The sequence below is a fragment of the Burkholderia sp. BCC0097 genome (assembly GCF_902832985.1).
In the GTDB taxonomy this organism is placed as follows: Bacteria; Pseudomonadota; Gammaproteobacteria; order Burkholderiales; family Burkholderiaceae; genus Burkholderia; species Burkholderia orbicola.
Genome location: NZ_CADFDM010000005.1, coordinates 505481 through 560898, shown reverse-complemented (window position 1 = coordinate 560898; position 55418 = coordinate 505481). Strand labels below are relative to the sequence as shown.

The 55418-nt window shown below is 67.2% G+C and carries 57 protein-coding genes and 1 pseudogene (2 of these 58 running past the window's edge); 23 read left to right on the top strand and 35 right to left on the bottom strand.

The genetic code is table 11. The features are described from left to right. Positions 1-2, top strand: partial view of an MATE family efflux transporter gene (locus HWX07_RS20225; RefSeq protein ID WP_175877441.1) — a 2-nt sliver only. It extends 1351 nt beyond the left edge of the window; just 2 of its 1353 coding nucleotides fall inside the window; its start codon lies off the left edge, out of view; only part of the stop codon is in view: it crosses the left edge, with 2 bases visible at positions 1-2. 11 nt (positions 3-13) lie between these two features. Here the strand turns inward: HWX07_RS20225 and lipA are convergent, their stop codons facing one another. The 6 genes from lipA to HWX07_RS20195 form a co-directional block, all read right to left on the bottom strand. Next, positions 14-979: a lipoyl synthase gene (gene lipA / locus HWX07_RS20220; RefSeq protein ID WP_175877440.1), complete on the bottom strand. Its 966-nt coding sequence runs from the start codon at positions 977-979 to the stop codon at positions 14-16. Positions 980-981: 2 nt separating this feature from the next. Continuing rightward, positions 982-2097, bottom strand: coding sequence for an acetoin dehydrogenase dihydrolipoyllysine-residue acetyltransferase subunit (locus HWX07_RS20215; RefSeq protein ID WP_175877439.1), 1116 nt, complete (start codon positions 2095-2097; stop codon positions 982-984). A gap of 4 nt (positions 2098-2101) precedes the next feature. Beyond that, positions 2102-3106: an alpha-ketoacid dehydrogenase subunit beta gene (locus tag HWX07_RS20210; protein ID WP_175877438.1), complete on the bottom strand. Its 1005-nt coding sequence runs from the start codon at positions 3104-3106 to the stop codon at positions 2102-2104. 54 nt (positions 3107-3160) lie between these two features. Next, positions 3161-4144 carry a thiamine pyrophosphate-dependent dehydrogenase E1 component subunit alpha gene (locus HWX07_RS20205; RefSeq protein ID WP_006478652.1) on the bottom strand — a complete coding sequence of 328 codons (984 nt, stop codon included), beginning with the start codon at positions 4142-4144 and terminating at the stop codon, positions 3161-3163. Between the two features lie 76 nt (positions 4145-4220). Then, positions 4221-4997, bottom strand: a complete 777-nt coding sequence (locus tag HWX07_RS20200; RefSeq protein ID WP_012328645.1) for an SDR family NAD(P)-dependent oxidoreductase — start codon at positions 4995-4997, stop codon at positions 4221-4223. A 66-nt stretch (positions 4998-5063) separates the two neighbouring features. Continuing rightward, positions 5064-6122: an NAD(+)/NADH kinase gene (locus HWX07_RS20195; RefSeq protein ID WP_175877437.1), complete on the bottom strand. Its 1059-nt coding sequence runs from the start codon at positions 6120-6122 to the stop codon at positions 5064-5066. A 534-nt stretch (positions 6123-6656) separates the two neighbouring features. Between HWX07_RS20195 and HWX07_RS20190 the strand changes: the two genes are divergently transcribed. Beyond that, positions 6657-8576, top strand: coding sequence for a sigma-54-dependent Fis family transcriptional regulator (locus HWX07_RS20190; protein WP_175877436.1), 1920 nt, complete (start codon positions 6657-6659; stop codon positions 8574-8576). A gap of 19 nt (positions 8577-8595) precedes the next feature. Here HWX07_RS20190 and HWX07_RS20185 read toward each other — a convergent pair whose 3' ends face one another. Continuing rightward, entirely contained in the window at positions 8596-9030 is a 435-nt protein-coding gene (locus tag HWX07_RS20185; RefSeq protein WP_175877435.1) for a carboxymuconolactone decarboxylase family protein, read from the bottom strand. Beyond that, positions 9014-9475: a MerR family transcriptional regulator gene (locus HWX07_RS20180; RefSeq protein WP_175877434.1), complete on the bottom strand. Its 462-nt coding sequence runs from the start codon at positions 9473-9475 to the stop codon at positions 9014-9016. The genes HWX07_RS20185 and HWX07_RS20180 overlap by 17 nt, the downstream gene beginning before the upstream one ends. Before the next feature lie 297 nt (positions 9476-9772). On the opposite strand from HWX07_RS20180, the gene HWX07_RS20175 reads away from it, so the two are divergent. Together HWX07_RS20175 and HWX07_RS20170 are read left to right on the top strand one after the other, a co-directional pair. Next, a complete protein-coding gene (locus HWX07_RS20175) occupies positions 9773-10384 on the top strand; it encodes a helix-hairpin-helix domain-containing protein (protein ID WP_012328650.1) in 612 nt (203 codons plus the stop codon). 88 nt (positions 10385-10472) lie between these two features. Then, the gene (locus HWX07_RS20170; RefSeq protein ID WP_175808315.1) at positions 10473-10904 is read left to right on the top strand and encodes a YidB family protein; all 432 of its coding nucleotides are present in this window, start codon (positions 10473-10475) and stop codon (positions 10902-10904) included. Between the two features lie 126 nt (positions 10905-11030). Here HWX07_RS20170 and clpB read toward each other — a convergent pair whose 3' ends face one another. Both clpB and HWX07_RS20160 read right to left on the bottom strand, forming a co-directional pair. Then, positions 11031-13628 (bottom strand): ATP-dependent chaperone ClpB, encoded by a 2598-nt coding sequence (clpB, locus tag HWX07_RS20165; protein WP_175808316.1) that lies wholly within the window; start codon positions 13626-13628, stop codon positions 11031-11033. A gap of 150 nt (positions 13629-13778) precedes the next feature. Further along, on the bottom strand, positions 13779-14297 hold the full coding sequence (locus HWX07_RS20160; RefSeq protein WP_175808317.1) for an Rrf2 family transcriptional regulator: 519 nt from the start codon (positions 14295-14297) through the stop codon (positions 13779-13781). 231 nt (positions 14298-14528) lie between these two features. On the opposite strand from HWX07_RS20160, the gene HWX07_RS20155 reads away from it, so the two are divergent. Then, positions 14529-15089: a group III truncated hemoglobin gene (locus HWX07_RS20155; RefSeq protein WP_175877433.1), complete on the top strand. Its 561-nt coding sequence runs from the start codon at positions 14529-14531 to the stop codon at positions 15087-15089. Positions 15090-15151: 62 nt separating this feature from the next. Here the strand turns inward: HWX07_RS20155 and HWX07_RS20150 are convergent, their stop codons facing one another. The 6 genes from HWX07_RS20150 to HWX07_RS20125 form a co-directional block, all read right to left on the bottom strand. Continuing rightward, positions 15152-15628: a molybdenum cofactor biosynthesis protein MoaE gene (locus HWX07_RS20150; protein ID WP_175808319.1), complete on the bottom strand. Its 477-nt coding sequence runs from the start codon at positions 15626-15628 to the stop codon at positions 15152-15154. Between the two features lie 9 nt (positions 15629-15637). Then, entirely contained in the window at positions 15638-15895 is a 258-nt protein-coding gene (gene moaD, locus HWX07_RS20145) for a molybdopterin converting factor subunit 1 (RefSeq protein WP_006478642.1), read from the bottom strand. Positions 15896-15914: 19 nt separating this feature from the next. Further along, the gene (gene glp, locus HWX07_RS20140; RefSeq protein ID WP_175877432.1) at positions 15915-17162 is read right to left on the bottom strand and encodes a gephyrin-like molybdotransferase Glp; all 1248 of its coding nucleotides are present in this window, start codon (positions 17160-17162) and stop codon (positions 15915-15917) included. A 247-nt stretch (positions 17163-17409) separates the two neighbouring features. Then, a complete protein-coding gene (gene thrC, locus HWX07_RS20135; protein WP_124461810.1) occupies positions 17410-18861 on the bottom strand; it encodes a threonine synthase in 1452 nt (483 codons plus the stop codon). Between the two features lie 12 nt (positions 18862-18873). Beyond that, positions 18874-20202, bottom strand: coding sequence for a homoserine dehydrogenase (locus tag HWX07_RS20130; RefSeq protein WP_175808322.1), 1329 nt, complete (start codon positions 20200-20202; stop codon positions 18874-18876). A 53-nt stretch (positions 20203-20255) separates the two neighbouring features. After that, the gene (locus HWX07_RS20125; RefSeq protein WP_023476852.1) at positions 20256-21494 is read right to left on the bottom strand and encodes a pyridoxal phosphate-dependent aminotransferase; all 1239 of its coding nucleotides are present in this window, start codon (positions 21492-21494) and stop codon (positions 20256-20258) included. A gap of 316 nt (positions 21495-21810) precedes the next feature. Here HWX07_RS20125 and HWX07_RS20120 point away from each other — a divergent pair, with 316 nt between their 5' ends. From HWX07_RS20120 to HWX07_RS20080, 9 genes are all read left to right on the top strand, one after another. Then, positions 21811-22185, top strand: coding sequence for an Mth938-like domain-containing protein (locus HWX07_RS20120; protein WP_053526290.1), 375 nt, complete (start codon positions 21811-21813; stop codon positions 22183-22185). A gap of 124 nt (positions 22186-22309) precedes the next feature. Then, on the top strand, positions 22310-23986 hold the full coding sequence (locus tag HWX07_RS20115; RefSeq protein ID WP_124482323.1) for a glycosyltransferase family 39 protein: 1677 nt from the start codon (positions 22310-22312) through the stop codon (positions 23984-23986). A 13-nt stretch (positions 23987-23999) separates the two neighbouring features. Then, complete coding sequence (locus HWX07_RS20110) at positions 24000-24371, top strand: EamA family transporter (protein ID WP_006478635.1); 372 nt, start codon at positions 24000-24002, stop codon at positions 24369-24371. A 130-nt stretch (positions 24372-24501) separates the two neighbouring features. Continuing rightward, positions 24502-25653: a DegT/DnrJ/EryC1/StrS aminotransferase family protein gene (locus HWX07_RS20105; protein ID WP_175808324.1), complete on the top strand. Its 1152-nt coding sequence runs from the start codon at positions 24502-24504 to the stop codon at positions 25651-25653. A gap of 6 nt (positions 25654-25659) precedes the next feature. Continuing rightward, entirely contained in the window at positions 25660-26697 is a 1038-nt protein-coding gene (locus HWX07_RS20100; RefSeq protein ID WP_175808325.1) for a glycosyltransferase, read from the top strand. Continuing rightward, positions 26694-27641 carry a formyltransferase gene (locus HWX07_RS20095; RefSeq protein ID WP_175808326.1) on the top strand — a complete coding sequence of 316 codons (948 nt, stop codon included), beginning with the start codon at positions 26694-26696 and terminating at the stop codon, positions 27639-27641. The genes HWX07_RS20100 and HWX07_RS20095 overlap by 4 nt, the downstream gene beginning before the upstream one ends. Continuing rightward, positions 27638-28693 carry a bifunctional UDP-4-keto-pentose/UDP-xylose synthase gene (locus HWX07_RS20090; protein WP_006478632.1) on the top strand — a complete coding sequence of 352 codons (1056 nt, stop codon included), beginning with the start codon at positions 27638-27640 and terminating at the stop codon, positions 28691-28693. Before HWX07_RS20095 ends, HWX07_RS20090 begins: the two co-directional genes overlap by 4 nt. Before the next feature lie 13 nt (positions 28694-28706). Next, entirely contained in the window at positions 28707-29603 is an 897-nt protein-coding gene (locus HWX07_RS20085; RefSeq protein WP_011549653.1) for a polysaccharide deacetylase family protein, read from the top strand. Between the two features lie 108 nt (positions 29604-29711). Beyond that, the gene (locus HWX07_RS20080) at positions 29712-30173 is read left to right on the top strand and encodes a peroxiredoxin (RefSeq protein ID WP_175808327.1); all 462 of its coding nucleotides are present in this window, start codon (positions 29712-29714) and stop codon (positions 30171-30173) included. A 210-nt stretch (positions 30174-30383) separates the two neighbouring features. Here HWX07_RS20080 and HWX07_RS36990 read toward each other — a convergent pair. Further along, positions 30384-30610, bottom strand: a pseudogene (locus HWX07_RS36990) (hypothetical protein); the annotation flags it as partial. On the opposite strand from HWX07_RS36990, the gene HWX07_RS20075 reads away from it, so the two are divergent. Both HWX07_RS20075 and HWX07_RS20070 read left to right on the top strand, forming a co-directional pair. After that, entirely contained in the window at positions 30506-32308 is a 1803-nt protein-coding gene (locus HWX07_RS20075; protein WP_012328664.1) for a PhoH family protein, read from the top strand. The pseudogene HWX07_RS36990 and the gene HWX07_RS20075 overlap by 105 nt on opposite strands. A gap of 236 nt (positions 32309-32544) precedes the next feature. Beyond that, the gene (locus HWX07_RS20070; RefSeq protein ID WP_175877431.1) at positions 32545-33627 is read left to right on the top strand and encodes a C40 family peptidase; all 1083 of its coding nucleotides are present in this window, start codon (positions 32545-32547) and stop codon (positions 33625-33627) included. 139 nt (positions 33628-33766) lie between these two features. Here HWX07_RS20070 and HWX07_RS20065 read toward each other — a convergent pair whose 3' ends face one another. The 10 genes from HWX07_RS20065 to HWX07_RS20020 form a co-directional block, all read right to left on the bottom strand. Next, positions 33767-34777, bottom strand: a complete 1011-nt coding sequence (locus tag HWX07_RS20065; protein WP_175808330.1) for an inorganic phosphate transporter — start codon at positions 34775-34777, stop codon at positions 33767-33769. A gap of 10 nt (positions 34778-34787) precedes the next feature. Beyond that, the gene (locus HWX07_RS20060) at positions 34788-35414 is read right to left on the bottom strand and encodes a DUF47 domain-containing protein (protein WP_089467615.1); all 627 of its coding nucleotides are present in this window, start codon (positions 35412-35414) and stop codon (positions 34788-34790) included. 138 nt (positions 35415-35552) lie between these two features. Next, a complete protein-coding gene (locus HWX07_RS20055; protein WP_006486249.1) occupies positions 35553-36935 on the bottom strand; it encodes a replicative DNA helicase in 1383 nt (460 codons plus the stop codon). A gap of 142 nt (positions 36936-37077) precedes the next feature. Further along, complete coding sequence (gene rplI / locus HWX07_RS20050) at positions 37078-37530, bottom strand: 50S ribosomal protein L9 (protein WP_006486256.1); 453 nt, start codon at positions 37528-37530, stop codon at positions 37078-37080. Positions 37531-37557: 27 nt separating this feature from the next. Beyond that, complete coding sequence (gene rpsR / locus HWX07_RS20045) at positions 37558-37833, bottom strand: 30S ribosomal protein S18 (protein WP_006486248.1); 276 nt, start codon at positions 37831-37833, stop codon at positions 37558-37560. A 4-nt stretch (positions 37834-37837) separates the two neighbouring features. Beyond that, positions 37838-38137 (bottom strand): primosomal replication protein N, encoded by a 300-nt coding sequence (gene priB / locus HWX07_RS20040; RefSeq protein WP_006486250.1) that lies wholly within the window; start codon positions 38135-38137, stop codon positions 37838-37840. 40 nt (positions 38138-38177) lie between these two features. Next, on the bottom strand, positions 38178-38552 hold the full coding sequence (gene rpsF / locus HWX07_RS20035) for a 30S ribosomal protein S6 (RefSeq protein ID WP_006486255.1): 375 nt from the start codon (positions 38550-38552) through the stop codon (positions 38178-38180). A 230-nt stretch (positions 38553-38782) separates the two neighbouring features. After that, positions 38783-39682 (bottom strand): zf-HC2 domain-containing protein, encoded by a 900-nt coding sequence (locus HWX07_RS20030; RefSeq protein ID WP_175877430.1) that lies wholly within the window; start codon positions 39680-39682, stop codon positions 38783-38785. Further along, positions 39672-40307 (bottom strand): RNA polymerase sigma factor, encoded by a 636-nt coding sequence (locus HWX07_RS20025; RefSeq protein WP_175877429.1) that lies wholly within the window; start codon positions 40305-40307, stop codon positions 39672-39674. The genes HWX07_RS20030 and HWX07_RS20025 overlap by 11 nt, the downstream gene beginning before the upstream one ends. A gap of 158 nt (positions 40308-40465) precedes the next feature. Continuing rightward, positions 40466-41377, bottom strand: a complete 912-nt coding sequence (locus HWX07_RS20020) for a LysR family transcriptional regulator (RefSeq protein ID WP_027807604.1) — start codon at positions 41375-41377, stop codon at positions 40466-40468. 171 nt (positions 41378-41548) lie between these two features. Here HWX07_RS20020 and gcl point away from each other — a divergent pair, with 171 nt between their 5' ends. The 4 genes from gcl (at position 41549) to lysM (ending at position 46053) form a co-directional block, all read left to right on the top strand. Then, positions 41549-43324: a glyoxylate carboligase gene (gene gcl / locus HWX07_RS20015; RefSeq protein WP_175806260.1), complete on the top strand. Its 1776-nt coding sequence runs from the start codon at positions 41549-41551 to the stop codon at positions 43322-43324. Between the two features lie 52 nt (positions 43325-43376). Continuing rightward, a complete protein-coding gene (gene hyi, locus HWX07_RS20010) occupies positions 43377-44186 on the top strand; it encodes a hydroxypyruvate isomerase (RefSeq protein ID WP_175877428.1) in 810 nt (269 codons plus the stop codon). Between the two features lie 35 nt (positions 44187-44221). Then, entirely contained in the window at positions 44222-45121 is a 900-nt protein-coding gene (locus tag HWX07_RS20005; RefSeq protein WP_279608425.1) for a 2-hydroxy-3-oxopropionate reductase, read from the top strand. Positions 45122-45582: 461 nt separating this feature from the next. After that, positions 45583-46053 carry a peptidoglycan-binding protein LysM gene (gene lysM / locus HWX07_RS20000; protein ID WP_006478617.1) on the top strand — a complete coding sequence of 157 codons (471 nt, stop codon included), beginning with the start codon at positions 45583-45585 and terminating at the stop codon, positions 46051-46053. A gap of 90 nt (positions 46054-46143) precedes the next feature. Here the strand turns inward: lysM and HWX07_RS19995 are convergent, their stop codons facing one another. Next, a complete protein-coding gene (locus HWX07_RS19995; RefSeq protein WP_175806257.1) occupies positions 46144-47166 on the bottom strand; it encodes an asparaginase in 1023 nt (340 codons plus the stop codon). Positions 47167-47436: 270 nt separating this feature from the next. On the opposite strand from HWX07_RS19995, the gene HWX07_RS19990 reads away from it, so the two are divergent. The 3 genes from HWX07_RS19990 (at position 47437) to HWX07_RS19980 (ending at position 49281) form a co-directional block, all read left to right on the top strand. Beyond that, positions 47437-47727, top strand: a complete 291-nt coding sequence (locus tag HWX07_RS19990) for a PsiF family protein (protein ID WP_011549641.1) — start codon at positions 47437-47439, stop codon at positions 47725-47727. Positions 47728-47997: 270 nt separating this feature from the next. Beyond that, positions 47998-48447: a membrane protein gene (locus HWX07_RS19985; protein WP_012328676.1), complete on the top strand. Its 450-nt coding sequence runs from the start codon at positions 47998-48000 to the stop codon at positions 48445-48447. A 246-nt stretch (positions 48448-48693) separates the two neighbouring features. Next, a complete protein-coding gene (locus HWX07_RS19980; RefSeq protein WP_006478613.1) occupies positions 48694-49281 on the top strand; it encodes a YSC84-related protein in 588 nt (195 codons plus the stop codon). 105 nt (positions 49282-49386) lie between these two features. On the opposite strand, the gene HWX07_RS19975 is transcribed toward HWX07_RS19980, so the two are convergent. The 7 genes from HWX07_RS19975 to HWX07_RS19945 all read right to left on the bottom strand — a co-directional run. Next, a complete protein-coding gene (locus HWX07_RS19975) occupies positions 49387-50451 on the bottom strand; it encodes a glycosyltransferase family 4 protein (RefSeq protein ID WP_023475621.1) in 1065 nt (354 codons plus the stop codon). Between the two features lie 321 nt (positions 50452-50772). Next, positions 50773-51948 (bottom strand): AAA family ATPase, encoded by a 1176-nt coding sequence (locus HWX07_RS19970; RefSeq protein WP_175877427.1) that lies wholly within the window; start codon positions 51946-51948, stop codon positions 50773-50775. Positions 51949-51989: 41 nt separating this feature from the next. Further along, a complete protein-coding gene (locus HWX07_RS19965) occupies positions 51990-53162 on the bottom strand; it encodes a mechanosensitive ion channel domain-containing protein (protein ID WP_006478610.1) in 1173 nt (390 codons plus the stop codon). An 89-nt stretch (positions 53163-53251) separates the two neighbouring features. Continuing rightward, a complete protein-coding gene (locus HWX07_RS19960; RefSeq protein WP_011549636.1) occupies positions 53252-53608 on the bottom strand; it encodes a Rap1a/Tai family immunity protein in 357 nt (118 codons plus the stop codon). Between the two features lie 121 nt (positions 53609-53729). Further along, a complete protein-coding gene (locus tag HWX07_RS19955; protein WP_006478608.1) occupies positions 53730-54440 on the bottom strand; it encodes an ankyrin repeat domain-containing protein in 711 nt (236 codons plus the stop codon). A gap of 43 nt (positions 54441-54483) precedes the next feature. Further along, entirely contained in the window at positions 54484-55263 is a 780-nt protein-coding gene (locus HWX07_RS19950; protein WP_175877426.1) for a TatD family hydrolase, read from the bottom strand. 141 nt (positions 55264-55404) lie between these two features. After that, positions 55405-55418, bottom strand: the 3' end of a protein-coding gene (locus tag HWX07_RS19945) for a DNA polymerase III subunit delta' (RefSeq protein ID WP_175877425.1). It continues 1015 nt past the right edge of the window; 14 of the gene's 1029 nt are visible here — the last part of the coding sequence; its start codon lies beyond the right edge, outside the window — the gene reads right to left on this strand; its stop codon occupies positions 55405-55407.

The following is a 55418-nucleotide window of genomic DNA, read 5'->3' as shown; positions in this document are numbered from 1 at the left end:
GACGCACGGCGCGCTACGCGTTCTCCAGCACGTCGGCCGCGTGATATGACGAGCGCACGAGCGGGCCGGCGACGACTTCCCTGAAACCGAGCGCGAGCGCCTCGTCGTGCCATGCGGCGAAGGCCTCGGGGCTCACGTAGCGCCGCACCGGCAAATGGTGTTCCGACGGCGCCAGATACTGGCCGAGCGTCAGCACGTCGACCTCGTGCGCGCGCAGGTCGCGCAGCGTGTCGCGCACCTCGTCGTCGCGCTCGCCCAGCCCGAGCATCAAGCCCGATTTCGTCACGAGCGTCGGCCGCGCGGCCTTCGCCCGGGCGAGCAGTTCGAGCGAGCCGCGATAGTCGGCGCCCGGCCGCGCCGCGCGATACAGCGACGGCACCGTCTCGATGTTGTGGTTGAACACATCGGGCCACGACGACGACAGCGCGTCGAGCGCACGCGCCGCGCGGCCGCGGAAGTCCGGCGTCAGCACCTCGACGCCGATGCCCGGCACGCTCGCGCGCACCGCCGCGATGCACGCGGCGAAATGCGCGGCGCCGCCGTCGCGCAGGTCGTCGCGGTCGACCGACGTGATCACGACGTAGCGCAACCCGAGCGCCGCCGCCGCGTCGGCCAGCCGCGCGGGCTCGTCGGGATCGAGCGGCTCGGGGCGGCCGTGCGCGACATCGCAGAACGGGCAACGCCGCGTACACAGCCCGCCCATGATCATGAAGGTCGCGGTGCGCTGCGCGAAGCATTCGCCGATGTTCGGACACATCGCCTCCTCGCAGACGGAATGCAGCCGATGCTCGCGCAGCACGGCGGCCATGTCGGCCACCGCCGCGCTCATCATCGGCCGCGCGCGCAGCCACGGCGGCTTCGGCAGCGCCGCGCCGGCCGCGGGCTCGACGCGCACCGGAATGCGCGCGAGCTTGTCGCGACTTCTCGCGCCGGGCTGGCCGAGCGCCGTGAGGCTGGGTCGTTCGAGCGCGGCGGTCATCATCAGTCTCCGAGGAACGCGACGATCAGGCGGTTCACGTCGGCGGCCGCTTCCATCTGCACCATGTGCCCGCTGCCGGCGATCACCTCGGCACGCACGCCGTCCGGCAAACCCTGCGCATGCCGCGCGGGAATCACCTGGTCGCGCTCGCCCCAGATCACGAGCGTGCGCGGCGCCAGCGTCGCGAGCCGATCGCGGAACACACGCCGCTGCGCGGCACCGTCGAACGCGGCGTGCGCGATCTTCTCCAGCGCGGCCTGCACGCCTTCGAGCCGCTTGTACTTGACGAGATCCTCGACGAGTTGCCGCGTGACCAGCGCATCGTCCGCGAACAGCGCGCCGAGGTGCGGTTTCAGCGTGTTGCGGCTGTTACCGGCGACGAAGCCATCAATGTACGCACGGTTGATGTCGGTGCCGAGCCCCGCGCTCGCGATCAGCGTGAGCGATGCGACGCGTTGCGGCGCGCGCTCGGCCACCGTCATCGCGACCGCACCGCCCATCGAATGGCCGATCAGGTGCGCGTGCTCGATGTGCTGCGCATCGAGCAGCGCGAGCACCGCGTCGGCCAGTTCGTCGAGGCTGCCGCTCTCGACCGCCTTGCCCGATTCGCCGTGACCGGGCAGATCGAGCGCCCACACCGGCCGGTGCGCAGCGAGCTCCGCGTGATTGAACAGCCAGTTGTTCAGGTCGCCGCCGAAGCCGTGGATCAGCACGGCAGGCGTGCCGGACCCCTCGCCCAGCTTCAGGAAGCGGACCGTGCGGCCGGCGATCTGCGCCTTCTCGGGCTGCGGGCCGGCCGCCTCGTCGGCCGCCGCGCTCGGCACGAAATCACGCTGGAAATCGGCGATCGCCGCGTCGATCTCGGCATCGCTCGCCTCGGCGGCCGCGACGACGCCGAGCAGCGCGCCGACGGGCAGCGTCTCGCCCTCCTGCGCGACCTGCCGGCGCAGCGTCCCGTCGAATGCGCACTCGACACCCGACGAGATCTTGTCGGTCTCGACGTCGAGCACTTCGTCGCCTTTCGCCACGCGTTCGCCGACCGCCTTCAGCCAGCCGTTGACCTGCCCCTGCTCCATCGACAGCCCCCATTTGGGCATCGTGATCATGTGAATCGACATCGTGTCAGCTCCTCGTCTTGAGTACCGCCTGCGCGATCGCATCGGCGGACGGGATATACAGGTCTTCCAGCACGCCGGCGAACGGCGCGGGCGTATGCGGCGCGGTCACGAGCTCGATCGGCGCCTCGAGCGACCGGAACGCGCGCTGCGCGACGAGCGCGGCGATGTCGGTCGCGATCGAGCAGCGCGGATTCGCTTCGTCGACCACCACCACGCGCCCGGTACGCGCCGCGCTTTCGAGGATCGTTTCCTCGTCGAGCGGCGACGTCGTGCGCAGGTCGATCACGTCGCACTGGATGCCGTCCTTCGCGAGCGTCGCGGCCGCGTCCATCGCGAGATGCACCATCCGACCGTACGTGACGATCGTCGCGTCGTCGCCGTCGCGCAGCACGTTCGCCTCGCCGAACGGAATCGCATAGGATTCCTCCGGTACGTCGCCCTCGCGCGTATAGAGCAGCTTGTGTTCGAGGAAGATCACGGGATCGTTGTCGCGGATCGCCTGGATCAGCAGCCCCTTCGCGTCGTACGGCGTCGACGGGCACACGACCTTCAGCCCCGGGATGTGCGTGAACAGCGGCGTGAGCATCTGCGAGTGCTGCGCGGCCGCGCGCAGGCCGGCGCCGTACATCGCGCGGATCACGACCGGCGTCACGGCCTTGCCGCCGAACATGTAGCGAAATTTCGCGGCCTGGTTGAAGATCTGGTCGAAACACACCCCCATGAAATCGATGAACATCAGTTCCGCAACGGGCCGCATCCCGCACGCGGCGGCGCCGACCGCCGCGCCGATGTAGCCGCCCTCCGACAGCGGCGTATCGAGCACGCGGCCCGGAAACTTGTGGAACAGCCCCTTCGTCACGCCGAGCACGCCGCCCCATGCGTCGTCCTCGCCCGGCGCGCCCGCGCCGCCCGCGTTGTCCTCGCCCATCACGATCACGCTGTCGTCGCGCGCCATTTCCTGCGCGAGCGCCTCGTTGATCGCCTGCGAATAAGTGATCTTCCTTGCCATGTCTGTCTCCTGGAATGTTCGGTTCGCCGTGCCGGCTGCGGTGTCAGCCCGCGCTCACGGATACGACACGTAGACGTCGGCCAGCAGGTCGGCGGCATCCGGCAGCGGCGCCGCCTTCGCCTGCGCGACCGCATCGTCGATCAGCGCCTTCACCTGAGCATCGACCGCGCGCAGGTCGTCGGTCGTCAACGCTTCGGCGCGCACGACGCGGGTTTCGAAATGCTTCAGGCAGTCCTTCTCGTCGCGCAGTTTCTGCACTTCGCCCGGCGCGCGGTAGGTTTGCGCATCGCCCTCGAAGTGGCCGAAGTAGCGCGTGAACTTCACTTCGACGAGCGTCGGGCCGCCGCCGTTGCGCGCCCGTTCAACGGCCTCGCCGAGCGCCTCGTGCACCGCGAAGAAGTCGAAGCCGTCGACGATCACGCCCGGCATCCCGAACCCGTTCGCGCGATCGGCGATGTTGTCGGTCGCGACCGACCAGCTCGACGACGTCGCTTCCGCATAGCCGTTGTTTTCGGCGACGAAGATCGCGGGCAGCCGCCACACCGACGCGAGGTTCATCGATTCGAAGATCACGCCCTGGTTCGACGCACCATCGCCGAAGAAGCACACGCCGACGCCGCCCGTCTTCTTGTGCTTGGCCGCGAGCGCCGCGCCGCACACGAGCGGGCCGCCCGCGCCGACGATGCCGTTGGCGCCGAGCATCCCCATCGACAGGTCGGCGATGTGCATCGAGCCGCCCTTGCCGCGGCAGACACCCGTCTTCTTGCCGTAGATCTCGGCCATCATCCCGTGCACGTCGACGCCCTTCGCGATGCAATGGCCGTGGCCGCGGTGCGTGGTGGCCACGTAGTCGTCGAGGCCGAGGTGCAGGATCGTGCCGACGGCGGACGCCTCCTCGCCCGCGTACAGGTGAACGAAGCCGGGTATCTCGCCGGTTGCGAATTCGACGTGCAGGCGTTCCTCGAATTCGCGGATCGTGCGCATCAGCCGATAGGCGTCCAGCAGCTTGTCCCTGCCGAGTTGTGTCGAAGCGGTCATGTGTGTCTCCTGGTAGGTCTGACTGCGAATGCCGCCTCGGCCACGCCGTGGCGGCGGATTGCACGGCCTGCGGCCGTCAGTGGAACGTGAAGCCGCCGTCGACGTTCACGGCCTGGCCCGTCACGTTGTCCATCGTCGCGAAGAACAGCGCGAGCCGGCCCATGTCTTCCGGCGTCTGCGCGCGGCCCTGCGGAATCAGCGTCAACTGGTGCCGCTGCCACGACTGCTCGACCGATTCGCCGTCGGTCTTCCATTCGTCTGACAGCCGGTCCCACATGTAGGTACGGACGATGCCGGGGCAGATCGCGTTGACGGTCACGCCGTCGCGCGCGAGCTCCTTCGCCAGCGCGTTGGTGAAGCCGACGACCGCGAATTTCGATGCGCTGTAATGCGCGAGATTCGGAAAGCCTTCCTTGCCCGCGATCGACGCGACGTTGATGATCCGGCCGCGCCCCTGCGCCTTCAGATGCGCGAGCGCCGCCCGGCAGCCGAGGAACGTGCCCTTCGCGTTCACGTCCATCACGAAATCCCAGTCGCGCTCGGTGAGTTCGGCAACCGGATGAATGCTGATCACGCCCGCGCAGTTCACGAGGATGTCGAGCCCGCCGAGGTCGGCGAGCGCCTGCGCGACCATCGCGTCGACCTGCGCGGCCTGCGTGACGTCGACCTTCGCGATCGCGGCCCGCCGGCCGAGTGCGCGTACCTCGCGCGCGGTGGCGTCGAGCGCGTCGTCGAGCAGGTCGGCCAGCAGGATGTCGGCGCCGGCGCCGGCGAGCGTCAGCGCGATGCCGCGGCCGATGCCGCGCGCGCCGCCCGTGACGATGGCGACCTGTCCTTCGAGAGGGGCTGTCATGGCGATGTCTCCGTGATGATCGTGATGGATGTCGAAATGCCGGTGCGTGAAACGAAACGTCGATCGTTAGTCATGCCACGCACCGGCGTCGCGCAGCAGTTGCCGCGACGATGCGTAGCGCAGCGTGCGGCCCACATCGACCGTCAGCGGCCCGTGCCAGTCGAGCGCGATCTCGTAGCGATCGCCGCGCGCGACCTCGATCTCGCGCTCGCCGTCGAACGCGAGCGTGCCGCGCTCGAACGGAATCGCGTGCCACGTGCCCGGTTCGAGCCGCTCGCAACTGCGCATCACGACACGGTCGACGCGCCCCGGCGCGATCGGCGCGACGAGCGGCGTGCCGGCCGCGTTGCCGGCCTGCGCGAAACGCATCGCGAGCCCGTGCGGCGCGCTGCGTTCGAGCGGCGCCCACGCGCCGCCGAGCGCGGACAGGCCGATGCCGTCCGGTTCCGCGAACGTCAGGTAGAGCGAATCGATGTCGTCGGAGCCGGAGATCGCGCGTGCGCCGATGAAGCGCTGCCGCGCGGCGCACACGTCGACGAGCGCGATCTCCTCGCGCCCCGGCTGCGCGCCCGCGACGCAGCGCACGACGAGCCGCTTGTTGCGCACGAACGCGACCTCGGCCGGCACGGCGCCGGTCGCGGCAAGCCCTGCGGCGACGCCGGCGACGGTCGCCTCGCGATGTTCGGGAAAAGCGTTGTTGGTACCGGTGGACAGCGCGACGAGCGGCGTCGCGCCGCAATGCGCGGCCACCGCGCGATGGGTGCCGTCGCCGCCGAGCACGACGATCAGCGCCACTTCCATCCGGTGCAGATAGGCCGCGCCGGCCCGCGTGTCGGCGACGGAATCGGTGATCGGCAAGTCGACGAATTCGACCTGGGGCCAGCGCTCGTGCGGCGCGACCGCGCGATGCGTGTCGATCGCGCGCAGCAGCAGCGTCGCGATACCCGTGCGGTCGCGCAGCGTCAGCACGCGCTCGACGCCCATCGCGCCAAGGCCGGCCAGCAGGCGCACGATCATGTTCGCCTTCTCCGCGGTCGGGAACACGGATGCATGCGTCGTGAGGCGGCGGATGTCGCGCCCCGAAGCGGGGTTCGCGATCACGCCGACGGTAACGGGCGTCGTCACAGATTTGTCTCCATCCAGTGGGCGGGGCCGGCGCATTGGCGCACGCATCGGCCCTGCCTGTTTCGTCCGCTGCCATCGACGGGCGGCGGATCGTCGTCGCCGACGCGATCGCACCGGCTTGCCCGTCATCTCCGCAAGCGGCGTGCCATCGCGCGTGCGATGGCCGCGAAACCCGCGTCAGCATTGGCGCGGCGGGCACACGCGAATCCGGGATGCTTGGCCGTGACGACGCAGCGCGCATCGAATTCGCCGGAACGTCTCACGTCGTCGATACGGCGACGTGGTCGTCGCGGCACCCGCGCATGCCTCGCGTTCCGCCCGCCAACCCGCGTTCGCGCGGCGCCGCGCAGGCAGCGCCGCGCCGGCCGATCGCCGCACGCCACGCCTGCGGCCGTCTCAACCGCGCGAGACACGGCGCGACACCAGTGAGACGACCGTCTCACGCGCGCCGCGTGCTGCGATGCAATGTGATCCGCGGGACCGGATGTGCTACAAGAACAGCGACATCCCCGCCGTACGGAACCGGAGCCGACCATGCCCTACGCCGTCCCCCAGGCCCAGCACGCCGATCGTGTCCTCGGCGCGCTCGCCGGACGCCTGCCCGCGCCGGCGGATTCCGCGCGTCTCGTGTCGTCGTGGCAACGGTCGCTGGAGCGCTACCGTCTCGACCCCGCTTCGTCGATCGGCCCGCGCGTGCTGACCGCGGCCGAGCTGCGCGAGGTGCGCGACAAGGAGGAAGCCTTCCTGCGCGCGTCGGGCCAGTGCCTGACGCGGCTGCACGACATGATTCGCGTCGCCGATTACTGCGTGATGCTGACCGATGCGCATGGCGTGACGATCGACTACCGGATCGACCGCGAACGCCGCAACGACTTCCGTCACGCGGGGCTGCACATCGGCTCGTGCTGGTCGGAAAGCGAGGAAGGAACCTGCGGCGTCGCGAGCGTGCTGACCGATCTCGCGCCGATCACGGTGCACAAGACCGATCACTTTCGCGCCGCGTTCACGACGCTCACCTGCAGCGCGGCGCCGATCTTCTCGCCGGGCGGCGAGTTGATCGGCGTGCTCGACGCGTCGGCCGTGCATTCGCCCGACGGCCGCGACAGCCAGCGCCTCGTCTACCAGCTCGTGCGGCAGAGCGCGGCGCTGATCGAGGACGGCTACTTCGTGCACAGCACCGCGCAGCACTGGATATTGTTCGGGCATCCGAACCGTCACTACGTCGAGGCGCAACCGGAGTGGCTGATCGCGTTCGACGAATGCGGCAACATCGTCGCCGCGAACCGGCACGCGCGCGATGCGCTGCCGGCGCTGCGCGAGCCGCGCCATATCGACGAGATCTTCGATGCGACCGAGATGCCGCTGCGCGATGCGGCGCGGCTCGATGCCATCGTCGCGCTGCGAGTGCGCGCGACCGGCGCACCGCTCTACGCGCGGCTGCGCGCGCCGCTACGGCGCGCCGGCCGCGACCCCGGCGCGGCGTCGCGCCGCCCGGGCACCGCCGCGCCGCGCCACGTCGGCGCGCTGACGCCATTCCTGCACAGCAGCGATGCGCGCATCGCGCAACAGGCCGAACTCGCGCTGCGCGTCGCGAGCAAGCGGCTGCCGATCCTCGTGCTCGGCGAAACCGGCGCGGGCAAGGAAGTGTTCGCCCGCGCGATCCACGACGCCGGCGCGCGGCGCGCGCGGCCGTTCGTCGCCGTCAACTGCGGCGCGCTGCCGGAAGCGCTGATCGAGAGCGAACTGTTCGGTTATGCGGCCGGCGCGTTCACCGGCGCACGCAAGCACGGCGCGCGCGGCAAGATCGCGCTCGCCGACGGCGGCACGCTGTTTCTCGATGAAATCGGCGACATGCCGCTCGCGCTGCAGACGCGCCTGTTGCGCGTGCTGGCCGACGGCGAGGTCGTGCCGCTCGGCAGCGATACGCCCGTGCGCGTCGATCTCGACGTGATCTGCGCGACGCACCGCGATCTCGGGCGAATGGTGGCCGACGGCACGTTCCGCGAAGACCTGTACTACCGGCTGAGCGGCGCGACGTTCGACCTGCCGCCGCTGCGCGAACGCGCGGACGTGCGCGACGTGATCGCCGTCGTGTTCGCCGAGGAAGCGCAGGCGACCGGCCACGTGCTCACGCTCGACGCGACGCTCGCCGAACAGCTCGCCGCGTACCCATGGCCGGGCAACGTGCGGCAACTGCGCAACGTGCTGCGCTATGCGTGCGCGGTGTGCGACGCCGCGCGCGTGACGCGGCGCGACCTGCCGGCCGACCTCGCCGCGCAACTCGGCGGCGCGCCGGCGGGCGCGCTGCCCGACGACGAACGCGGTCGCATCGTCGCCGCGCTCACCGCGCATCGCTGGCGGCCCGACGCGGCTGCCAAGGCGCTCGGCATGTCGCGCGCGACGCTGTACCGGCGCATCGCGAAGTACCGGATCGTCGCGCCGCACCGCGTGTGACGCGCGGGCGCATGCTTCGTCATGCGGGCTGCCCGGCCGCTTCGTTCGCGTCGTCCTTCACGCCGGCCACCTCGTCGCGTCGCGTGAACACCTCGTGCGCGGCGAACAGCGCGTTCAGCGCGGCCGGCATCCCCGCATACACTGCCATCTGCATGAACACCTCGACGATCTCGTCGCGCGTGCAGCCGACGTTCAGCGCGGCCTCGATATGCACCTTCAGTTGCGGCTGCGCGTTGCCGAGCGCGGCCAGCGCGGCGATCGTCGCGATTTCGCGCGCCTTCAGGTCGAGTTGCGGCCGGCTGTAGATGTCGCCGAAGCTGAATTCGACCAGCAGCCGCCCGAAGTCCGGCGCGATCGGCGCAAGCGCCGCGATTACGCGTTCGCCCGCTTCGCCGTCGATTTCCTTGAGTTTGTTCCAGCCGCGCGTGTAGCGATCCTCAACGATTCGTTCCATCGTGTCCGTCCTGTGCCGATAAAGAGTGAGAAGGATTCGTCCGTCGTTCCGTTTCCCGTTCCCGCACCTCGTAGTACGCGATCTTGTCGCCGATCGCGTCGAGGCTCGCCTGCAGCTCCGCGATATGCGCACGCACCGCGTCGCGATGCGCGACCAGCAAGTCGCGCCGCGCGCCGAACGTCGACTCGCCCTGCTCGCGCAGCACCGCGAACGCCTGCATCTGCGCGATCGGCATGCCGGTCGCCTTCAGGCGCATCACGAAGGCCAGCCAGTCAAGGTCGGCCGGCGCATAGAGCCGGTGCCCTGCCGCCGTGCGCGAGATCGCGCGCAGCAGCCCGGCCTGCTCGTAATACCGCAACGTGTGCGTCGACACGCCCGTCAGTTCAGCGACTTGCCCGATCGTCAGCGGACCGGCGGCGGAGGGTTGGGATACGGTTTTCGACATGGCAGGAACAAGGTTAGGAGTTAGAGTTCACTCTAAGTCAAGCATTGTCTGACGGCCAGTGCGGCGTTTTTCCGCAACCCCCTCCCGATCCCCCGGCGACACCGTAAAGAATCGTCAAAATCGGCGCCCGGCATCGGGTTCGGCCTTTACAGCACCGCAAGCCTTCAGCAAGATTCGGTCAGCCTGTCTCAAAAAGGGCACGCATTTGTCCTATGCTTAACGGCGACGCCCGGCCAACTCGCACGTCGCCGTCCGTTGCAACGACCATTCATCCGTCAGAACCAGGGAGCCTTTGCCATGCTGAAAAAGCTGCTGATGCTGTTCGTCGCGCTATCGCTGTCGCTTGCCGCAGGCCTTGCCGCGGCCGTCGAAGTCAACACGGCCGACCAGGCCGCGCTCGAATCCGTGAAGGGGCTCGGGCCCGTGAAGTCGAAGGCGATCATCGACGAACGCACCAAGAACGGCCCGTTCAAGGACGCCGACGATCTCGCGAACCGCGTGAAGGGCCTCGGCACCAAGTCGGTCGGGCATCTCGAGGAAAACGGCCTGACGATCGGCGGCGCGTCGACGCCGCCGAAGGGCGTGAAGCTGTCGAAGCCGGCCGCGACGACGTCGGCGACCACGTCGACCACGACGTCGGCAGGCACCGCCTCGACGTCCACGACCGCGACGGCGGGCACGACGACCGCCGCGCCCGCGCCGGCGGCAAGCGCACCGGACGCGGCCGCCAAACCGGCCAAGACCAAGCGCGCATCGAAGAAGGAAAAGGCGGCAGCGGCGGCAGCGGCATCCGCCGACGCGGGTGCGAGCGCACCGGCGGCCGCGTCGTCCACGAAGGCGACGAAGGGTTCGAAGAAGAAGAGCAAGAAGGACAAGGCAGCCTCCGCCGCCGCGGCGTCGGGCGCCTGATGTGCGCCGCGCGCGCGACGGCGTGCGCGCGGCATTCGTTCAACGGGCGCCGTCGTCACGACGCCCTTTTCAGTGAAGGTGAAGAACCATGGGTCTCCTCGACATCGTTGGCGGTCTGATCGGCGGCCAGGCCGGCGGCAACTCGCAAAGCGCGCTGATCACGACCGCGCTCGAATTCATCAACAACCAGCCGGGCGGCCTGAACGGGCTGATCGAGAAGTTCAAGGCCGGCGGCGCCGGCGAGATCATCGGTTCGTGGGTCGGCACCGGCGAAAACCAGCCGATCTCGCCGGACACGCTGCAGAACGTGCTCGGCTCGGACGTCGTCGGCTCGCTCGCGAGCAAGGTCGGCATCGATCCGTCGCAGGCGTCGTCGATCCTCGCGCAGGTGCTGCCGCACGTCGTCAACGGCGCGACGCCGAACGGCGAAGTGCCGGCCAGCGGCCAGGTGGACACGGCGAACGTGCTCGGCACGCTCACGCAGCTCGCCGGCATGTTCGGCGGCAACAAGCAGGCGTAAGCCCGCCGCGCAGCGGCCAGCAGCCCGCATGGCGGTTTCGGCCGCTCCATATGCAAACACCCCGCCGAGGCGGGGTGTTCGTTTTTGCGCCCGGCGCGAACCGGGCATGCTGCCGATGGCAGGCGATCAGTGCACGACGCGGTCGAACACGAACTGGCCGTCGTTGACGTCGACCGGGATCACGTCCTTCGGACCGAAGCGGCCCGCGAGGATCAGCTTCGCGACCGGATTCTCGATCTCCTGCTGGATCGCGCGCTTCAGCGGCCGCGCACCGAACACCGGATCGTAGCCGACCTTCGCGATCTGTTCGAGCGCGGCAGGCGACACGTCGAGCGCCATGTCGAGCTTCGCGAGCCGGTCGTGCAGGCGCGCCAGCTGGATCTTCGCGATCGACTCGATGTTGCTGCGGTCGAGCGCATGGAACACCACGACGTCATCGATCCGGTTCAGGAACTCGGGGCGGAAATGCTGCTTCACCTCGAGCCACACCGCGTCCTTGATCTCGTCCTGCGGCGCGCCCGTCATCGCCTGAATCACCTGCGAGCCGAGGTTCGACGTCATCACGATGACCGTGTTCTTGAAGTCGACCGTGCGCCCTTGCCCGTCGGTCATGCGGCCGTCGTCGAGCACCTGCAGCAGCACGTTGAACACGTCCGGATGCGCCTTCTCGATCTCGTCGAGCAGGATCACGCTGTACGGCTTGCGGCGCACGGCTTCCGTCAGGTAGCCGCCTTCCTCGTAGCCGACGTAGCCCGGCGGCGCGCCGATCAACCGCGCGACACTGTGCTTCTCCATGAACTCGCTCATGTCGATGCGGATCAGATGCTCTTCCGAATCGAACAGGAACGACGCCAGCGCCTTGCACAGCTCGGTCTTGCCGACCCCCGTCGGGCCGAGGAACAGGAACGAGCCGTACGGACGGTTCGGATCGGCGAGACCCGCGCGCGAACGACGGATCGCGTCGGCCACCGCGCTGATCGCCTCGTCCTGGCCGACCACGCGCTCGTGCAGCTTTTCCTCGATGTGCAGCAGCTTCTCGCGTTCGCCCTGCATCATCCGCGACACGGGAATGCCCGTCGAACGCGACACGACTTCCGCGATTTCCTCGGCGCCGACCTGCGTGCGCAGCAGGCGCGGGCGCGTCGGGTTGTGCTGCTCCTGCTCTTCGGCCTGCGTGACCTGCTTCAGTTGCGCCTCGAGTTGCGGCAGCTTGCCGTACTGCAGCTCGGCGACCTTCTCGAGCTTGCCTTCACGCTGCAGGCGCGCGATGTCGGCCCGCACCTTCTCGATATCTTCCTTGAGCTGCGCGCTGCCCTGCACCGCGGCCTTCTCGGCGGTCCAGATCTCTTCCAGGTCCGAATATTCGCGGCCGAGGCGATCGATTTCTTCCTCGATCAGCTGCAGGCGCTTCTGCGACGCTTCGTCCTGCTCCTTCTTCACGGCTTCGCGCTCGATCTTCAGCTGGATCAGACGACGGTCGAGCTTGTCCATCTCTTCGGGCTTCGAATCGATTTCCATCTTGATCTTCGAAGCGGCTTCGTCGATCAGGTCGATCGCCTTGTCGGGCAGGAAGCGGTCGGTGATGTAGCGATGCGACAGCTCGGCCGCGGCGACGATCGCCGGGTCGGTGATGTCGACACCGTGGTGCAGTTCGTACTTCTCCTGCAGCCCGCGCAGGATCGCGATCGTCGCCTCGACGCTCGGCTCGTCGACGAGCACCTTCTGGAAGCGGCGTTCGAGCGCGGCGTCCTTCTCGATGTACTTGCGGTATTCGTCGAGCGTGGTCGCGCCGATGCAGTGCAGCTCGCCGCGCGACAGCGCCGGCTTCAGCATGTTGCCCGCATCCATCGCGCCTTCGGCCTTGCCCGCGCCGACCATCGTGTGGATTTCGTCGATGAAGACGATCGTCCGGCCTTCGTCCTTCGCGATGTCGTTGAGCACCGCCTTCAGGCGCTCCTCGAACTCGCCGCGGTACTTCGCGCCGGCGAGCAGCGCGGCCATGTCGAGCGACAGCACACGCTTGCCCTTCAGCGTCTCGGGCACTTCGCCGTTGACGATCCGCTGCGCGAGCCCTTCGACGATTGCCGTCTTGCCGACGCCCGGCTCGCCGATCAGCACCGGGTTGTTCTTGGTGCGGCGCTGCAGGATCTGGATCGAGCGGCGGATTTCGTCGTCGCGGCCGATCACCGGATCGAGCTTGCCCGCGCGGGCGCGCTCGGTCAGGTCGACCGTGTATTTCTTCAGCGCCTCGCGCTGGCTTTCCGCATCCTGGCTGTGCACCTGCGAGCCGCCGCGCACCGCGGCGATCGCGGATTCGAGCGACTTGCGCGTGAGGCCGTGCTGGCGCGCGAGCTTGCCCGCTTCGCCCTTGTCGTCGGACACGGCGAGCAGGAACATCTCGCTCGCGATGAACGTGTCGTTGAGCTTCTGCGCTTCCTTGTCGGCCTGGTTCAGCAGCCCGGCCAACTCACGGCCGATCTGGATGTCGCCGCCCGTGCCCGTTACTTGCGGCAGGCGCGAAATGGCTTCGTTCAGCGCGCCTTGCAGCGCCTGCACGTGAACGCCCGCGCGCGACATCAGCGAGCGGGCCGAGCCGTCCTGCTGCGCGACCAGCGCCGCGAGCACGTGAACGGGTTCGATGTATTGATTGTCGCGGCCTGCCGCAAGGCTTTGTGCATCCGCGAGAGCTTCCTGGAACTTGGTGGTGAGCTTGTCGATTCTCATTTAGTCGAGACCTCCAATTTTCGATTAACACCAAGATGAGGATGGTTATGCGGCTTTCAAGCGAAATTCGGGTTGATTCAGCGCAAAAATTGCCGGATCGCCGGCAAGCGGCCCGGCGACGCAAGGGGGTGGGCACGCGGCGCCCGCGTGTCAGTGGGCGTCGGACGACGGCTCGGCGGCCGCCGACGCTTCGCCCGGTGCCGATGCGGCACGCACGAGCGCGACCGGACGAATGCCGAGCAGCGCCGCGAGCGGCGAGCCGGGCTCGGCCAGTTCGCCGAGCGTGTGACGATCGAGTTCCGCGAAGAACGCATCGAGCGCGACCGCCAGTACGCCCTTCAGCCGGCACTGCGGCTCGATCACGCAGCCGCGCGAGTCGCTGCCGTCGGACGAAAAGCAGCCGACCAGCGCGAAGTCGTTCTCGGTCGCCCGCACGACCTGGCCGACCGTCAATCGCAGTGAATCGGCGAATAGCCGCAGCCCACCGTTGCGCCCGCGCACGGTGTCGACCCAGCCGAGCTCGCCGAGCTGCTGGACGACTTTCATCAGATGGTTCTTCGAGATGCCGTAGGCGTCCGAGATCTCCTGGATCGTCGCGAGCCCTTCGCCGCGCACCGCCAGGTACAGCATCACGCGCAGCGAATAGTCGGTGTAGTCGGTGAGTCTCATGAGCGAATACGGAAAATATCGATCGTGCCCCGATTAGATGAACCGGGCCGATCGATGGCGCCGTTGCGCGGCCCCGGGTTGCCGGGATCGCGTGCGCGCAATAAGATGCGTGACATCTACACGTTTTCCAGGGGTTATTGGACGCTATTTTGCGTCAAAATCCGGCCGGCGTCCTGCTCGTCACCCGCGCCGCCGCCCCGCCGCTGCCCCGATCTACCGGCCCTTTTTGTCATGACTGCCCTGCCCGCCTCGCCCGAACCCGCACCGGCCCGCCCCCGCGACGCCGAGCCGACCGTAGACAACATCCGCGATCTTGTCTACGCGTTCTACGACCGCGTTCGCGCCGATCCGCTGCTCGGGCCCGTGTTCGACGCGAAGCTCGCCGGCCGCTGGGACGACCATTTGCCGAAGATGGTGACGTTCTGGTCAAGCCTCGTGCTCGGCACCAAGGGCTATCGCGGCAACGTGCAACAGGCGCACCAGCCGCTCGACGGCGTCGAACCGGCCCATTTCAGCCGCTGGCTGTCGCTGTTCCTGAAAACGGTCGAAGCGCGCTACGCGCCGCCTGCGGCGATCCGCTTCATGGAGCCCGCGCTGCGGATCGCGCAGAGCCTGCAGTTGAGCCGGTTCGGCTGGGATTACCGGATTCCGCCCGAGCAGCAGGCGCTGCTCGACGCGATCGCGCCGCGCCGCCGCGACGCGGGCGACGATCCGCACGCGTTGCCGTCGCGCGCCCGCGGCGAGCCGTTTCCGACGAAGATCATCGGGCGCGGCGTCGACCCGGACGCGTAACGCCCGTCGTGCGCGACACCGGTGCGCATGCGGCACATCGCCGCACCGCTCGCGCGCCGCGCTCAGCGCGACGTATTGCCCGACTCGACGCCCCAGCGCGCGAGCGCAGCGTCGTCGGTACTGCGCGCATCGACCCAGCGCTCGCCGTCCGGCGTCGTTTCCTTCTTCCAGAACGGCGCTTCGGTCTTCAGATAGTCCATCACGAATTCGCACGACGCGAACGCATCGCCGCGGTGCGACGCGACCGTCGCGACCATCACGATCTGGTCGAGCGGCAGCAGCCTGCCGACGCGGTGCACGATCGCGACGTCGATGCCCGGCCAGCGCCGGCCGGCCTCCGCCGCGATCCGCTCGAGCGCCTTCTCGGTCATGCCGGGATAGTGCTCGAGCTCCATCGCGGCGACTGCATCGCCTTCGTTCAGGTCGCGCACCGTGCCGACGAAGCACGCAAGCGCACCGATCTTCGGGTTGCGCGCACGCAATGCCGCCACTTCGGCATTCAGGTCGAAATCGTCGGCCTGGACTCGTATCGTTGCCATCGCCCGCCCTCAGCCGCCCGTCACCGGCGGGAAGAACGCGACTTCGCAGCCCTCGGTGAGCCGCGTGTCGGGATCGGTCATCTCGTGGTTGCACGCCATGCGCAACGCGCGCCCTTCGGCCAGCGTGTCGGCCCATGCGCCACCGCGCACGCGCAGCCATGCGCGCACGTCGCCGACGGTCGTCACGCTGTCCGGCACGTTGGCTTCTTCATCGGCCACGCCCAGCGCCTCGCGCACGCTTGCAAAAAATTTCAGTTGAATCTTCATGGTTCGGGAAGCCGTCGCGTTACGACAGTAATTCGGAAAACGGAATGAAACGCACGGTCTCACCTGCGCTGATCGCGTGCTGCGGCGGATTGTCGATCAGGCCGTCGCCCCAGACCGTCGACGTCAGCACGGCCGAGCTCTGGTTCGGGAACAGGTCGAGACCGCCGGCCGCGTTGACGCGCGCACGCAGGAATTCGTTGCGCCGGTCGCCCTTGCTCTGCGAAAAATCGGCACGCAGCGACAACGCGCGCGGCGCGACGTCGCGCACGCCGGACAGGCGCAGCAGGAACGGCCGCACGAACAGCAGGAACGTGACGAAGCTCGAGACGGGGTTGCCGGGCAGCCCGATGAAGTGCGCGTCGGCGCGCTCGTCGCCGCGGCGCACCGCGCCGTACGCGAGCGGCTTGCCGGGCTTCATCGCGATCTGCCACAGCGCGAGCCGCCCTTCGGCCTCGACGGCCGGCTTCACGTGATCCTCGTCGCCGACCGACACGCCGCCGCTCGTCAGGATCACGTCGTGATCGCGGGCAGCCTCGCGCAGCGTGTCGCGCGTCGCGGCGAGCGAGTCGGGCACGATCCCGTAGTCGGTCACGTGACAGCCGAGCCGCTCCAGCAGCCCGCGCAGCGTGAAGCGGTTCGAGTTGTAGATCGCGCCGGGCTTCAGCGGCTCGCCCGGCATCGTCAGTTCGTCGCCGGTGAAGAACACCGCCACGCGAATCCGCCGCGCGACCGACAACTCCGCGCAGCCGACCGATGCGGCAAGACCCAGCGCATGCGGCGTGAGCCGCGTGCCGGCCGGCAAGATCACCGCACCCTGGCGGATGTCCGCGCCCTGCGCGGTGATCCATTCACCGGCCTTCGGCGTGTGCAGGATCTCGACTGCGTCGCCGTCGGCCGCTGCCTGCTCCTGCATCACGACGGCGTCGGCGCCGGGCGGCACCGTCGCGCCGGTGAAGATCCGCGCGGCCGTGCCGGCCGCAAGCGGTTGCGCCGGCTGGCCGGCCGGAATGCGCTGCGACACCGGCAAGCGCCGATCGCCGTGCAGCAAATCGGCGACGCGCACCGCATAGCCGTCCATCGCGCTGGTATGCATCGGCGGCACGTCGAGCGGCGAGCTCACGTCGGCCGCCAGCACGCGGCCGAGCGCATCGAGCGTGGCGACGGTTTCGGCGCCTGGCAGCGGCTTCGCGGCATCGAGCAGCGCGGCGAGCGCCTCGGCGGTCGACAGCATCGGCGCGCGCGGCGCCGCGGGATTCGGGTTCGACATCGATGGAATCGGGGATCGTTGGAATCAATACGTCATTGTAGCGACGCCGTCATGCGAACGCGCGATATGGCGGGCATGCGAAGACTGTGATCAGCGCTAACGCGCGGGTCTGGCACTTGTTTCGCGCGACGGACGATGTCCGCGTGCCCAACCCGCGTGCCAAACGAAACGGCCGGAACCCCGATCCGTTCAACGAATCGGCGTTCCGGCCGTCCTGCGCCGCCGGGCCCGCGGGCCCGGCCGTGCGTCATGCGCCCGTATGGGCGGCGATGAAGTCCTTCACCTGCTGCGCGTCGGCCTTCACGACCTCGAAGCGCTGCGGCAGCGCCTCGAGCCCGTCGAAGGCGGCCGGCCGCTCGGCTTCGCGATCGAGCGCTTCTCGGATCGTCTCGCCGAACTTGATCGGCTGCGCCGTCTCGAGCACGACCATCGGCACACCGGCCTCCAGATGCTCGCGCGCGACCTTCACGCCGTCGGCCGTATGCGTATCGATCATCGTGTCGTAGCGCGAGAACACGTCGCGGATGGTCGCGATGCGGTCGGCATGGCTGCTGCGGCCCGACACGAAGCCGAATTCGGCGACGCGTGCAAAATCGCCGCTTGCCGCGAGATCGAAGCCGCCCTTCTCCTCGACGTCGCGGAACAGTTGCATCACGCGCGCCGGATCGCGGCCGAGCAGGTCGAACACGAAGCGCTCGAAGTTCGATGCCTTCGAGATGTCCATGCTCGGGCTGCTCGTGTGATAGGTGTGCTCGGCGCTGCGCACGCGATACGCGCCGGTGCGGAAGAATTCGTCGAGCACGTCGTTCTCGTTGGTCGCGACCACCAGCTTCGCGATCGGCAGCCCCATCATCCGCGCGATGTGGCCCGCGCAGACGTTGCCGAAGTTGCCCGACGGCACCGTGAACGACACGCGCTCGTCGTTCGACTGCGTCGCCGCGAAGTAGCCCTTGAAGTAGTACACGACCTGCGCGACGACGCGCGCCCAGTTGATCGAGTTGACGGTGCCGATCTTCTGCTGCGCCTTGAACGCGTGATCGTTCGACACGGCCTTCACGATGTCCTGGCAGTCGTCGAACACGCCTTCGACCGCGAGGTTGAAGATGTTCGGGTCCTGCAGGCTGAACATCTGCGCCGTCTGGAACGCGCTCATCTTCTTGTGCGGCGACAGCATGAACACGCGCACGCCGGCCTTGCCGCGCATCGCGTATTCGGCCGCGCTGCCGGTGTCGCCCGACGTCGCGCCGAGGATGTTCAGCGCTTCGCCGTGCTTCGCGAGCGTGTACTCGAACAGGTTGCCGAGCAGCTGCATCGCCATGTCCTTGAACGCGAGCGTCGGGCCGTTCGACAGTTCGAGCAGCGACAGCGCCGCGCCGTGTTCGGTGCCGAGCGTCTTCAGCGGCGTGATGTCGGACGCGTTCTCGCCGTGGCGCGTGTTGCTGTACACGGCAGCCGTGTAAGTGCGGCGCGTGATCGCGCGCAGGTCGTCGGCCGGCACGTCGTCGCAGAACTTCGACAGGATCTCGAACGCGAGATCCGCGTACGACAGCGTGCGCCAGCGCGCAAGCTCGTCGGCGGACACCTTCGGATACTCGGCCGGCAGGTAGAGCCCGCCGTCCTTCGCGAGACCGCCGAGCAGGATGTCGGAGAACGTATGGCGCTCGCCGATGCCGGCGCCGCGCGTGGAGATGTAGTTCATGTCGTCCTCGGATCAGTTCAGCGCTTCCATGCGCAGCTTCGTTACCTTCGAGACCACCGTCGCCAGGCTCTCGATCTGCGCGATCGCCGCATTGACGTTCTTCTCGACCGTCTCGTGCGTGATCAGGATGATGTCGGTCTCGCCGTTGGCGCCGTCGATCTGCTCCGACTCCTTCTGCAGCAGCGCGTCGATCGAGATGCCCGATTCGGCGAGGATGCGCGTGATCGCGGCGAGCACGCCGGTCTGGTCGGCCACGCGCAGGCGCAGGTAATAGCCGCTCGTCACTTCCTCGATCGGCAAAATCGGCGTGTTCGACAGGCTGTCCGGCTGGAATGCGAGGTGCGGCACGCGATGCTCGGGGTCCGCCGTGTGCAGGCGCGTGACGTCGACGAGATCCGCGACGACCGCCGACGCGGTCGGCTCCGCGCCCGCGCCCTTGCCGTAGTACAGCGTCGTGCCGACTGCATCGCCGTGCACGACGACCGCGTTCATCGCGCCCTCGACGTTCGCGAGCAGGCGCTTTTCCGGGATCAGCGTCGGGTGCACGCGCAGCTCGATGCCGTTGGCGGCGCGGCGCGCGATGCCGAGCAGCTTGATCCGGTAGCCGAGCTCTTCCGCGTAGCGGATGTCGGTCGCGTCGAGCTTGCTGATGCCCTCGACGTACGCGCGGTCGAACTGCACCGGCACGCCGAACGCGATCGCGCTCATGATCGTCGCCTTGTGCGCGGCGTCGACGCCTTCGATGTCGAAGGTCGGATCGGCTTCCGCGTAGCCGAGCTCCTGCGCGGCCTTCAGCGCGGTCGCGAAGTCGAGCCCGCGGTCGCGCATTTCCGACAGGATGTAGTTCGTCGTGCCGTTGATGATGCCGGCGATGTACTGGATGCGGTTCGCGGTCAGGCCTTCGCGCAGCGCCTTGATGATCGGGATGCCGCCGGCGACGGCCGCCTCGAACGCGACCATCACGCCCTTCTCGCGCGCGGCTTCGAAGATCTCGGTGCCGTGCACCGCGAGCAGCGCCTTGTTCGCCGTCACGACGTGCTTGCCGTTCGCGATCGCGCGCAGCACGAGCTCGCGCGCGATGCCCGTGCCGCCGATCATCTCGGCGACGATCGCGATCGACGGATCGTCGACGACCGCGTTGAAATCGTCGGTGATCTGCGCGGTGCCGGCGTCACCGCCGAGCGCCGCCTGCGCCTTGGCCGGGTTGCGCACGGCAATACGCGCGACCTCGATGCCGCGCCCCGCGCGTCGTTTGATTTCTTCCTGGTTGCGGTGCAACACCGTGAAGGTGCCGCTGCCGACGGTGCCGAAGCCCAACAGGCCAACTTTGATCGGTTCCATGCTGCGTGTGATCGATGAGTAAGAAGTAGTGAGTTGCGTATGGCCCTGCCCGCTCAGACCGAATGGCGCTTGCGGTAGCCGTCGAGGAAGCGTGCGATCCGGTTGATCGAATCGGCCAGGTCGTCGAGGTTCGGCAGGAAGACCACGCGGAAGTGGTCCGGCGTCGCCCAGTTGAAACCCGTGCCCTGTACGAGCAGCACGCGCTCCTCGAGCAACAGGTCGAGAATGAACTGCTGGTCGTTCTGGATCGGGTAAAGCTTCGGGTCGAGGCGCGGGAACATATACAGCGCGGCCTGCGGCTTCACGCAGGTCACGCCCGGGATCGACGTCAGCATGTCATACGCGAGTTCGCGCTGCTTGTACAGGCGCCCGCTCGGCACGATCAGCTCGTTGATGCTCTGGTAGCCGCCGAGCGCCGTCTGGATCGCGAACTGGCCGGGCACGTTCGCGCACAGGCGCATCGACGACAGGATGCCGAGCCCTTCGAGGTAGTCCTTCGCGCGCCGGCGGTTGTCGCCGCCGAGGCCCGACACGGCCATCCAGCCCGCGCGGTAGCCGCACGAGCGATAGCTCTTCGACAGGCTGTTGAACGTGACGGTGATCACATCCTCCGACAGCGAACCCAGCGCCGTATGCTCGAGGCCGTCGTAGACGATCTTGTCGTAGACCTCGTCGGCGAACACGATCAGCCCGTGCTGGCGCGCGATCTCGAGCAGTTCGAGCAGCAATTCGTCGGAATAAAGCGCGCCGGTCGGATTGTTCGGGTTGATCACGACGATCGCCTTCGTGTTCGGCGTGATCTTGCTGCGGATGTCGTCGGGATCGGGCATCCACGCGTTCTGCTCGTCGCACACGTAGTGCACGGGCGTGCCGCCCGACAGGCTCACGGCCGCCGTCCACAGCGGGTAGTCGGGCGCGGGCAGCAGCACTTCGTCGCCGTCGTTCAGGAGCGCCTGGGTCGCCATCACGATCAGCTCGGACGCGCCGTTGCCGATGTAGATGTCGTCGAGGCCGACGCCGACGACGCCCTTTTCCTGCGTGTAGTGCATCACCGCCTTGCGCGCTGAGAACACGCCCTTCGAATCCGAATAGCCGGACGACGCCGGCAGGTTGCGGATCATGTCCTGGATGATCTCGTCCGGCGCGTCGAAACCGAACGGCGCGAGGTTGCCGATGTTCAGCTTGATGATGCGGTGGCCTTCTTCCTCGAGGCGCTTCGCGTGCTCGAGCACCGGGCCACGGATGTCGTAGCAGACGTTGAGCAGCTTGTTCGACTTCTGAATCGGTTTCACGACGACACGGTTCCTGGGTTGGCCTTGCGGCCGGGGGGACGGGATCAAAACTGGAAAGCGGCCGGTCTGTGCGCGCTGTCTAGGCTGGGAAAAAGCGGCGGTCGGACGCGGCTTGTGGCGACGCACGACGCAAGTGGCGCCCGGGGGCGACCAAAAAGTTATAATTTAGCGGATTTTGGCCGACTTTCGCAATGCACCATAGCCGCGCCGGGCCCGCGCCGTCGGGCGTCCGCGCGTGCCCCGGCGCGCGAAACCGGCCAGCGGGGCCCCTGCGGCCCGGCCGATCCATTCCCCTACGGAACCGCGGAATACCGATTTGAAACTGCACCAGGACACGAGCGGCGCGCTCAACACCGTCACCGGCTACGGCCCCGATTATGTCGACGTCAATCTCGAACGCCATGAAACGAGCGTCATCGTGCTGCCCGGCGCGCCGGTCCAGGCCTGGCCCGTGTCGTCGTTCGAGGCGCTCGCTCCCGAGCATTTCGCGATGCTGCTCGACCCGACGCCCGAACTCGTGATCTTCGGCAGCGGCGCGCGGCTGCGCTTCCCGCACCCGCGCCTCGTCGCGGCGCTCACCGCGAAACGGATCGGCGTCGAGACGATGGATTTCCAGGCCGCCTGCCGCACCTACAACATCCTGATGGCCGAGGGCCGCAAAGTCGCCGCCGCGCTCTTAATTGAACGTTAATCCCCGATGCGGTAAAACTCGGGCCGGCGCAGCGGGTCGATCCCCCGATCGGCCCGGCCAGGCCGCCCGCCCCCGGCGCTGCCCGCCGGCGGCCCCGTCACAACAACCAACAGGCTGAAAACCCATGAACGATACGCCGTCGAGGCTACCGCTCAATCGCATCACGCTCGTCCTCCTGCTCGTCGCGCTCGCGATCGTCTGGTTCGCGCCGCTCGGGCTGCGCCACCTGATCCCCAGCGACGAAGGCCGCTATGCGGAAATGGCGCGCGAGATGTTCGTCACCGGCGACTGGATCACGCCGCGCTACAACGGCTACAAATACTTCGAGAAGCCGCCGCTGCAGACCTGGCTGAACGCGCTGACGTTCGCGTGGTTCGGTATCGGCGAATGGCAGGCGCGCCTCTACACGGCCGTCGCGAGCTTCGCCGGCGTGCTGCTCGTCGGCTACACCGGCGCGCGCCTGTTCAACCCGCTGTCAGGTTTCCTCGCGGCCGTCGTGCTGGCCAGCGCGCCGTACTGGAATCTGATGGGCCACTTCAACGCGCTCGACATGGGGCTCGCGTTCTGGATGGCGCTGTCGCTCTGCTCGCTGCTGCTCGCGCAGCGGCCCGGGCTGCGCCCGGCGGCGGTACGCGGCTGGATGTGGGCGTGCTGGGCCGCGATGGCGTTCGCGGTGCTGTCCAAGGGCCTCGTCGGGCTGATCCTGCCCGGCGCCGTGCTCGTGCTGTATACGCTGATCGCGCGCGACTGGGCGCTGTGGAAGCGCCTGTATCTCGTCAGCGGCCTCGTGATCTTCTTTGCGATCGTCACGCCGTGGTTCGTGCTGGTCCAGCAGCGCAACCCCGAGTTCTTCAACTTCTTCTTCGTCGTCCAGCAGTTCCGCCGGTACCTGACCCCGGAACAGAACCGCCCGGGCCCGCTGTACTACTTCGTGCCCGTGCTGCTGGTCGGCTTCCTGCCGTGGCTGTCGGTCGCGTGGCAAAGCATCCGCCATGCGCTGCGCATGCCGCGCCAGCCCAACGGCTTCTCGCCGATGCTCGTGCTGCTGATCTGGAGCGCGTTCATCTTCCTGTTCTTCAGCGCGTCGCACTCGAAGCTGATCTCGTACGTGCTGCCGGTCGCGCCGGCGCTCGCGCTGATCATCGGCGCTTACCTGCCGCTGATGACGGCCGACCGCTTCCGCCGCCACCTGCTCGGCTACCTCGTGTTCTTCGTCGCCGCGGCGTTCGGGATCATCTTCCTCGCGTACCAGGGCGACGCCCGCACGCCGAACGCGCTGTACCGGGCGTTCCAGATGTGGCTGTACGCCGGCCTCGCGGTCTCGGCCGCGCTGACGCTCGCGGCCGCCTGGCTGAACCGCCGCGCGGGCGTGGCCGCCGCGCTCGCGGCGTTCGGCGCCGCGTGGCTCGCGTTCGGCACGATCGGCGGCACCGGGCACGACGAGTTCGGCCGCTACAGCTCGGGCGCGCTGCTGGCACCGGCCGTGCGCGCCGAACTGGCGAAGCTGCCGCCCGACACGCCGTTCTACTCGATCGAAATGCTCGATCACACGTTCCCGTTCTACATGGGCCACACGACGATCATGGTCCAGCGCCAGGACGAGCTCGCGTTCGGGATCTCGGTCGAGCCGAACAAGTGGGTCCCGACCGTCGGCGAATGGATCACGCGCTGGAAGCAGGACACCCATGCGCTCGCGATCATGCCGCCCGGCCAGTACGACGCGCTGGTCAAGGAAGGCGTGCCGATGCGCGTGATCGCGCGCGACAACCGCCGCGTGATCGTCGAGAAACCGCAATCGTAAGGACGTCCCCCGCATGAACCCCGTTTCGTTCGTCTGCATCGTCACCGGCGTGATGCTCAACGCCTGTGCGCAACTTCTGCTGAAAGCCGGCGTCAACGCCGTTGGACACTTCGAATTCAGCCGTGCGAACATCCTCCCGGTCGGCCTGAAGATCGCGACCCAGCTGCCGATCATCGGTGGGCTCGGCTGCTACGTGCTGAGCGTCGTGGTGTGGATCGTCGGGCTGTCGCGGGTCGACGTGTCGATCGCGTATCCGATGCTGTCGCTCGGCTACGTGGTCAATGCGTTCGCGGCGTGGTACCTGTTCGGCGAGGTGCTGTCGGTCCAGAAGCTCGTCGGCATCGGCATCATCCTGATCGGTGTGCTCGTGCTGGCGCGCAGTTGAGCGCGGCCCGCGGCGTTAAGCGTCCGCCTACAAAAAATCACGGTACGAATCCGCCAACCGGTGTTTAATGCCGGTTTCGGGCGGATCGCCCGACCCTTTTATTACACGCCATTACAGGCCAAACGCGTTCATGAGCCAGACTACCGCTCCGTTTCTGCCGTTCACCCGCCCCGAAATCGATGAGGAAACCATCCAGGGCGTCGTCGACGTGTTGCGCTCGGGCTGGATCACCACCGGCCCGCAGTGCCAGAAATTCGAGGCCGCGCTGTCCGAGTACTGCGGCGGCCGTCCGGTCCGCGCCTTCAATTCGGGCACCTGCACGCTCGAGATCGGCCTGCGCATCGCCGGCGTCGGCCCCGGCGACGAGGTGATCACGACGCCGGCGTCGTGGGTCTCGACCAGCAACGTGATCATCGAGACGGGCGCGACGCCCGTGTTCGCGGACATCGACCCCGTCACGCGCAACATCGACCTCGACAAGCTCGAGCAGGCGATCACGCCGCGCACCAAGGCGATCATCCCCGTGTTCCTGTCCGGCCTGCCGGTCGACATGGACCGCCTGTACGCGATCGCCCGCGCGCACGACCTGCGCGTGATCGAGGATGCCGCGCAGGCATTCGGCTCGACGTGGAACGGCAAGCGCATCGGCGCGATCGGCGACATCGTGTCGTTCAGCTTCCACGCGAACAAGAACCTGACGACGATCGAAGGCGGCGCGCTCGTGCTGAACAACGACGACGAAGCGGCGCTCGCGCAGAAGTACCGGCTGCAGGGCATCACGCGCACCGGCTTCGACGGGATGGACTGCGACGTGCTCGGCGGCAAGTACAACCTGACCGACGTCGCCGCGCGCGTCGGCCTCGGCCAGTTGCCGCACCTCGAGCGCTTCACCGCGCAGCGCCGTGCGCTCGCCCGTGCGTATTTCGCCGCGTTCGACGGCGGCGCGGCCGTGAAGCTCGGCCTCGGCCTGCCGGTCGCCGAATTCGAGAACGGCAACTGGCACATGTTCCTGGTCACGCTGCCGCTCGAGCGGCTGACGATCACGCGCGCCGAATTCATGGCGCAGATGAAGGAACGCGGCATCGGCACCGGAATCCACTATCCGGCGATCCATCTTTTCACGCTGTACCGTGCGCGCGGCTTCAAGGAGGGCATGTTCCCCCACGCCGAACGGTACGGTGCGTCGACCGTCACGCTGCCGCTGTTCACGCAGATGACGGAAGGCGACGTGCGTCGCGTGGTCGACGCCGTCAATCAGATTTGCGAACAATACGGAAAATAAGCGTACATGAGTCACCTTGAAGCACGCGCCGGGCATCCGGGCGCCGCGCATCTGGACGCCGGCCGGCCCGAAGTGTCGGTCATCATTCCCGTGTACAACGAGGAAGACGGCCTCGCCGCGCTGTTCGCGCGGCTGTATCCGGCGCTCGACGCCCTCGACACGTCGTACGAAGTGATCCTGATCAACGACGGCAGCCGCGACCGCTCGGCCGCGATGCTCGCCGATCAGTTCCACGTACGCCCCGACACGACGCGCATCGTGCTGCTCAACGGCAACTACGGCCAGCACATGGCGATCCTCGCGGGCTTCGCCCAGTCGCGCGGCGAGATCGTCATCACGCTCGACGCCGACCTGCAGAACCCCCCCGAGGAAATCGGCAAGCTGATCGCGAAGATGCGCGAGGGCTACGACTACGTCGGCTCGATCCGCAAGCAGCGCCAGGACAGCCTGTGGCGACGCAAGGCGTCGCAGATGATGAACCGGCTGCGCGAGCGCATCACGCGCATCAAGATGACCGACCAGGGCTGCATGCTGCGCGCGTACAGCCGCCGCATCATCGACACGATCAACGTGTGCGGCGAAGTCAACACGTTCATACCCGCGCTCGCGTACACGTTCGCGCAGAAGCCGACCGAAATCGAAGTCGCGCACGAGGAACGCTTCGCGGGCGAATCGAAATATTCGCTGTACAGCCTGATCCGGCTGAACTTCGACCTCGTGACGGGCTTCTCGGTCGTGCCGCTGCAGTGGCTGTCGTTCATCGGCGTGATCCTGTCGCTCGGCTCCGCCGCGCTGTTCGTGCTGCTGCTCGTGCGCCGATTCATCGTCGGCGCGGAAGTGCAAGGCGTGTTCACGCTGTTCGCGATCACGTTCTTCCTGCTGGGTGTGATCATCTTCGCGCTCGGCCTGCTCGGCGAATACGTCGGCCGCATCTACCAGCAGGTGCGCGCGCGTCCCCGCTACCTGATCCAGGCCGTGCTCGAGCAGCACGACGGCGTGCCGCCGGTGCCGGCCGCCGCGAACCGTCCGGGAGCCGGGCAATGAAGCCGCGCGCGGTCGTCTTCGCGTATCACAACGTCGGCGTGCGGTGCCTGCAGGTGCTGCTCGCGCGCGGCGTCGACGTCGCGCTGGTCGTCACGCACGAGGACAATCCGAACGAGAACATCTGGTTCGGCAGCGTTGCGGCCGTCGCGGCCGAGCACGGCATTCCGGTGCTCACGCCGGCCGATCCCGCCGATCCGGCGCTGCGCCGCGCGGTGTCCGACGCGCGGCCCGATTTCATCTTCTCGTTCTACTACCGCCACATGCTGCCGGTGGACCTGCTCGCGATCGCGCCGCGCGGCGCGTACAACATGCACGGCTCGCTGCTGCCGAAATACCGGGGTCGGGTACCGACCAACTGGGCCGTGCTGAACGGCGAAACGGAAACCGGCGCGACGCTGCACGAGATGGCTGCCAAACCCGACGCGGGCGCGATCATCGCCCAGACCGCGGTGCCGATCCTGCCGGACGACACGGCCGCGCAGGTATTCGACAAGGTCACGGTGGCCGCCGAGCAGACGCTCTGGCGTGTGTTGCCCGCGCTGCTCGCGGGCGAGGCGCCGCACTTGCCGAACGATCTCGCGACCGGCAGCTACTACGGCGGGCGCAAGCCGGAGGACGGCCGCGTCGACTGGTCGAAGCCGGCCGCGCAGGTCTACAACCTGGTGCGCGCGGTCGCGCCCCCGTATCCAGGTGCATTCACCGACGTCGCCGGCACGCGCTTCGTGATCGCCCGTGCGCGCCTCGCGGCGCCCGGCAGCGCGATCGCCGCGGCCGCGGCAGATTTGCCGCCCGGCCTGCACGTAAGCGATAATGCGCTATTCGGCGTCTGCGGCGACAGCCGGGCCCTATCCATTCTCGAACTCCGGCAGCAGCGCGACGGCAGCGAAACCGTCGTGACGCCCGCGGAATTCGCGCAGTTCATTCATTCTTCCCGTCATTCATGAAAGCAAAAAAAGTCCTGATCCTGGGTGTGAACGGCTTCATCGGCCATCACCTGTCGAAACGCATTCTTGAAACCACCGATTGGGAAGTGTTCGGCATGGACATGCAGACCGACCGGCTGGGCGACCTCGTCAACCACGAGCGGATGCATTTCTTCGAAGGCGACATCACGATCAACAAGGAGTGGGTCGAGTATCACGTGAAGAAGTGCGACGTGATCCTGCCGCTCGTCGCGATCGCCACGCCGGCCACCTACGTCCAGCAGCCGCTGCGCGTGTTCGAACTCGACTTCGAGGCGAACCTGCCGATCGTGCGCTCGGCCGTCAAGTACGGCAAACACCTGGTGTTCCCGTCGACCTCCGAGGTCTACGGCATGTGCTCGGACGAGCAGTTCGACCCGGACGCGTCGGCGCTCACCTACGGCCCGATCAACAAGCCGCGCTGGATCTACGCGTGCTCGAAGCAGCTGATGGACCGCGTGATCTGGGGTTACGGAATGGAAGGCCTGAACTTCACGCTGTTCCGTCCGTTCAACTGGATCGGCCCGGGCCTCGACTCGATCTACACGCCGAAGGAAGGCAGCTCGCGCGTGGTCACGCAGTTCCTCGGCCACATAGTGCGCGGCGAGAACATCAGCCTCGTCGACGGCGGCTCGCAGAAGCGCGCGTTCACCGATATCGGCGACGGCATCAGCGCGCTGATGAAGATCATCGAGAACAAGGGAGGCGTCGCGTCGGGCAAGATCTACAACATCGGGAATCCGAAGAACAACTTCTCGGTTCGCGAGCTCGCGCACAAGATGCTCGAACTGGCTGCGGAATTCCCCGAGTACGCCGATTCGGCCAAGCAGGTGAAGCTCGTCGAAACGACGTCGGGCGCCTACTACGGCAACGGCTACCAGGACGTGCAGAACCGCGTGCCGAAGATCGACAACACGATGCAGGAGCTCGGCTGGGCGCCGCAGGCGACGTTCGACGACGCGCTGCGCAACATCTTCGAAGCGTATCGCGGCCACGTCGCCGACGCGCGCGCGCTCGTCGAACAGCAAGGCTGACCGGGACGTTCGCTTGGCTCGTATCGTCCTCAAGATCGACGTCGACACGCTGCGCGGCACGCGCGAAGGCGTGCCGAACCTCGCGCGCATCTTCGATCGCTTCAATGCGCGCGCGACCTTCCTCTTCAGCCTCGGCCCGGATCACACCGGCTGGGCGCTGCGGCGCGTGTTCCGCCCTGGCTTCCTGAAGAAGGTGTCGCGCACGTCGGTGGTCGAACACTACGGCGTGAAGCAGCTGATGTACGGCGTGCTGCTGCCCGGTCCCGACATCGGCCGCCGCGCGATCGCCGATATGCGCGCGATTCACGAGGCCGGCTTCGAATGCGGCATCCACACGTGGGATCACGTGTATTGGCAAGACAACGTGCGCGTGCGCGACCGCGACTGGACCGCGCGTGAAATGCAGAAGAGTCACGCGCGCTTCATCGAGATCTTCGGCGCGCCGCCCGTCACGCACGGCGCGGCCGGCTGGCAGATGAACGATGCCGCGTTCGAGCAGATCGACGCGTGGGGGATGCGCTACGCATCCGACGGTCGCGGCCACTCGCCGTACCTGCCCGTCGTCGGCGGCCGCACGCTGTCGCATGTGCAGATGCCGACCACGCTGCCGACGCTCGACGAAGTACTCGGCATCGACGGCGTCGACACGCACAACGTCGCCGCGCACATCCTCGCGTTCACTGCAACCAATCCGCACGACCAGGTGTTCACGCTGCATGCGGAGCTGGAAGGCCAGAAGCTCGCGCCCGTGTTCGAGCAACTGCTCGCCGGCTGGCGTGCGCAAGGCCACACGTTCGCGACGATGGGCGACTACCACGCGACGCTGGACCGCGACTCGCTGCCATCGTACCCTGTCACGTGGGGCGAAATCCCCGGCCGCTCCGGCGAACTGATCGTCCAGCCCGACTGAGTTCGCGCGCGAGCCGGCGTCGCCGCCCCGCCCTTGCGGCGCGCTGCCGCGACGCCCCGCCGAACCGCGCCGCCGCGGCGGCGCCTTCCATAACAACAGGAGAAACACGTGTCTGTCGAAGTTGACCGTCAAGTTCCCGATTTCACCGCACCGGCCACGGGCGGCGACGTTTCGCTGTCCGGCCTGAAGGGCAAGAAGCTCGTGCTGTACTTCTATCCGAAGGACAACACGCCAGGCTGCACGACCGAAGGGCTGCAGTTCCGCGATCTCTATCCGAAATTCAAGAAGGCTGGTGCGGAAGTCATCGGCGTGTCGCGCGACAGCCTGCGCTCGCACGACAATTTCAAGGCCAAGCTCGAACTGCCGTTCCCGCTGATCTCCGATGCCGACGAAGCGCTGTGCGCGCTGTTCGATGTCATCAAGATGAAGAAAATGTATGGCAAGGAAGTGCGCGGAATCGAGCGCTCGACGTTCCTGATCGACGCCGAAGGCGTGCTTCGCCAGGCATGGCGCGGCATCAAGGTACCGGGTCACGTGGACGACGTGCTAAAGGCTGTACAAGCGCTTTGAGGCGCGTTATATTGGGCCGCAATGAATGCCAGTTCGCCCCATATTTCTCGTAGCTGCGCCCGTGCCCGTTGCAATGCTTCCCGGCACCTGACGCGCACGACGGCATCAGCCGAGCCGCATGTCCCTGTCGACGGGGCAGCGGCTTTTTTTATGGAACGCGCGCCGGCCCTCCCCGGTCCGGCCTTTACCGCATCGAGGAGCTGATCGACACTTAGGCGAACCGGCTAGACGAAATTCCTGTGCGCCACCGCGCGCAAACTGCATGCGTCTACGTCACGCAGGATGCGATCAGCGGCGCACGCCATGCGACACGATTCCTCCCGAGGGACACCATGCCTTTGCCTACTCCCCCCAGCAAGCTCGGCAGCCTGCTGCCGCCCGACGAATACAAGGCGAAAGCGCGGCCCGCGAAAGCCGCGAAGAAATCCGCCGAAGGGGACGCATCCACAGCCGGTGACTATGGTCCGGCCAGCGTGGCCCAACCGATGATCGAAGCCGCGAACACGGCCGCGCCGCTGCGCGCCGTCGCGTCTTCGGCGCCCGACGCCGCGAGCGCGCCCGCACGCGGCCGCAAGACCAGGCAGACGGCCGCGTTGCTGCAGCCGCTACAGGCGCCTGCGGCCCCCGCGGCACCGGTCGTTGCACGCAACGACAAGCCGGCCGCCGGGAAACCGGCCGCCGCGCCCGCGCGCGATGCCGGCGCCGCGACGAAGTCGCGCAGCCGCAAGCCCGCCGAAGTCGAACAGCAGAAACTGTTCGTGCTCGACACCAACGTGCTGATGCACGACCCGAGCAGCCTCTTCCGCTTCGAGGAACACGACGTCTATCTGCCGATGATGACGCTCGAGGAACTCGACAACCACAAGAAGGGGATGTCCGAAGTCGCGCGTAACGCTCGTCAGGTCAGCCGCACGCTCGACGCGCTGGTCGCCGACGGCGGCCCGATCTCGGACGGCATCCCGCTGTCGCGCCTCGGCAGCCGCGAGGCGGTCGGCCGCCTGTACTTCCAGACGAAGCTCGCCGACATCGCGCCGGTCGAAGGCTTGCCCGCCGGCAAGGCCGACAACCAGATCCTCGGCGTCGTGCGCGCGCTGCAGCGCGACCGGCCCGACCGCCAGGTCGTGCTGGTGTCGAAAGACATCAACATGCGGATCAAGGCGCACGCGCTCGGCCTGCCCGCGGAAGACTACTTCAACGACCAGGTCCTCGAGGATTCGGATCTCCTGTACAACGGCGTGCGCGAACTGCCGCAGGACTTCTGGACCAAGCATGCGAAGGGCATGGAGAGCTGGCAGGACACGAAGACGGGCACCACGTACTATCGCGTGACCGGCCCGCTCGTCGCGTCGATGCTCGTCAACGAGTTCGTCTATCTCGAGCCGCAGAACGGCGAGCCGACGTTCCACGCGATCGTCCGCGAGCTGAACGGCAAGACGGCGCTGCTGCAGACGCTGCGCGACTACAGCCACCACAAGAACAACGTGTGGGGCATCACCGCGCGCAACCGCGAGCAGAACTTCGCGCTGAACCTGCTGATGAACCCCGAGATCGACTTCGTCACGTTGCTCGGCCAGGCCGGCACCGGCAAGACGCTCGTCGCGCTCGCGGCCGGCCTCGCGCAGGTGCTCGACGACAAGCGCTACAACGAGATCATCGTGACGCGCGCGACCGTGCCCGTCGGCGAGGACATCGGTTTCCTGCCCGGCACCGAGGAAGAGAAGATGCAGCCGTGGATGGGCGCATTCGACGACAACCTCGAAGTGCTGCAGAAGACCGACGACGCGGCCGGCGAATGGGGCCGTGCCGCGACGCAGGAGCTGATCCGTTCGCGCCTGAAGGTGAAGAGCATGAACTTCATGCGCGGCCGCACGTTCGTCGACAAGTATCTGATCATCGACGAGGCGCAGAACCTGACGCCCAAGCAGATGAAGACGCTCGTCACGCGCGCGGGCCCCGGCACGAAGATCGTGTGCCTCGGCAACATCGCGCAGATCGACACGCCTTACCTGACCGAAGGCAGCTCGGGCCTGACCTACGTCGTCGACCGCTTCAAGGGCTGGGGCCACAGCGGCCACGTGACCCTCGCACGCGGCGAACGCTCGCGGCTCGCCGACTACGCGTCGGACATTCTGTAACGCGCACGCCGGCCGATCCGCCGGCTTTCGACGCCATGCGGCGCTCCGTTTCCGGAGCGCCGTTTTTATTTGGGGTCGAAAACGAAGGTAATACCCTGTCACGCAACAACGCAGTTTACGCGCGAAACTTCAAGTAAATTCTCAAGAATAGTTGCTTAAGCCCCGCTGGAGCGTCTACCATCGGGCCTATCTGTCGTCATACGATTCGCGAGCGCGCCGCGCTCGCCCGCCTTGCCATGCTTCGAATCTGGGTTCCCGTCGCCGTCGTCTCCCTGCTTGCGGCCTGCTCCAGCGTGCCGCCGCAGTCGGCATCGCGTTCCGCTTCGGGCATGAAGATCACGACGCCGCGTGCGTTCCCGGCGCCCGCCAATTTCCCGAAATTCGTCGACCACAGCGTCGGCCAGGAAGAAATCTCGATCCAGGCGATGAGCCTCGTCGGCGTCCCGTATCGCTGGGGCGGCAACACGCCGACGAGCGGCTTCGACTGCAGCGGGCTCGTGCGCTACGTGATCGGCCGCGCGGCCGATGTCAACCTGCCGCGCACGACTGCCGACATGAGCGGCCGCGGTGTATCGGTCGAACCCGACGAGATCGCGCCGGGCGACCTGATTTTCTTCAATACGACCGGACGACCGCATTCGCACGTCGGCATCTACGTGGGCAAGCTGCGCTTCGTCAACGCACCGTCGACGGGCGGCACCGTGCGGCTCGACTATCTGACGAACCCGTACTGGGCCAAGCGTTTCGACGGCATTCGCCGCGTCGCGCCGCCGCGCTCGGCCCCGACGCCGTTCGATGCGCCGACCTACGAGGCCAAGCGCGACGAGCCGCGCAATCCGGCGGTCGCGGCCGCCCCGGTGGTCGTGACGGCTGCCGTCGCACAGCGGCAGCCCGCGTATGCGTCGTCGCAAGCAAAAGCAACGCAGGCGCCGGCTTTGGCCATCCCGACCACGCCGGTCGTGACGGCCGCCGCAGCCGCACCGGCAGCACCGGCCCCCGATCCGTACGAACCACCGCCACCGCGGATGCAGGCGGCTCAGCAGCAAGCCACCTCGGTGAATGACGGCGCGACCGCGATGACGGCCAATGCAGCCCCGGCCGCCCCGGCGGAAGTCGGCACGCAGATTCCGACGACCGCACTGACGGCCGCCCAGGCCGCCGCCTTCGATGCCGAACCGCCGCCCGCCACCGTGTCGACGCCCCCACGCAGCAGCGAGCCCGTGCAGGTGCTGCGTGCGTCGACGCAAGCCGTGCCCGTCAGCCCGCGCACGAGTACGGCGGACGATCCGATTGCACGGTTTGCGAACGGCAGTTACTGACCTGTTGTTGCTTGCCGGGCGCCGGTGACGTCGACGGTATCCGCGGCCGCGCCGCCGCAACCTTCCGCCTCCCAAAAGAAAATGCGCCGCGGCCTTTCGGCTCGCGACGCATTTCGCGTCGATCAGGCAGCGTCGGTGATCAGAAGATCTGGTGCCCGAGCCACCACCCGCCGGCCGCGAACAGCGCGGCCGCCGGCAGCGTCAGCACCCACGCCCACACGATGTTGCCGGCGACACCCCAGCGCACGGCCGACAGCTTCTGCGTGGCGCCGACGCCGACGATCGCGCCGGTGATCGTGTGCGTGGTCGACACGGGAATGCCGAGGAACGACGCGACGAACAGCGTGATCGCTCCACCGCTTTCCGCGCAGAAACCGCCGACCGGCTTGAGCTTCGTGATCTTCTGGCCCATCGTGCGCACGATGCGCCAGCCGCCGAACAGCGTGCCGAGGCCCATCGACAGGTAACACGCGCCGATTACCCACGCCGGCGGCGCATCGGCGGTCGCCGACGCGTAGCCGCTCGCGATCAGCAGCATCCAGATGATACCGATCGTCTTCTGTGCGTCGTTGCCGCCGTGGCCCAGGCTGTACAGCCCGGCCGACAGCAGCTGCAGCCGGCGGAAGCGCCGGTCGACCTTGCTGGGCGCGGTACGGAAGTACAGCCACGACACGCCGAGCATGAACAGCGAACCGAGAATGAAGCCGAGCAGCGGCGAAATGAAGATGAACGCGATCGTCTTCAGCAGCCCGTCGATGTTCAGCGAGCTCCAGCCCGACTTCGCGAGCGCCGCACCGACGAGGCCGCCGATCAGCGCGTGCGACGAACTCGACGGAATCCCGTAGTACCAGGTGATCACGTTCCAGCCGATCGCGCCGACCAGCGCGCCGAAGATGACGTAATGGTCGACGATCTCGGGGTCGATCGTGCCTTTACCGACGGTCTGCGCGACTTTCAGGTGGAAGATGAAGTACGCGATCACGTTGAACGCGGCCGCGAACACGACGGCCTGCTGGGGCTTCAGCACCCCGGTCGACACGACGGTGGCGATCGAGTTCGCCGCGTCGTGAAAGCCGTTCATGAAGTCGAATACGAGCGCGACGAGCACGAGCGCCGCGACCATCCATAGGGCGAGTTGTATCGAATGCATCGTGGTCCGCTCAGGCGTTTTCCAGCACGATGCCTTCGATGATGTTCGCGACGTCCTCGCACTTGTCGGTGATCTCTTCGAGCAGCTCGTAGATCGCCTTCAGCTTGATGAGCGTCTTCACGTCGTCTTCCTCGCGGAACAGCTTCGACATCGCCGAGCGCAGCACGCGGTCGGCTTCCGATTCCCAGCGATCGATTTCCTCGCACTGCTTGAGGATCTGCGCCGACTGCTTCATGTCGGACAGCAGACCGACGGCCTGCTGCACGTGCTGCGCCGACTGCGTGACGATGTGCGCGAGCTGGCTCGCCTCGGACGTGACGGACTGCACGTCGTACAGCGACACGGCCGTCGCGACGTCTTCCATCAGGTCGAGGATGTCGTCCATCGTCGTGATCAGCTTGTGGATCTCGTCGCGATCGAGCGGCGTGATGAAGGTCTTGTGCAGCAAATCGATCGCCTCGTGCGTGAGCTTGTCGGCGGCCTTCTCGGCGATTTGCACGTTTTGCTTGTGAATCTCGGCGTCGGCGAGATTGTCGATCAGCAGTTCGAGCTCGCGGCCACCGGAAACGATGTGCTTCGCGTGCGCGTTGAAGAGTTCAAAGAACTTGCCCTCGGTGGGCATGAATCGACCGAACATGGGATTCCTGAGAGATTGTCAAACTACTGTCACGAAAACGGGCGACATTGTACCGGTTTCGGTCGCGACGCGACGTGCGCATATGCGCACGCCGGGATTGGATACAACATTTGGCGAAATAGGTGTTTACAACCGGCTTTACTCGCCGTAGAAGGTCTGCGCCCCGGCAAAATTGTCGAACTTCGTGTATTGCCCCAGGAACGTGAGCCGAACAGGCCCGATCGGACCGTTACGCTGCTTGCCGATGATGATTTCGGCCGTCCCCTTGTCAGGGCTGTCCGGATTGTAGACCTCATCACGATAAATGAACAGGATCACGTCCGCATCCTGTTCGATTGCGCCCGATTCGCGCAAATCCGACATCACCGGACGCTTGTTCGGACGCTGTTCGAGGCCGCGGTTCAGCTGCGACAGCGCGATCACCGGCACGTCGAGTTCCTTCGCGAGGCTCTTCAGCGATCGCGAGATTTCGGAAATTTCGGTCGCGCGGTTCTCGCCCTGAGACGAACCCGACATCAGCTGCAGGTAGTCGACGATGATCAAGCCGAGCTTGCCGCACTGCCGCGCCAGACGCCGCGCGCGCGAGCGCAATTCCATCGGGTTCAGGCCGCCCGTCTCGTCGATGAAGAGCTGCGCCTCGCTCATCTTCTGCACCGCGTGCGTCAGCTTCGGCCAGTCCTCGTCCGTCAGGCGGCCCGTACGCATCCGGTGCTGGTCGAGCCGGCCGATCGAGCCGAGCATACGCATCACGAGCTGGGTGCCCGGCATTTCCATCGAGAACACCGCAACCGGCAACCCGTACTCGACCGCGACGTATTCGCCGATGTTCATGGAGAACGCGGTCTTACCCATCGACGGGCGCCCCGCGACGATGATCAGTTCGCCACCGTGCATCCCGGACGTCATCCGATCGAGGTCGACGAAGCCCGTCGGCGTGCCGGTGACGTCGCTCGGGTTCGCGGTGTGGTACAGCGTGTCGATGCGCTCGACCACCTGCGTGAGCAACGGGCCGATCTCGAGGAAGCCCTGGTTGCCGCGCGCGCCCTCTTCGGCGATCGAGAACACCTTCGATTCGGCCTCGTCGAGCAACTGGCGGACTTCCTTGCCCTGCGGATTGAAGGCGTCGGCCGAGATCTCGTCGGCGACCGACACGAGCCGGCGCAGCACCGCGCGATCACGGACGATTTCCGCGTAGCGGCGGATGTTCGCCGCGCTCGGCGTGTTCTGCGCGAGGGCGTTCAGGTACGCGAGCCCGCCGACGTCGTCGGCCTTGCCGGACGTGGTCAGCGCTTCGTAGACGGTCACGACGTCGGCCGGGCGCGTCGACGCGATCAGGCGGCCGATGTGCTCGTAGATGATCCGGTGGTCGTAACGGTAGAAGTCGCCCTGCGACAGGAAGTCGGCAATCCGGTCCCATGCCGCGTTGTCGAGCAACAGGCCGCCGAGCACCGACTGCTCGGCTTCGACCGAATGCGGCGGGACTTTCAGCGATTCGATTTGGGGATCTTGCGGCGCGTTCATGGGTTGGGATTATCGCGAATAGATGGCGGCAGCGCTACCACCGCTTGCCGGCGAGCGGGCAACAAAAAAGGCAGGCCCCGGTTACCCGGGCGCCTGCCCTTGTCCGGACGGCGGAAGCCGCCCGGCAAGCTTGCGTCTACGCTTACGCGTGGTCGCCGATCACGTTGATCGTGACGTCGACGACGACGTCCGTGTGCAGCGCGACTTGCACGTTGTGCTCGCCGATCATCTTCAGCGGGCCTTCCGGCATGCGCACTTGCAGCTTCTCGACTTCGTAGCCTGCCTTCTTCAGCAGTTCCGCGACGTCGCCGTTCGTGACCGAGCCGAACAGACGGCCGTCGACGCCCGACTTCTGCGTGATTTCGAACGACTGGCCGTTCAGCTTCTCGCCGACTGCCTGCGATGCCGCCAGCTTTTCAGCGGCGATCTTTTCGAGTTCAGCGCGGCGCACTTCGAATTCGGCGATCGCTTCCTTCGTTGCACGGCGAGCCTTGCGGTTCGGGATCAGGAAGTTGCGAGCGTAACCGTCCTTGACCTTGACGATATCGCCGAGGTTACCCAGATTGGCGACTTTTTCCAACAGAATGATTTGCATTCGAATTCTCCTTATTGCGTCGCCTGATTACGCCTTGTGCTGATCGGTGTACGGCAGCAGCGCGAGGAAACGCGCACGCTTGATGGCCGTATCCAGCTGACGCTGATAGTGCGCCTTCGTACCCGTCAGACGAGCCGGCGTGATCTTGCCGTTTTCGCCGATGAAGTCCTTCAGCGTTTCCGTGTCCTTGTAGTCGATCTGCTCGACGCCGGCAGCCGTGAAACGGCAGAACTTCTTGCGCTTGAAGAGCGGGTTTTGTTGCTGACGACGCTTGTCGAATTTCTTACCAGTCGGGCGGGGCATGATTTCAGTCCTTTCCAATGTCCTGCAATGCTGTGATGTGAAACACCAAGGTTCTCGCGTTGCGGCTTTTCTTGGCCAGAAAGCCCGTGAACAGCGTTTCGACGCCCATTTCACGACTTTCCAGCTTGCCGCTCGCCTCACCGGCCGCCACCGCTTCGATCGTCATTTCGACCTGGCGGGGAATGCCTGCTTCGACGACTTCCGTGCGGTGATGCAATGTGGCGCTTGCGATCGGAACACCGGCCGGCGTATATCGCACCGGTGCGCGTTCGACGACGCTCGCCGTCAATTGCAACCTGTTCACGTGAGTGGCGCGCTCCTTGATGGCTTAATGAGTGACGAACTTAAGCCTGCGCTTCGGCCGGCTGAGCTGCAGCCGCCTTCTTGGCTTCTTCGCGCTGAACTTCCTTCATCATCGGCGACGGGCCGGTTTCGGCCTTCTTCATCTTGACGATGAGGTGACGCAGCACGGCGTCGTTGAACTTGAACGCGTGTTCGAGTTCGTCGAGCGTCGTCTGGTCGCACTCGATGTTCATGCAGACGTAGTGAGCCTTCGCGAGTTTCTCGATCATGTAGGCCAGTTGGCGACGGCCCCAGTCTTCGACACGGTGGATCTGACCGCCGTGCGACGTGATCGTGGACTTGTAACGCTCGATCATCGCGGGCACTTGCTCGCTTTGATCGGGGTGCACGATGAATACGATTTCGTAATGACGCATTACACACTCCTTGTGGATTAAAGCCACCCGGGCGTCTGAACCGGTGTGGCAAGTGAGAAGCCGAAGATTCTAACCCGGTTACGGGGCGCATGCAAGGCCAATCGACGATTGGCCAACGGATTCGGCCGTGTTTTCAAAGACTTGAACGGGTGTGCCGGGGCAAAAGACTATCGTTCTGGCCTTCTATTGCCGAGGGTCGGAACACCAAAATGACCGCCCCGCCGCCGCGGTCACTCGCTGTGCGTGCCCGCAAGCCGCGCGTCCAGCGCCGTCCGGAATGCCGCGAGCGCCGACGGCTCGGCGTCCGTCACGGCCCACCATGTCATCCCGGCCGCGTCCCAGCGGTCGAGCGCATAGCCCTGCGACACGGTCGCGTACGGGGCCGCCGGCCGTTCGCCGGCCGGCTGCACGTAGACGTCGACCACGTGCTGCCGGTGGCGGTAAACGAGCACCGCGACGCGGCGACGCCCGACGTAGTCGAGCCGGCCGCCGACCAGCGCGAAGCCGTCCCTGGCGAGATCCTCGACCGGCGGCGCGTAGTCGAGCCGGCCGTTGAACCACGGCTTGACCGTGTGCTGGTCGGTGGAGATCACGTCGATGTCGCGCGCCGACAGGTCGGCCCGTACGTGGCTCGCGACGAGTTCGTCGACCGTTCGGTCGGTGTCGGCATGACGGGCGGACCACGCCATGCCGCCCGCCGCCGCGACCGCCATCAGCAACGCGACGCCCCAGCCGAGCCCCGGCAACGCAGCCACGCGCGGCCCGGTGCCGGTGCCGGCCGGCCCCGGTCGGGCCGACCCGCCGCGCCCGGTCAGCCAGGAAAACCAGTCTCGGCCACGCGGCCGCCGCGGCGATGACTCGGGCTCAGGCCGCGGCTCGGCCCGCGACGGCTCGTGAGCAGGCGCGTCGCCCGCAGCCGGCAGGCTCGCGAGGATGCTCGCCCGCAGCGCGTCCGGCGCGCGGTGATAATCGGCCTGCCGCACGGCCTGCACCAGCGTGACGATCCGCGCGCGTTCGCGGCGGCACGCGTCGCACCCTTCGACATGCTGCTGGACCCGCAACGCATCGGGCGCCGACAGCTCGCGGTCGACGTCCGCGTCCAGCAACGCTCGCGCTTCGTTACAGTCCATCGATAGCCTCCGATGCGGTTCCGCCCGCTGGCGCCCGGCCCGGCCGGCCTTCGGTCACCGGTGCGCCGCCCAGCAGCGCGGCGAGCTTGCGCCGGCCGCGCGCGAGCCGCGACATCACCGTGCCGACCGGCACGTCCGCGATCGCCGCGATCTCGCGGTAGCTCAGGTCCTCCATCTCGCGCAACACGAGCACCTCGCGGTATTCGGGCGGCAGCTTCGCGAGCGCCGCATTCACGAGCCGCACGTTCTCGCCGCGCAGCAGGTGCGCGAGCGGGTCCTCCGTCGCCGGCTGCCAGTCGTCGGGCATGTCGGCATCGTCGAGCGTGTCGGGCAGCGCGACCTCGTGCGCATGCGTGCGCCGCCGCCATTCGGTGTACCAGGTGTGGCGCACGATCGTCAGCAGCCACGGCCGCGCGTTGTCGCCGCGACACGAATCGACGAAGCGCAGCGCGCGCATGCACGCATCCTGGACGACGTCGTCCGCATCGCCGGCGCTGCCGCTCAGCCAGCGCGCGAGGTTGTACGCGGCGTCGAGATGCGGCAGCACGAGCGTGCGAAACCGCTCGCCGCGCGCGAGCGCATCGTTCGCCGCCCGTTCCTCGACCGCCTGTCCGGCTTGCCCCACATGGCCTCCCTGGTCCCGGCGGCCGACGCCGCGCCCGTTCCGCGCACGGTGCCCGGACAGACCGGCAACGTGCACGCTCGATGACCTTACCGCTGATGCGTCGAGTTTATTCCCGCGCCGTGCGCATCGAGCGTAAAAAAAGCCAGGCGGGCCGCACGTTACGGCGTGGTGCTCCAGTAGCCGGGGCGCGCATACGCTTCGCGCAGGTAGTCGATGAAGTAGCGCACCCGCGCCGGCACGTAGCGCTGCTGCGGATAGACCGCGAGGATGTCGTAGTCGGGCAGCGCGTATTCGTCGAGTACGGTCTCGAGCTCGCCCGTTTCGAGTTGCGCGGCGATTTCCCACGTCGAGCGCCAGCCGAGCCCGAGCCCCTCGGCCACCCAGCGGTGCAGCAGCTCGCCGTCGTTGCAGTCGAGATTGCCGGTCACGCGCATCGTCGCGATCTTGCCGTGGCGCTGGAAATACCAGCCGCGGTTCTGCCCGCCCTGCAGGTTGAACGCCAGGCAGTTGTGTTTCAGCAGGTCGTCGAGCGACTTCGGCCGGCCGTGCAGGCGGAAATAGTCGGGCGTGCCGCACACCACGCGCCGGTTCGACGCGAGCTTCACCGCGACGAAGTTCGGATCGACGGCACCGCCGATCCGGATCGACAGGTCATAGCCCTCGCGCACGAGATCGACGACACGGTCGGTCAGGTTGAACGACAGCTGCATCTCCGGCTTGTCGGCGAGGAAGCCCGGCGCGTGCGGCGCGACGTGCTTGCGCCCGAACGCGGCCGGCGCCGATACGATCAGGTGGCCGCTGACCGCGCGCCGGCCGGCGGCCAGCTCGTTCTCGGCCTGATCCCATTCGGACAGCAGCCCGCGACAGCGCTCGAGGAACGCGGCGCCCTCCTCGCTGACGACCAGCCGCCGCGTCGAGCGGTACATCAGCTTCACGCCGAGGCGCTTCTCCAGCGCGTCGATGCGCCGCCCGAGCACCACCGGCGACACACCTTCCTCCAACGCCGCCGCCGCGAGGCTGCCGGCATCGGCCACCCGCACGAACGTCTCGATCTGCTTGAAACGATCCATCTCCTGTCTCCGTCCCGGCTCCGACACCGGCGGGAAGCCCCGTCCGGCCGTCATTCCATACTTTTAGTTTCGAAATAAGCGACTTCGACTGATCTTATCAAACCTTTCCTGCATCCCTAAAGTGTCCTCAACAGACCGATTCGCAAGATTCCACCATTCAAGGAGACATTCATGGCCAAGATGAGAGCCGTCGACGCAGCCGTACTCGTGCTCGAGAAGGAAGGCATCCAGACCGCGTTCGGCGTGCCGGGCGCTGCGATCAATCCGTTCTACTCGGCCATGCGCAAATCGGGCGGCATCAGCCACGTGCTGGCGCGCCACGTCGAAGGTGCATCGCACATGGCCGAAGGCTTCACGCGTGCCGCCCCCGGCAACATCGGCGTGTGCATCGGCACGTCGGGCCCCGCCGGCACCGACATGATCACCGGCCTCTACTCCGCGTCCGCCGACTCGATTCCGATCCTCGCGATCACCGGCCAGGCGCCGCGTGCGCGCCTCTACAAGGAAGACTTCCAGGCCGTCGACATCGAATCGATCGCGAAGCCGGTCACGAAGTGGGCCGTCACCGTGCGCGAACCGGCGCTCGTGCCGCGCGTGTTCCAGCAGGCGTTCCACCTGATGCGCTCGGGCCGCCCGGGCCCCGTGCTGGTCGACCTGCCGATCGACGTGCAGCTCGCCGAAATCGAATTCGACATCGACACGTACGAACCGCTGCCGGTCTACAAGCCCGCGGCCACCCGCGCGCAGATCGAGAAGGCGCTCGCGATGCTCAACGACGCGGACAAGCCGCTGATCGTGTCGGGCGGCGGCGTGCTCAACGCGGCAGCCGAAGACCTGCTCGTGCAGTTCGCCGAAACGGTCGGCGTGCCGGTGATCCCGACGCTGATGTCGTGGGGCGCGATTGCCGACGATCACCCGCTGATGGCCGGCATGGTCGGCCTGCAGACGTCGCACCGCTACGGCAATGCGACGCTGCTCGCATCGGATTTCGTGCTCGGCATCGGCAACCGCTGGGCGAACCGCCACACGGGTAGCGTCGAGGTCTATACGAAGGGCCGCAAGTTCGTGCACGTCGATATCGAACCGACGCAGATCGGCCGCGTGTTCGGCCCGGATCTCGGCATCGTGTCCGACGCGAAGGCGGCACTCGAACTGTTCGTCGCGGTCGCGCGGGAATGGAAGGCCGCCGGCAAGCTCAAGGACCGCAGCGCGTGGGTCGCCGACTGCCAGGCACGCAAGCGCACGCTGCAGCGCAAGACGCACTTCGACAACGTGCCGGTCAAGCCGCAACGCGTGTACGAAGAGATGAACAAGGTGTTCGGCCGCGATACCTGCTACGTCAGCACGATCGGCCTGTCGCAAATCGCCGCCGCGCAGTTCCTGCACGTGTTCAAGGCACGCAACTGGATCAACTGCGGCCAGGCCGGCCCGCTCGGCTGGACGATTCCCGCCGCGCTCGGCGTGCGTGCGGCCGATCCGGGCCGCCCGATCGTCGCGCTGTCCGGCGACTACGACTTCCAGTTCATGATCGAGGAGCTGGCGGCCGGCGCGCAATTCAAGCTGCCATACGTGCACGTCGTCGTGAACAACTCGTACCTCGGGCTGATCCGCCAGGCGCAGCGCGCGTTCGACATGGACTACTGCGTACAACTCGCGTTCGACAACGTGAACGCGCCGGAACTGAACGGCTATGGCGTCGACCACGTGGCCGTCGCGGAAGGCCTCGGCTGCAAGGCACTGCGCGTGTTCAAGCCGGAAGAGATCGAGCCGGCGCTGCGTCAGGCGCAAACGCTCGCGGAAGAATTCAGCGTGCCGGTGGTCGTCGAAGTGATCCTCGAGCGCGTGACGAACATCTCGATGGGCACCGAAATCGATGCGATCAACGAATTCGAGGATCTCGCCGAAAAGGCCGAACACGCCCCGACCGCGATCTCGATGCTCGACTGAACCGACTGAACCGCAAGACTTTTTTGACTGACCGACCGACGAGGCTTAGCTCATGCCGAAGTTTGCTGCAAACCTGACCATGCTGTTCAACGAAGTGCCGTTCCTCGACCGCTTCAAGGCGGCCGCGGACGCGGGCTTCGACGCCGTCGAGTTCCTGTTCCCGTACCCGTACGCGAAAGAGGAACTCGCCGAGCGGCTCGAGACGCATCGCCTGCGCCTCGTGCTGCACAACCTGCCCGCCGGCAACTGGGATCAGGGCGAGCGCGGCATCGCGTGCCTGCCCGATCGCGTCGGCGAATTCCAGGAAGGCGTCGGCCGTGCGATCGAGTACGCGAAGGCGCTCAAGGTGCCGCAGCTGAACTGCCTCGTCGGCATCCCCTCGGCGAGCACGGCGCGCGACAAGACGTTCGTGACGATCGTCGACAACCTGCGCTTCGCCGCCGACGCACTGAAGCGCGAAGGCATCCGCCTGCTCGTCGAGCCGTGCAACAGTTTCGACATCCCGGGCTTCGCGCTGAACCGCTCGTCGGAAGGGCTCGACGTGATCCGCGCGGTCGGCTCGGACAACCTGTTCCTGCAGTACGACATCTATCACATGCAACGCATGGAAGGCGAGCTGGCCGCGACGATCGAACGCAACCTCGCGTCGATCGGCCACGTCCAGCTCGCGGACAACCCGGGCCGCAACGAGCCGGGCACCGGCGAGATCAACTACGCGTTCCTGTTCGCGCTGCTCGACCGGCTCGGCTATGCCGGCTACGTCGGCTGCGAATACAAGCCCCGTACCAACACGACGGAAGGCCTCGGCTGGCTGCAAAGCGTGGCCGGCTGCGCACCCGCCTCGGCGCGTCGCGCCGCCTGAGTCGCGCCTTTCCCGTTTTCAGCCCCATAGGAGACATTCACATGGCAACCATCGGTTTCATCGGCCTCGGCATCATGGGCGCGCACATGGCGCGCAACCTGCTCAAGGGCGATCATCAACTCGTCGTGAACGGCGCGTTCCCGGTCCCGGACGACCTGCGCGCAAGCGCGAAGGTCGTCGCGAACTCGACCGAAGTCGCGCAGCACGCGGACATCATCATCTCGATGGTGCCGGACACGCCGGACGTTCGTAACGTGCTGTTCGCCGACGACGGCGTCGCGAAAGGCCTGACGGCCGGCAAGCTCGTGATCGACATGAGCTCGATCTCGCCGCTCGACACGCAGGCGTTCGCGAAGCAGATCAACGCGCTCGGCTGCGACTATCTCGACGCACCGGTGTCCGGCGGCGAAGTCGGCGCCCGCGAAGCGACGCTGACGATCATGGTCGGCGGCCCGGAGCAGGCGTTCGAGCGCGCGAAGCCGCTGTTCGAGAAGATGGGCAAGAACATCACGCTCGTCGGCGACAACGGCGCGGGCCAGACCTGCAAGGTCGCGAACCAGATCATCGTCGCGCTGAACATCGAAGCCGTTGGCGAAGCGCTGCTGTTCGCCGCCCGCTCGGGCGCCGATCCGGAGCGAGTGCGCCAGGCGCTGATGGGCGGCTTCGCCGCGTCGCGCATCCTCGAAGTACACGGTGCGCGGATGACCAAGCGCACGTTCGACCCGGGCTTTCGCATCGAGCTGCACCAGAAGGACCTGAACCTCGCGCTCGACGGCGCACGCAAGCTCGGCCTCGCGCTGCCGCACACCGCGAGCGCGCAGCAGCTGTTCAGCGTGTGCGCATCGCACGGCGGCAAGGCATGGGATCACTCGGCGCTCGTGCGCGCGCTCGAGATCATGTCGAATTTCGAGATCGGCCAGACGCCGGCCGCGTAACGCGGATGCCGCAACGCGCGTTTGTGCTGCGATGGCGGACGCGCGCGACGCATACACGCGATTCGGCCGCGGCCGGTCGCATCGATGCGCGATGCACGCGCGCATCACGGTGGGGCGCCCCGCCCCGCATCGCCAACGGCATGCGGGACGGGGCGAAAAACGCCGCTCTGGGCTGAGAGCGGCGTGGTGGGGTCCGCAGCGGCACCCGGCGGCGCCGGGGAAGCCTTGGTCGGTCAGACGTCGTCGTCGGGTGTCCGCCTGTCGGATTTCGCGTATTACATTTCTTTACGTTCGAGCGTGCGATTTTTCATGCAATCGTCGCGTTGAACGCCTACACTTTCGCCACGCCTTTCGAGAAAACCGCCGCGCCTGCGCGCCCCTTCCGGGGTCCGCACCCAGCGCGGTGTTTTTTTCGCCACTTCACGGCGCGTTTTCTTTTCAACCACCTAAGGAGTGCAACGATGGGTCTTCTTTCGTTTATTAAAGAGGCGGGTGAAAAACTGCTGGGTCACGCCGATGCGCAAGCAGCGGAAGATCCGAATGCCGCGAACCAGACTGCGGCCGACGCAATCAAGAATTACATCAGCTCGCAAGGTCTCGACACGTCGAACCTGACCGTCGCGTTCGACGGCGCATCGCGCACCGTCACGCTGTCGGGCAGCGTCGCCGATCTCGACACGAAGGCGAAGGTCAAGGTCGCGGCCGGCAACGTGCAGGGTGTCGCGGGCGTCAACGACGACGATCTGCAGCCGGACGATCCGGAAGTGCAGTACCACGACGTGAAGCCGGGCGACACGCTGTCGGCGATCGCCAAGGAAGTGTACGGCGATGCGAACAAGTATCCGGTGATCTTCGAAGCGAACAAGCCGATGCTGTCGAGCCCGGACCGGATCTACCCGGGCCAGAAGCTCGTGATTCCGCCGCAGTCCTGAGCATTCGCGCAGCACTGACGCAAAAATGGCAGGCCATTGGCCTGCCATTTTTTTATGCGCGCCGTGTGCCGCCCGAGCGGCGGCCATCGGTCACAGCGTGTCGAATGCGCGCTGCAGTGCGTCTCGATCGTGAATACCGTTCGCGAGCGCGAGCATCAGCAGCACGCGCGCCTTGAACGGATGCAGCGAGCCCGCGCTCACGAACCCGAGCGCATCGTCGCTGGCGGCGCCGTTGCGCATCACGTGCCCCGACCCGACGCGCGATGCACGGACCACGGCCACGCCAGCGTTCACCGCATCGGCGAGTGCCGCCTGCAGCGTCGCATGGATCGACCCGTTGCCGGTGCCCGCGACGACGAGGCCGCGCACGCCGGCCGCGACGAGCGCATCGACGGCCGTGCGCGTCACGCCCGCATAGCTCGCGACGACTTCGACCGGCGGCCAGGTCGCCGCGATCGCCAGTTGCGTGTCGCGCGTGCGCGTGACACGGCGGGCGAATTCGACGCGGCCGTCCTGCACCCAGCCGAGTGCCCCGAGCTCCGGCGACTGGAACGCGTCGACCGCATAGGTGCTCGTCTTCACGACCTCGCGCGCGCCGTGGATCCGGTTGTTGAACGCGACCAGCACACCCTGCCCGCGCGCGGCCGGATGGGCGGCCACCGTCACCGCGTTCAGCAGGTTCAGCGGGCCGTCGGACGACAGTGCGGTCGCCGGCCGCATCGCGGCCGTCAGCACGACCGGCTTGTCGCCCCGGACGACCAGGTGCAGTGCATACGCGGTTTCCTCGAGCGTATCGGTGCCATGGGTGATCACGATGCCGTCGATCGCCGGATCGGCCATCAGCGCGTCGATCCGCGCGGCGAGCGTGTTCCACAGCGGCAGCGCGAGATCCTTGCTGTCGATGCTGGCGACCTGCTCCGCGTCGATACGCGCGACCGACGCAAGCGCCGGCACGGCGTCGACCAGGAAATTGACGCCGAGCGCGCCGGCCTGATAGCCGGCCGTGCTGGCCGCGTCGGGCGCGGCGCCGGCGATCGTGCCGCCGGTGGCGAGTACGGCGATGCGCGGCAGCGCCGGCGCGGACGAAGGGGATGCGGTGTTCGGTGTATTCATGGCCGCGATTGTAATGGCTCGCGGCCGGCGTCCGGTAGGTCCGGCGCGAACGCACGCGGCGCAACCCCGTGTCATGGTTTGTCCCGATCGCCGGCGCGTGCACGCCGTCAACGGCCATGCCGCCCACTGCGTTATAGAAATGCCGTTTTGGTGTTTTCACATTGATTTGCCATAATCGGAGCGCGCGGCGCGATGCGACCCTGTTCACGTCGCTCCGGGCTTCGTGACGGCGTCGATATAAAACGCAATTCACCCCATGGGAGTGTCGAAATGAAAATCCAATCGCTCGTAGCCGCAGTGCTTCTCGGCGGCATGCTGGCTTCCCCCGCTTTCGCGGCGAACAGCCAGCAGGACAAGATGAAGGCCTGTAACACCCAGGCAGCCGGCAAGACGGGCGACGAACGCAAGGCGTTCATGAAGGACTGCCTGTCGGCGAAGCCCGCGAAGGCGATGACGCAGCAGGAAAAGATGAAGGCGTGCAACACGCAGGCCACCGGCAAGAAGGGCGACGATCGCAAGGCGTTCATGAAGAGCTGCCTGAGCAACCAGCCGGCCGCCTGAGTTCCGGCGCTCCCGCCTCGAATGCCGCGCTCCGCTTCGGCGGGCGCGGCATTTTTGTTTTCGTTGCACGCGCATCGACTGGTGCCTGCCAGCCGCATGCCAGCCTTTTCCCGCCCCGTTTTTTCGGCCCGCCGTCCCGGTGTCGCCACATGGTGCGGCAATTCGCCGCGTTTTCTTCTATGATGGCTGCAACGCGGCCCACCCAAGACCAAGAAGCGCCATCGGGCCGCCCTCGAGACAGACGCGCACGCGCGTCAAACGGAGGCTTGGATGGCATGGAGACAACACCGCTGGTTCCGCCGCTGGCTGATCGTGATCGTGTTCTGGGCGGTGCCCGTCGCGATCATCGCCGTGCGCGAGATCCGCGAGGAAATGGCCTATAACAAGGCGGACCTGCAACTCGCGCTGACCACCTGGCAGCTCACCGACGCGCAACAGGCCGCCGGCGCCGCCGCGAAGTGCCACGGGGATCCTGACGAGGCGCGCGCGGCCGGGTGTCCGGCCGACGTGCTCGCCGCCAACGCGCCGCGCCAGCAGGCGGCCCGCGACGAATACGTGGTGCGCCGCAATACGCTCGCCGGCTATCTGTGGCATGCGTTCGTCGGCTACTGGGTCGTTCCGGCCGCGTTCCTGTTCGCATGCGGCGTCGTGATCGCGCTGATCCGCCGTGCGCTGCGCCGCCCGCCGATCAAGCCGCCCGTTCCCCCCGTCACACACTGACACCGACGCACGCCGCAGGCGCCGCCCGTTGCTCGAGCGCCGCGTTCCCCGCACGCCGACCACGCACGACGCGCGCCTGCCGCGTGCGCGACGCCTCGTCCGTTGGCGCGCCGCGACACCGTCGCGCGATTTGACGCTTTTTCACGCACCAACGAAAAGAGCCCCTGATCCGCTGTGATATAACTGCCGACGTGATCCGCTCCCTGAGCGAGACTCACTCCGAACATCATCCGATGGAGAACAACGATGCAAAAACGGAATCTTGTGCTGAAAGCCGCCGCTGCGCTCATCGTCGGTAGCCTCGCGCTCACCGGTTGCACCACCACGCCGGACAAGCCGGACAACGCCGCGACCAACGCGTCGAAGCGTCAATCGATCGACGCGAGCGTCGACGCCACGCTGTCGCGCATGTACTCCACCGTCAAGGGTTCGCGCGAGCTCGTCGCGAAATCGCGCGGCGTGCTGGTCTTCCCCGAAGTGCTCCAGGCCGGCTTCATCGTCGGCGGCCAGTCGGGCAACGGCGCGCTGCGCGTCGGCGGCAGCACGGTCGGCTACTACAACACGTCGTCGCTGTCGGTCGGCCTGCAGGCCGGCGCGCAGTCGAAGGCGATCGTGTTCCTGTTCATGACGCAGCAGGCGCTCGACGAATTCCGCGGCTCGGACGGCTGGGCCGCCGGCGCCGGCGCATCGGTCGCGCTCGTGAAGATGGGCGCGAACGGGGCGGTCGACTCCAACACGGCCACCGCGCCGATCCAGGTCGTCGTGCTGACCAACGCCGGCCTGATGGGCGACGTGTCGATCAACGGCACCAAGGTCACGAAGCTCAAGATCTGACGTCGACGCACTGCCCGCGCGCGCTGCGCGCGGGCCATGCGCAAACGGCGATGTCCTTGCGGGCATCGCCGTTTTTTTATCCGCCGCCCTTCTGCATCGGGACGATCAGGTCGTCGAATCGATCACCTTGAAGCGCGAGCGCTTCTGCGCGCGAATCACCGACTGGTACACGTCCACGTACTGCTGCGCCATCCGGCGCGACGTGAAGCGCTCCTCGAAGCGCTGCCGCACGCGCGCCCGTGGCAGCAGATGCAGCCGGTTCACGGCGGCCACCGCGCTGATTTCGTCCTCGACGATGAACCCCGACACGCCCTCGTCCACCACTTCGGGCACCGCGCCGCGGTTGAACGCGATTACCGGCGTGCCGCACGACATCGCCTCGATCATCACCAGGCCGAACGGCTCCGGCCAGTCGATCGGAAACAGCAGCGCATGCGCGCCCGACAGGAATTCGGCCTTCTCGTGATCGGCGATCTCGCCGATGTATTCGACGTGCGGCAACGCGAAGAGCGGCTTGATCTCGCGGTCGAAGTATTCCTGGTCGGCCGCGTCGATCTTCGCGGCGATCCGGATCGGCAGCCCGCACTGGCGGGCGATGCGGATCGCGGTATCGACGCGTTTTTCCGGCGAGATGCGGCCGAGGAACGCGAGATAGCGCGGCTCGACGGGCTGCGGCATGTACAGCGTATCGGGCAGCCCGTGATAGACGGTCGTCAGCCATTTGGCCTGCGGCAACGGCTGGCGCTGCGCATTGGAAATCGAGATCACCGGCGCCGTATTGAACGTGTCGAACACCGGTTGCTGCTCGGGCAGATCGAGCCGGCCGTGCAGCGTCGTCACGTAAGGCGTTTCCTGGCGGTTGAAGACCGAGAACGAGTAGTAGTCCATGTGGAAATGGAGCACGTCGAAATCCTTCGCGCGGCGCGCGACCGTCTCCATCAGCAGCATGTGCGGCGCCACCCGGTCGCGAATCGACGAATCGAGCCGCAGCGCGCGCGGCCACACGGGTTCGAGCTTCGCCCGCGTCGTCGAATCGCCGCTCGCGAACAGCGTCACGTCGTGGCCGAGGTCGACGAGCGCCTCGGTGATGTAGGACACGACGCGCTCCGTGCCGCCGTACAGCTTCGGGGGCACGGATTCGGTCAGCGGGGCGATCTGGGCAATTCTCATGGTCCACGTCTCCTGTGTCCTGTCCGTTGCGGCACGGCGGCGGAGCACTCGCTCGTGCGAGCCCGCCCTGCGTCCATGCAGTGCCGGCCGGCATGGCATCCGCCGGATATCTCATTATTATTCGCGATCCCGATGAGCGGAACCGCAGGTCTTTCATTTTTTGGGGGTTGTTACAGACCGGATACATTCGGCCGAAGACCGGATACATTCGGCCGATCGAGCGCGGCCGCCTCGTCTCGCGCCCGGCCGGCCCCATTCGGCGCCTCTGGCGCCTCTGGCGCCTCTGGCGCCGCTCACGCCCTCCAGCACGCAATCAGGCGGTCAACGCGACGGCCACTTCCAGGCCGGCAGGTCGCGCGAATCGGCATCGACGAGCGCGGTCGCGCCGAGCTGCTTGTCGAGCACCAGCGATTCGCAGCCGGCCTCGCGCTCGAGCGTCGCGATTAGCCGCGCGGCGTGCGACACGACCAGCACCTGCGAGCGCCGGGCGGCCTGCGCGATCAGCCGGCCGAGCGCCGGCAGCAGATCGGGATGCAGGCTCGTCTCCGGTTCATTCAGCACCATCAGCGCCGGCGGCCGCGGCGTCAGCAGCGCGGCCGCGAGCAGCAGGTAGCGCAGCGTGCCGTCGGACAGCTCGGCCGCCGCCAGCGGTCGCAGCAGCCCCGGCTGGCGCATCGATACGTCGAAGCGGCCGCGGCCGCCCGGGTTGTCGATCTCGACCGACGCGCCGGGAAACGCATCGTCGATCGCCGCATCGAGCGCCGCCGCGTCGCCGATTTCGCGGATCGTCTGCAGCGCGGCGGCCAGGTCGGCCCCGTCGTCCGCGAGCACCGGCGTATGGGTGCCGATGTGCGACTGGCGCACCGGCGCCTGCGCGTCGGTCCGGAAATGGTCGTAGAAGCGCCACGAGCGAATCCGTTCGCGCACCGCGATCATCTCGGGTGCCCCGGTCGGATCGGCGAACTCGGTCATCATGCTGTCGAAGCTCGCGACCGGCTGCGGAATCGTCTGCCAGTCGCCCGATGCGGTACGCGCACGGATCTGCGCGCCCTGCCGGTCGACCAGCAGCGTGGACGGGCGCGGCAACGCGCCGCCCCAGATGCATTCGCGCTTGACCACCGGATCGAGCGCGAACGCCGAACTGCTCGGCAGCGGCAGACCCAGATCGATCGCATAGCCGAAATCGTCGCACGCAAAGCCGAGCTTCAGGCTCACCGGCCCCTTGCGCACAGTGCCCGTCACCGGCACGTCGCCCGCCAGCATCGCGCGCGAGAAGCGCTCGGGGCCGGCCCACAACGTCGACGGCAAGCCGCCCTCGCGCGCGAGCGACGGGATCACGCGGCCCTGCGCGGTATCGGCGAGCAGCCGCAGCGCGCGGTACACGCTCGACTTGCCGCTGCCGTTCGGACCCGTCACGACGTTGAGCGCCGCGAGCGGCACGATCAGCTCGCGCAGCGAGCGGTAATTGGCGATAGCGAGCGTCTTCAGCGCGGTCATGGCAATGGGAAACAGGCAATGGCGCAGGCGCCGGGCCGCGTTCAGCGGCCGTCGACGGCCTGCGGGTCGGCCGCGGTGTTGGCCGCCGTGCTGGCGGCGGGCGAGCGTGCATGCGGCCGCTCGGGATTCGGCGCGTCCGGTGCGGATTCGTGCGGATACAGTTCCATCCGGCTGCGCGGCAGGCATTGCGGATAGCGGTGCTGCAGATACGCGATCAGCCCTTCGCGCACGCGGCAGCGCAGATCCCAGCACGATGACGAATCGGCCGCGCTGACGAGCGCGCGCAACTGCATCGTGCGCTCCGTCGCATCGGTCACCTGCAGCACTTGCACGCGACCGTCCCACTCGGGCGCGGCGTGGACGAGCCGTGCGAGTTCCTCGCGCAGCGGCGCGAGCGGCGTGCGGTAGTCGACCGACAGGTAGACGGTGCCGATGATCTCCGCGCTGCTGCGCGTCCAGTTCGTGAACGGGTTCTCGATGATCCACTGCAGCGGCACGACGAGGCGCCGCTGGTCCCACAGCCGCACCGACACGAACGAGCCGGTGATTTCCTCGATGCGCCCCCACTCGCCCTGGATCACGACCACGTCGTCGAGCCGGATCGGCTGCGTGAGCGCGATCTGCAATCCGGCGATCAGGTTGCCGAGCACCGGCCGCGCGGCGATACCGGCGACCAGCCCTGCCACACCGGCCGATGCCAGCAGGCTCGCGCCGACCTGGCGCACGTTGGGGAACGTCATCAGCGCGGCGCCGGTGCCGATGATCACGATCAGCACCATCACGGTCCGCACGAGCACCTTGGCCTGTGTATGGACGCGCCGTGCCTGAAGGTTGTCGGCCGTGTCGATCGGATGGGCCTGGATGATCGCGTCGCCGACGCCGGCCGCGAGCCGTACCAGCAGCCACGTGAGCGACACGATCGAGCCGACCGCGGCCGCGGTGCGCATGCCGCGCACGAACGACATGCCGTCGTCCGCCTGGACCCACACGAATTCCAGCGCCAGCAGCGCCAGCACGACGAGCGACGGCTTGTCGATGTAGCGCAGGATCGCGCTCATCAGCGGATACGGCTGCGCGATGCGCTTGACGATACGTGCGCCGAGGCGGTGCACGACCGCGACGACCAGTATGACGATGACCGACACGCCCAGCGTGCCGAGCCACGAATGCAACGGCGCATCGGCGATGCGCTGCAGTTCCTCGATTGAAATCATCGGCGCCCTCGAGTGATGAAGCGCACAGGCTTCGTCCTGGATGCGTCGGCGACGTCCGGGCCATGCACGCGCCCGGACACGGCGTCAGATCAGTTGCCGTTCCTGCAGGGAAACGCCTTGCCGAGACCGAGCGACACCGCGGTGCTCGCGTTGTAGTCGGCCAGCTTTGGATTCTCGGCGATGTACTTGCGCACCGCGTCCGTCATCTGTTGCGCCCGGATGTCGGGCGGCAGGCAGAAGTACTGGCCGACGCGCGGCCCCGTGGTGCCGCCGATCGCATCGATCGTGTTGTAGACGCCGTCGGCGGCGCCTTCGATATAGGCCGCGCACGACGCCCGCGACTTGACGTCCGTCTTCGCGCACAGCCGGTCGAGATCCGCGCCCGTGAAAGCCGCCGCCGACAACGGCACGGCAAACGCCGCGGCACAAAACATTGCGCGCAACATGGTGTTCCTTCTTATGTCAATGCGGCCCGAAACCGCCTGCTGCCCTGGCTGGTGCGGCGCCGGATGCCCGGCGCCGGCCGGAGGCCGGCCCGGCGGACAGACGCCGCCGCACCAAAAAACGTTATTTTGCACTCTTTTGCGCATCTGCCGGCGTCGCCGCACCGATACGCGTCGTCCGCTTGCTCAGGATCTCGATCGCGTCCGGCGCGTTGTAGTGCTTCGCGAACTCGAGCGCGGTGATGCCGAGCTGGTTCTTCACCTGCGGATCGGCGCCCTGGTCGAGCAGCAGCGTGACCGTCGACGCATGGTTGCCGCGCGCGGCCATCATCAGCGGCGTCGTGCCGTTCGGCGATGCGGTGTCAATGTACGCGTCGTGGTCGAGCAGCACCTTGACGACCGCGTCCTGGCCGTTGGTCGCCGCGTAATGCAGCGGCGCCCAGCCCTTCTTGCTGACTTCCGCGCCCTTGTCGATCAGCAGCTTGACGAGCCCGAGGTCGCCGTTCAGCGACGCGAGCATCAGCGCGTTTTCGCCGGCCTTGTCTTCCTTTTCGAGATCGACGTTCGGCGTCGTGGCGATCGCGGCCGCGACCTTGTCGGACTTCTCGCGTGCGGCGATCACGAGGATCGGATCGCCGTTCGGCGCGAGCGTGTTCGGATCGAGCTTGCCGCTCTTGAGTTGCTTGCCGATATCGGCGATGTCGTCGAACTTGACGGCCTTGACGATCGCGTCGAGCGACTCGGCGTGCGCGCCGGCGGCGGCGAACAGCCCGCTCGCGACGAATGCGGCGGCAACGAGTGCGCGTTTGGGCAGATGGTTGGTCGGCTTCGTCATTGTTGTGGGCTCCTTCCCTGGGTTGTCGGCTGCCCGCCCGTCGTTAGCGGGCGATCTTGAACAGCCGGAAAAAGTTCTGCGTCGTCGCATCGGCGAGCGCCTCGACGGCGACACCGCGCTCGGATGCGATAAAGCGTCCGACATGGCTGACGTACGCAGGTTCATTCGGCTTGCCGCGATACGGCACCGGCGCGAGGTACGGCGAGTCGGTCTCGATCAGCAGCCGGTCGAGCGGCACGCGCCGCGCGACGTCCTGCACGTCGGTCGCGTTCTTGAACGTGACGATGCCCGACAGCGAGATATGGAAGTTCTGCGCGAGCGCCTGCTCGGCGACCGGCCACGGCTCGGTGAAGCAGTGCATCACGCCGCCCGGCACGTCCGCGCGCTCCTCGGCCATGATCCGCAGCGTGTCTTCCGACGACGAACGCGTGTGGATGATCAGCGGCTTCATCGTCGCGATCGCCGCGCGAATGTGCGTGCGAAAACGTTCGCGCTGCCATTCCATGTCGGCGATCGAGCGGCCTTCGAGGCGATAGTAGTCGAGGCCGGTTTCGCCGATCGCGACGACCTTCGGGTGCGCGGCCAGCTCGACCAGCTCCGCGAGCGTCGGCTCGCGCATGTCCTCGTGATCGGGATGCACGCCGACCGATGCGTACACGTTGTCGTGCGCTTCGGCGATCGCGAGCACGTCGGGCAGCGTCTCGAGATCGACCGACACGCACAGCGCATGCGTGACGTCGTGCTCGCGCATGTTCTCGAGAACGGCCGGCAGGCGATCGGCCAGGCCCTTGAAATTGATGTGGCAGTGAGAGTCGACGAACATCGTGTTTCCTGAATACGTGAGACGGGCGCTCATGCGCCCGCCGGCATGCTGCACCGGGCGACGTGGGCGGGGCGGCCGGCCACGGTCGCGCCCCCGCGTAATCCGCTCATCGTTTCGCAACCCATCGGAAACAATGCCGGATCAAGCGAATATTT

Excerpts from the sequence above, each read along its gene's own strand:
- lipA (WP_175877440.1), bottom strand. The coding sequence starts at position 979 with ATGACCGCCGCGCTCGAACGACCCAGCCTCACGGCGCTCGGCCAGCCC.
- HWX07_RS20215 (WP_175877439.1), bottom strand. The coding sequence starts at position 2,097 with ATGTCGATTCACATGATCACGATGCCCAAATGGGGGCTGTCGATGGAG.
- HWX07_RS20210 (WP_175877438.1), bottom strand. The coding sequence starts at position 3,106 with ATGGCAAGGAAGATCACTTATTCGCAGGCGATCAACGAGGCGCTCGCG.
- HWX07_RS20205 (WP_006478652.1), bottom strand. The coding sequence starts at position 4,144 with ATGACCGCTTCGACACAACTCGGCAGGGACAAGCTGCTGGACGCCTAT.
- HWX07_RS20200 (WP_012328645.1), bottom strand. The coding sequence starts at position 4,997 with ATGACAGCCCCTCTCGAAGGACAGGTCGCCATCGTCACGGGCGGCGCG.
- HWX07_RS20190 (WP_175877436.1), top strand. The coding sequence starts at position 6,657 with ATGCCCTACGCCGTCCCCCAGGCCCAGCACGCCGATCGTGTCCTCGGC.
- HWX07_RS20185 (WP_175877435.1), bottom strand. The coding sequence starts at position 9,030 with ATGGAACGAATCGTTGAGGATCGCTACACGCGCGGCTGGAACAAACTC.
- HWX07_RS20180 (WP_175877434.1), bottom strand. The coding sequence starts at position 9,475 with ATGTCGAAAACCGTATCCCAACCCTCCGCCGCCGGTCCGCTGACGATC.
- HWX07_RS20175 (WP_012328650.1), top strand. The coding sequence starts at position 9,773 with ATGCTGAAAAAGCTGCTGATGCTGTTCGTCGCGCTATCGCTGTCGCTT.
- HWX07_RS20170 (WP_175808315.1), top strand. The coding sequence starts at position 10,473 with ATGGGTCTCCTCGACATCGTTGGCGGTCTGATCGGCGGCCAGGCCGGC.
- clpB (WP_175808316.1), bottom strand. The coding sequence starts at position 13,628 with ATGAGAATCGACAAGCTCACCACCAAGTTCCAGGAAGCTCTCGCGGAT.
- HWX07_RS20160 (WP_175808317.1), bottom strand. The coding sequence starts at position 14,297 with ATGAGACTCACCGACTACACCGACTATTCGCTGCGCGTGATGCTGTAC.
- HWX07_RS20155 (WP_175877433.1), top strand. The coding sequence starts at position 14,529 with ATGACTGCCCTGCCCGCCTCGCCCGAACCCGCACCGGCCCGCCCCCGC.
- HWX07_RS20150 (WP_175808319.1), bottom strand. The coding sequence starts at position 15,628 with ATGGCAACGATACGAGTCCAGGCCGACGATTTCGACCTGAATGCCGAA.
- moaD (WP_006478642.1), bottom strand. The coding sequence starts at position 15,895 with ATGAAGATTCAACTGAAATTTTTTGCAAGCGTGCGCGAGGCGCTGGGC.
- glp (WP_175877432.1), bottom strand. The coding sequence starts at position 17,162 with ATGTCGAACCCGAATCCCGCGGCGCCGCGCGCGCCGATGCTGTCGACC.
- thrC (WP_124461810.1), bottom strand. The coding sequence starts at position 18,861 with ATGAACTACATCTCCACGCGCGGCGCCGGCATCGGCGAGCGCCATACG.
- HWX07_RS20130 (WP_175808322.1), bottom strand. The coding sequence starts at position 20,202 with ATGGAACCGATCAAAGTTGGCCTGTTGGGCTTCGGCACCGTCGGCAGC.
- HWX07_RS20115 (WP_124482323.1), top strand. The coding sequence starts at position 22,310 with ATGAACGATACGCCGTCGAGGCTACCGCTCAATCGCATCACGCTCGTC.
- HWX07_RS20110 (WP_006478635.1), top strand. The coding sequence starts at position 24,000 with ATGAACCCCGTTTCGTTCGTCTGCATCGTCACCGGCGTGATGCTCAAC.
- HWX07_RS20105 (WP_175808324.1), top strand. The coding sequence starts at position 24,502 with ATGAGCCAGACTACCGCTCCGTTTCTGCCGTTCACCCGCCCCGAAATC.
- HWX07_RS20100 (WP_175808325.1), top strand. The coding sequence starts at position 25,660 with ATGAGTCACCTTGAAGCACGCGCCGGGCATCCGGGCGCCGCGCATCTG.
- HWX07_RS20095 (WP_175808326.1), top strand. The coding sequence starts at position 26,694 with ATGAAGCCGCGCGCGGTCGTCTTCGCGTATCACAACGTCGGCGTGCGG.
- HWX07_RS20090 (WP_006478632.1), top strand. The coding sequence starts at position 27,638 with ATGAAAGCAAAAAAAGTCCTGATCCTGGGTGTGAACGGCTTCATCGGC.
- HWX07_RS20075 (WP_012328664.1), top strand. The coding sequence starts at position 30,506 with ATGCCTTTGCCTACTCCCCCCAGCAAGCTCGGCAGCCTGCTGCCGCCC.
- HWX07_RS20070 (WP_175877431.1), top strand. The coding sequence starts at position 32,545 with ATGCTTCGAATCTGGGTTCCCGTCGCCGTCGTCTCCCTGCTTGCGGCC.
- HWX07_RS20065 (WP_175808330.1), bottom strand. The coding sequence starts at position 34,777 with ATGCATTCGATACAACTCGCCCTATGGATGGTCGCGGCGCTCGTGCTC.
- HWX07_RS20060 (WP_089467615.1), bottom strand. The coding sequence starts at position 35,414 with ATGTTCGGTCGATTCATGCCCACCGAGGGCAAGTTCTTTGAACTCTTC.
- HWX07_RS20055 (WP_006486249.1), bottom strand. The coding sequence starts at position 36,935 with ATGAACGCGCCGCAAGATCCCCAAATCGAATCGCTGAAAGTCCCGCCG.
- rplI (WP_006486256.1), bottom strand. The coding sequence starts at position 37,530 with ATGCAAATCATTCTGTTGGAAAAAGTCGCCAATCTGGGTAACCTCGGC.
- rpsR (WP_006486248.1), bottom strand. The coding sequence starts at position 37,833 with ATGCCCCGCCCGACTGGTAAGAAATTCGACAAGCGTCGTCAGCAACAA.
- rpsF (WP_006486255.1), bottom strand. The coding sequence starts at position 38,552 with ATGCGTCATTACGAAATCGTATTCATCGTGCACCCCGATCAAAGCGAG.
- HWX07_RS20030 (WP_175877430.1), bottom strand. The coding sequence starts at position 39,682 with ATGGACTGTAACGAAGCGCGAGCGTTGCTGGACGCGGACGTCGACCGC.
- HWX07_RS20020 (WP_027807604.1), bottom strand. The coding sequence starts at position 41,377 with ATGGATCGTTTCAAGCAGATCGAGACGTTCGTGCGGGTGGCCGATGCC.
- gcl (WP_175806260.1), top strand. The coding sequence starts at position 41,549 with ATGGCCAAGATGAGAGCCGTCGACGCAGCCGTACTCGTGCTCGAGAAG.
- hyi (WP_175877428.1), top strand. The coding sequence starts at position 43,377 with ATGCCGAAGTTTGCTGCAAACCTGACCATGCTGTTCAACGAAGTGCCG.
- lysM (WP_006478617.1), top strand. The coding sequence starts at position 45,583 with ATGGGTCTTCTTTCGTTTATTAAAGAGGCGGGTGAAAAACTGCTGGGT.
- HWX07_RS19995 (WP_175806257.1), bottom strand. The coding sequence starts at position 47,166 with ATGAATACACCGAACACCGCATCCCCTTCGTCCGCGCCGGCGCTGCCG.
- HWX07_RS19990 (WP_011549641.1), top strand. The coding sequence starts at position 47,437 with ATGAAAATCCAATCGCTCGTAGCCGCAGTGCTTCTCGGCGGCATGCTG.
- HWX07_RS19985 (WP_012328676.1), top strand. The coding sequence starts at position 47,998 with ATGGCATGGAGACAACACCGCTGGTTCCGCCGCTGGCTGATCGTGATC.
- HWX07_RS19980 (WP_006478613.1), top strand. The coding sequence starts at position 48,694 with ATGCAAAAACGGAATCTTGTGCTGAAAGCCGCCGCTGCGCTCATCGTC.
- HWX07_RS19975 (WP_023475621.1), bottom strand. The coding sequence starts at position 50,451 with ATGAGAATTGCCCAGATCGCCCCGCTGACCGAATCCGTGCCCCCGAAG.
- HWX07_RS19970 (WP_175877427.1), bottom strand. The coding sequence starts at position 51,948 with ATGACCGCGCTGAAGACGCTCGCTATCGCCAATTACCGCTCGCTGCGC.
- HWX07_RS19965 (WP_006478610.1), bottom strand. The coding sequence starts at position 53,162 with ATGATTTCAATCGAGGAACTGCAGCGCATCGCCGATGCGCCGTTGCAT.
- HWX07_RS19960 (WP_011549636.1), bottom strand. The coding sequence starts at position 53,608 with ATGTTGCGCGCAATGTTTTGTGCCGCGGCGTTTGCCGTGCCGTTGTCG.
- HWX07_RS19955 (WP_006478608.1), bottom strand. The coding sequence starts at position 54,440 with ATGACGAAGCCGACCAACCATCTGCCCAAACGCGCACTCGTTGCCGCC.
- HWX07_RS19950 (WP_175877426.1), bottom strand. The coding sequence starts at position 55,263 with ATGTTCGTCGACTCTCACTGCCACATCAATTTCAAGGGCCTGGCCGAT.